This is a genomic window from Pseudarthrobacter sp. W1I19 (assembly GCF_030817835.1).
Lineage (GTDB): Bacteria > Actinomycetota > Actinomycetes > Actinomycetales > Micrococcaceae > Arthrobacter.
The window spans coordinates 515,322-571,747 of the sequence record NZ_JAUSZR010000001.1; the positions used below are offsets into that span (position 1 = coordinate 515,322).

52 protein-coding genes and 2 pseudogenes (2 of these 54 cut by a window edge) are annotated in these 56,426 nt (G+C 65.8%); 29 read left to right on the plus strand and 25 right to left on the minus strand.

Features of this window, described 5'->3' with window-relative positions; all coding sequences use genetic code 11:
* Positions 1-1,414: pseudogene (locus tag QF038_RS02400) on the plus strand (HNH endonuclease) (it extends 34 nt beyond the left edge of the window).
* A 43-nt stretch (positions 1,415-1,457) separates the two neighbouring features.
* On the opposite strand, the gene QF038_RS02405 reads toward QF038_RS02400, so the two are convergent.
* Positions 1,458-3,638 (minus strand): transglycosylase domain-containing protein, encoded by a 2,181-nt coding sequence (locus tag QF038_RS02405; RefSeq protein ID WP_307613379.1) that lies wholly within the window; start codon positions 3,636-3,638, stop codon positions 1,458-1,460.
* A 191-nt stretch (positions 3,639-3,829) separates the two neighbouring features.
* Here QF038_RS02405 and QF038_RS02410 point away from each other — a divergent pair, with 191 nt between their 5' ends.
* Positions 3,830-4,468 (plus strand): PadR family transcriptional regulator, encoded by a 639-nt coding sequence (locus QF038_RS02410; RefSeq protein WP_307608402.1) that lies wholly within the window; start codon positions 3,830-3,832, stop codon positions 4,466-4,468.
* A 22-nt stretch (positions 4,469-4,490) separates the two neighbouring features.
* Here the strand turns inward: QF038_RS02410 and QF038_RS02415 are convergent, their stop codons facing one another.
* The 3 genes from QF038_RS02415 to QF038_RS02425 form a co-directional block, all read right to left on the minus strand.
* The gene (locus tag QF038_RS02415; protein ID WP_307608404.1) at positions 4,491-5,846 is read right to left on the minus strand and encodes an ammonium transporter; all 1,356 of its coding nucleotides are present in this window, start codon (positions 5,844-5,846) and stop codon (positions 4,491-4,493) included.
* Between the two features lie 444 nt (positions 5,847-6,290).
* Positions 6,291-7,085, minus strand: coding sequence for a carbon-nitrogen hydrolase family protein (locus tag QF038_RS02420; RefSeq protein ID WP_307608407.1), 795 nt, complete (start codon positions 7,083-7,085; stop codon positions 6,291-6,293).
* Positions 7,086-7,167: 82 nt separating this feature from the next.
* A complete protein-coding gene (locus tag QF038_RS02425) occupies positions 7,168-7,404 on the minus strand; it encodes a DUF2630 family protein (protein ID WP_307608409.1) in 237 nt (78 codons plus the stop codon).
* A 55-nt stretch (positions 7,405-7,459) separates the two neighbouring features.
* On the opposite strand from QF038_RS02425, the gene QF038_RS02430 reads away from it, so the two are divergent.
* Complete coding sequence (locus tag QF038_RS02430) at positions 7,460-7,858, plus strand: hypothetical protein (RefSeq protein WP_091421660.1); 399 nt, start codon at positions 7,460-7,462, stop codon at positions 7,856-7,858.
* A gap of 14 nt (positions 7,859-7,872) precedes the next feature.
* On the opposite strand, the gene QF038_RS02435 is transcribed toward QF038_RS02430, so the two are convergent.
* Genes QF038_RS02435 through lhgO form a run of 3 tightly spaced genes read right to left on the minus strand, consistent with a single transcriptional unit; the run spans position 7,873 to position 9,884 of the window.
* Positions 7,873-8,208: a DUF202 domain-containing protein gene (locus tag QF038_RS02435; protein WP_307608412.1), complete on the minus strand. Its 336-nt coding sequence runs from the start codon at positions 8,206-8,208 to the stop codon at positions 7,873-7,875.
* Between the two features lie 4 nt (positions 8,209-8,212).
* A complete protein-coding gene (locus tag QF038_RS02440; RefSeq protein ID WP_307608414.1) occupies positions 8,213-8,617 on the minus strand; it encodes a YidH family protein in 405 nt (134 codons plus the stop codon).
* A 28-nt stretch (positions 8,618-8,645) separates the two neighbouring features.
* Positions 8,646-9,884: an L-2-hydroxyglutarate oxidase gene (lhgO, locus tag QF038_RS02445; RefSeq protein ID WP_307608417.1), complete on the minus strand. Its 1,239-nt coding sequence runs from the start codon at positions 9,882-9,884 to the stop codon at positions 8,646-8,648.
* 161 nt (positions 9,885-10,045) lie between these two features.
* On the opposite strand from lhgO, the gene QF038_RS02450 reads away from it, so the two are divergent.
* From QF038_RS02450 to QF038_RS02470, 5 genes are all read left to right on the plus strand, one after another.
* Entirely contained in the window at positions 10,046-11,080 is a 1,035-nt protein-coding gene (locus tag QF038_RS02450) for an LLM class flavin-dependent oxidoreductase (protein ID WP_307613381.1), read from the plus strand.
* A 233-nt stretch (positions 11,081-11,313) separates the two neighbouring features.
* The gene (locus QF038_RS02455; RefSeq protein WP_307608419.1) at positions 11,314-12,411 is read left to right on the plus strand and encodes a ferredoxin reductase; all 1,098 of its coding nucleotides are present in this window, start codon (positions 11,314-11,316) and stop codon (positions 12,409-12,411) included.
* Positions 12,412-12,424: 13 nt separating this feature from the next.
* Entirely contained in the window at positions 12,425-13,609 is a 1,185-nt protein-coding gene (locus tag QF038_RS02460; RefSeq protein ID WP_307608421.1) for an acyl-CoA desaturase, read from the plus strand.
* A 207-nt stretch (positions 13,610-13,816) separates the two neighbouring features.
* The gene (locus QF038_RS02465; RefSeq protein WP_307608423.1) at positions 13,817-14,014 is read left to right on the plus strand and encodes a hypothetical protein; all 198 of its coding nucleotides are present in this window, start codon (positions 13,817-13,819) and stop codon (positions 14,012-14,014) included.
* A 150-nt stretch (positions 14,015-14,164) separates the two neighbouring features.
* Entirely contained in the window at positions 14,165-15,001 is an 837-nt protein-coding gene (locus QF038_RS02470; RefSeq protein WP_307608425.1) for an alpha/beta fold hydrolase, read from the plus strand.
* A gap of 233 nt (positions 15,002-15,234) precedes the next feature.
* On the opposite strand, the gene QF038_RS02475 is transcribed toward QF038_RS02470, so the two are convergent.
* Both QF038_RS02475 and QF038_RS02480 read right to left on the minus strand, forming a co-directional pair.
* Positions 15,235-15,657, minus strand: coding sequence for a response regulator transcription factor (locus QF038_RS02475; protein WP_307608427.1), 423 nt, complete (start codon positions 15,655-15,657; stop codon positions 15,235-15,237).
* Positions 15,658-15,758: 101 nt separating this feature from the next.
* A complete protein-coding gene (locus QF038_RS02480) occupies positions 15,759-16,502 on the minus strand; it encodes a GAF and ANTAR domain-containing protein (RefSeq protein ID WP_307608430.1) in 744 nt (247 codons plus the stop codon).
* 295 nt (positions 16,503-16,797) lie between these two features.
* Between QF038_RS02480 and QF038_RS02485 the strand changes: the two genes are divergently transcribed.
* From QF038_RS02485 to QF038_RS02495, 3 genes are all read left to right on the plus strand, one after another.
* Entirely contained in the window at positions 16,798-17,391 is a 594-nt protein-coding gene (locus QF038_RS02485; protein WP_307608433.1) for an adenylate kinase, read from the plus strand.
* Entirely contained in the window at positions 17,388-18,260 is an 873-nt protein-coding gene (locus QF038_RS02490; protein ID WP_307608436.1) for an NAD(P)-dependent oxidoreductase, read from the plus strand. The genes QF038_RS02485 and QF038_RS02490 overlap by 4 nt, the downstream gene beginning before the upstream one ends.
* A 231-nt stretch (positions 18,261-18,491) precedes the next feature.
* On the plus strand, positions 18,492-20,273 hold the full coding sequence (locus QF038_RS02495) for a S8 family serine peptidase (RefSeq protein WP_307608438.1): 1,782 nt from the start codon (positions 18,492-18,494) through the stop codon (positions 20,271-20,273).
* A gap of 7 nt (positions 20,274-20,280) precedes the next feature.
* Here QF038_RS02495 and QF038_RS02500 read toward each other — a convergent pair whose 3' ends face one another.
* Positions 20,281-21,426 carry a DNA alkylation repair protein gene (locus QF038_RS02500; protein WP_307608440.1) on the minus strand — a complete coding sequence of 382 codons (1,146 nt, stop codon included), beginning with the start codon at positions 21,424-21,426 and terminating at the stop codon, positions 20,281-20,283.
* A gap of 148 nt (positions 21,427-21,574) precedes the next feature.
* On the opposite strand from QF038_RS02500, the gene QF038_RS02505 reads away from it, so the two are divergent.
* Complete coding sequence (locus QF038_RS02505) at positions 21,575-22,375, plus strand: phosphatase PAP2 family protein (RefSeq protein ID WP_307608442.1); 801 nt, start codon at positions 21,575-21,577, stop codon at positions 22,373-22,375.
* 3 nt (positions 22,376-22,378) lie between these two features.
* Here QF038_RS02505 and QF038_RS02510 read toward each other — a convergent pair whose 3' ends face one another.
* Entirely contained in the window at positions 22,379-22,699 is a 321-nt protein-coding gene (locus QF038_RS02510; RefSeq protein ID WP_307608444.1) for a MerR family transcriptional regulator, read from the minus strand.
* A 139-nt stretch (positions 22,700-22,838) separates the two neighbouring features.
* Here QF038_RS02510 and QF038_RS02515 point away from each other — a divergent pair, with 139 nt between their 5' ends.
* From QF038_RS02515 to QF038_RS02525, 3 genes are all read left to right on the plus strand, one after another.
* Positions 22,839-23,264 carry an Hsp20/alpha crystallin family protein gene (locus QF038_RS02515; protein ID WP_142056852.1) on the plus strand — a complete coding sequence of 142 codons (426 nt, stop codon included), beginning with the start codon at positions 22,839-22,841 and terminating at the stop codon, positions 23,262-23,264.
* Between the two features lie 83 nt (positions 23,265-23,347).
* Complete coding sequence (locus QF038_RS02520) at positions 23,348-23,746, plus strand: J domain-containing protein (RefSeq protein WP_307608446.1); 399 nt, start codon at positions 23,348-23,350, stop codon at positions 23,744-23,746.
* 82 nt (positions 23,747-23,828) lie between these two features.
* Entirely contained in the window at positions 23,829-24,206 is a 378-nt protein-coding gene (locus tag QF038_RS02525; RefSeq protein ID WP_091421395.1) for a hypothetical protein, read from the plus strand.
* Here QF038_RS02525 and QF038_RS02530 read toward each other — a convergent pair.
* A complete protein-coding gene (locus QF038_RS02530) occupies positions 24,200-25,594 on the minus strand; it encodes an ATP-binding protein (RefSeq protein ID WP_307608448.1) in 1,395 nt (464 codons plus the stop codon). The genes QF038_RS02525 and QF038_RS02530 overlap by 7 nt on opposite strands.
* Positions 25,595-25,716: 122 nt before the next feature.
* Here QF038_RS02530 and QF038_RS02535 point away from each other — a divergent pair, with 122 nt between their 5' ends.
* Positions 25,717-27,279, plus strand: coding sequence for a GH1 family beta-glucosidase (locus tag QF038_RS02535; RefSeq protein ID WP_307608450.1), 1,563 nt, complete (start codon positions 25,717-25,719; stop codon positions 27,277-27,279).
* Positions 27,280-27,335: 56 nt separating this feature from the next.
* Here the strand turns inward: QF038_RS02535 and QF038_RS02540 are convergent, their stop codons facing one another.
* Positions 27,336-28,427, minus strand: coding sequence for an App1 family protein (locus QF038_RS02540; protein WP_307608452.1), 1,092 nt, complete (start codon positions 28,425-28,427; stop codon positions 27,336-27,338).
* A gap of 67 nt (positions 28,428-28,494) precedes the next feature.
* Entirely contained in the window at positions 28,495-29,226 is a 732-nt protein-coding gene (locus QF038_RS02545) for a DUF72 domain-containing protein (protein ID WP_307608453.1), read from the minus strand.
* An 87-nt stretch (positions 29,227-29,313) separates the two neighbouring features.
* Between QF038_RS02545 and QF038_RS02550 the strand changes: the two genes are divergently transcribed.
* The 3 genes from QF038_RS02550 to QF038_RS02560 all read left to right on the plus strand — a co-directional run bounded on the left by QF038_RS02550 (position 29,314) and on the right by QF038_RS02560 (position 32,234).
* Entirely contained in the window at positions 29,314-31,122 is a 1,809-nt protein-coding gene (locus QF038_RS02550) for a glycoside hydrolase family 15 protein (protein WP_373461500.1), read from the plus strand.
* A 117-nt stretch (positions 31,123-31,239) separates the two neighbouring features.
* A complete protein-coding gene (locus tag QF038_RS02555; RefSeq protein ID WP_307613382.1) occupies positions 31,240-31,530 on the plus strand; it encodes a hypothetical protein in 291 nt (96 codons plus the stop codon).
* Positions 31,530-32,234, plus strand: a complete 705-nt coding sequence (locus QF038_RS02560; RefSeq protein ID WP_307608455.1) for an HAD family hydrolase — start codon at positions 31,530-31,532, stop codon at positions 32,232-32,234. The genes QF038_RS02555 and QF038_RS02560 overlap by 1 nt, the downstream gene beginning before the upstream one ends.
* Before the next feature lie 7 nt (positions 32,235-32,241).
* On the opposite strand, the gene QF038_RS02565 is transcribed toward QF038_RS02560, so the two are convergent.
* Positions 32,242-32,493 (minus strand): hypothetical protein, encoded by a 252-nt coding sequence (locus tag QF038_RS02565; RefSeq protein WP_307608456.1) that lies wholly within the window; start codon positions 32,491-32,493, stop codon positions 32,242-32,244.
* A 161-nt stretch (positions 32,494-32,654) separates the two neighbouring features.
* Between QF038_RS02565 and QF038_RS02570 the strand changes: the two genes are divergently transcribed.
* Positions 32,655-33,830 (plus strand): zinc-dependent alcohol dehydrogenase, encoded by a 1,176-nt coding sequence (locus QF038_RS02570; RefSeq protein ID WP_307608457.1) that lies wholly within the window; start codon positions 32,655-32,657, stop codon positions 33,828-33,830.
* On the opposite strand, the gene QF038_RS02575 is transcribed toward QF038_RS02570, so the two are convergent.
* From QF038_RS02575 to QF038_RS02595, 5 genes are all read right to left on the minus strand, one after another.
* Positions 33,827-34,984, minus strand: coding sequence for a serine hydrolase (locus tag QF038_RS02575; protein WP_307608458.1), 1,158 nt, complete (start codon positions 34,982-34,984; stop codon positions 33,827-33,829). The two genes, QF038_RS02570 and QF038_RS02575, sit on opposite strands and share 4 nt — an antisense overlap.
* 84 nt (positions 34,985-35,068) lie before the next feature.
* Entirely contained in the window at positions 35,069-35,881 is an 813-nt protein-coding gene (locus QF038_RS02580; protein ID WP_142056584.1) for a bifunctional allantoicase/(S)-ureidoglycine aminohydrolase, read from the minus strand.
* 14 nt (positions 35,882-35,895) lie between these two features.
* Positions 35,896-37,188 (minus strand): aldolase, encoded by a 1,293-nt coding sequence (locus QF038_RS02585; protein ID WP_307608462.1) that lies wholly within the window; start codon positions 37,186-37,188, stop codon positions 35,896-35,898.
* 3 nt (positions 37,189-37,191) lie between these two features.
* Entirely contained in the window at positions 37,192-38,790 is a 1,599-nt protein-coding gene (gene aceB / locus QF038_RS02590; protein ID WP_307608464.1) for a malate synthase A, read from the minus strand.
* A 37-nt stretch (positions 38,791-38,827) separates the two neighbouring features.
* Complete coding sequence (locus QF038_RS02595) at positions 38,828-40,267, minus strand: NAD-dependent malic enzyme (protein ID WP_307608466.1); 1,440 nt, start codon at positions 40,265-40,267, stop codon at positions 38,828-38,830.
* A gap of 234 nt (positions 40,268-40,501) precedes the next feature.
* Between QF038_RS02595 and QF038_RS02600 the strand changes: the two genes are divergently transcribed.
* Positions 40,502-41,257 carry an IclR family transcriptional regulator gene (locus tag QF038_RS02600; protein ID WP_285251134.1) on the plus strand — a complete coding sequence of 252 codons (756 nt, stop codon included), beginning with the start codon at positions 40,502-40,504 and terminating at the stop codon, positions 41,255-41,257.
* Positions 41,258-41,361: 104 nt separating this feature from the next.
* On the opposite strand, the gene QF038_RS02605 is transcribed toward QF038_RS02600, so the two are convergent.
* A complete protein-coding gene (locus QF038_RS02605) occupies positions 41,362-42,867 on the minus strand; it encodes a nucleobase:cation symporter-2 family protein (protein ID WP_307608469.1) in 1,506 nt (501 codons plus the stop codon).
* Positions 42,868-43,117: 250 nt separating this feature from the next.
* Entirely contained in the window at positions 43,118-44,026 is a 909-nt protein-coding gene (gene pucL, locus QF038_RS02610; protein ID WP_307608470.1) for a factor-independent urate hydroxylase, read from the minus strand.
* 350 nt (positions 44,027-44,376) lie between these two features.
* On the opposite strand from pucL, the gene QF038_RS02615 reads away from it, so the two are divergent.
* On the plus strand, positions 44,377-44,562 hold the full coding sequence (locus QF038_RS02615; RefSeq protein WP_307608472.1) for a hypothetical protein: 186 nt from the start codon (positions 44,377-44,379) through the stop codon (positions 44,560-44,562).
* Between the two features lie 158 nt (positions 44,563-44,720).
* Here QF038_RS02615 and QF038_RS02620 read toward each other — a convergent pair whose 3' ends face one another.
* Positions 44,721-46,088: an 8-oxoguanine deaminase gene (locus QF038_RS02620; protein ID WP_307608473.1), complete on the minus strand. Its 1,368-nt coding sequence runs from the start codon at positions 46,086-46,088 to the stop codon at positions 44,721-44,723.
* A 410-nt stretch (positions 46,089-46,498) separates the two neighbouring features.
* On the opposite strand from QF038_RS02620, the gene QF038_RS02625 reads away from it, so the two are divergent.
* The 7 genes and pseudogenes from QF038_RS02625 to QF038_RS02655 all read left to right on the plus strand — a co-directional run bounded on the left by QF038_RS02625 (position 46,499) and on the right by QF038_RS02655 (position 55,374).
* On the plus strand, positions 46,499-46,993 hold the full coding sequence (locus tag QF038_RS02625; RefSeq protein WP_307608475.1) for a nucleoside deaminase: 495 nt from the start codon (positions 46,499-46,501) through the stop codon (positions 46,991-46,993).
* Positions 46,994-47,007: 14 nt separating this feature from the next.
* Positions 47,008-48,528 (plus strand): NCS2 family permease, encoded by a 1,521-nt coding sequence (locus QF038_RS02630; protein WP_307608477.1) that lies wholly within the window; start codon positions 47,008-47,010, stop codon positions 48,526-48,528.
* A 100-nt stretch (positions 48,529-48,628) separates the two neighbouring features.
* On the plus strand, positions 48,629-49,882 hold the full coding sequence (locus QF038_RS02635) for an XdhC family protein (protein ID WP_307608479.1): 1,254 nt from the start codon (positions 48,629-48,631) through the stop codon (positions 49,880-49,882).
* Complete coding sequence (locus tag QF038_RS02640) at positions 49,873-50,808, plus strand: FAD binding domain-containing protein (RefSeq protein ID WP_307608481.1); 936 nt, start codon at positions 49,873-49,875, stop codon at positions 50,806-50,808. Before QF038_RS02635 ends, QF038_RS02640 begins: the two co-directional genes overlap by 10 nt.
* A 2-nt stretch (positions 50,809-50,810) precedes the next feature.
* Positions 50,811-53,640: pseudogene (locus tag QF038_RS02645) on the plus strand (molybdopterin-dependent oxidoreductase).
* Between the two features lie 86 nt (positions 53,641-53,726).
* Positions 53,727-54,707, plus strand: a complete 981-nt coding sequence (locus tag QF038_RS02650) for an aldo/keto reductase (protein ID WP_307608483.1) — start codon at positions 53,727-53,729, stop codon at positions 54,705-54,707.
* A 16-nt stretch (positions 54,708-54,723) separates the two neighbouring features.
* Positions 54,724-55,374, plus strand: a complete 651-nt coding sequence (locus tag QF038_RS02655; protein WP_307608486.1) for a uracil-DNA glycosylase — start codon at positions 54,724-54,726, stop codon at positions 55,372-55,374.
* Here the strand turns inward: QF038_RS02655 and nboR are convergent.
* Both nboR and aceE read right to left on the minus strand, forming a co-directional pair.
* Positions 55,371-55,979 (minus strand): nicotine blue oxidoreductase, encoded by a 609-nt coding sequence (gene nboR, locus QF038_RS02660; RefSeq protein WP_307608488.1) that lies wholly within the window; start codon positions 55,977-55,979, stop codon positions 55,371-55,373. The genes QF038_RS02655 and nboR overlap by 4 nt on opposite strands.
* A 58-nt stretch (positions 55,980-56,037) precedes the next feature.
* On the minus strand, positions 56,038-56,426 hold the final stretch of the coding sequence (gene aceE, locus QF038_RS02665; protein ID WP_307608490.1) for a pyruvate dehydrogenase (acetyl-transferring), homodimeric type. It continues 2,374 nt past the right edge of the window; only the last 389 of its 2,763 coding nucleotides appear in the window; the start codon falls outside the window, past its right edge — the gene reads right to left on this strand; the stop codon is at positions 56,038-56,040.

A 56,426-nucleotide genomic window follows, 5' to 3' on the forward strand; every position in this document is an offset into this window, starting at 1 on the left:
TGCGTCCCGCTGCTGACAGGCAAAGAATGATTGATCAGATGCGGGAGTTGGAGGACGTGAAGTCCGCTGCCGCGGCGAAGCAGGCACGGATCGCCGTGGCCTACGATCTTGCTGCCCGGCGGGAACAGGCCGCCGCGGGTGTTCCGGCGGATGAACTCGGTGCCGGGGTGGGAGCGGAAATCGCTCTGGCGCGTCGGGAGTCGCCGTCCCGTGGCGCCCGGTTGCTGGGTTTGGGAAAAGCCCTGGTTGAGATGCCCCATACGTTCGCCGCCCTTGAGTCGGGGCAGTTGAATGAGTGGCGGGCCACCCTGGTGGGGAAGGAAACAGCCTGCCTGTCGGTTGAGGACCGGGCCGCTGTGGATGAAGAGATCGCAGCTGACACCGTGTCCCTGGCCGGCTGCGGGGACCGGGCCGTCATCGCCGCCGTCCGGGCTGCGGCGTACCGGAGGGACCCACACTCGGTCGCCAAACGGGCCAGCCACGCTGTTAATGAGCGGACCGTGACGCTGCGTCCGGCACCGGACACCATGACCCGCCTGACCGCCCTCCTGCCGGTGGCCGAGGGCGTGGCCGCGTACGCGGCACTGACCCGCCACGCCGAAACTCTGAAGTCCTCCGGGGATGAGCGTTCCAAGGGAAACATCATGGCCGATCAGCTCGTCGAATGCGTCACCGGCACCCCGGGCGGCTACACCGGCATCGATCTCCAGCTCGTCATGACCGACCGCACCCTCTTCCAAGGGGACAGCGAACCCGCCCGCCTCACCGGCTACGGCCTCGTCCCCGGCGAATGGGCTCGAAAGGCTATCCGGAGTGAGCTGATGGCAGGTGCGGAGCCCGTGCCCTCTGCGGATGATGGCGGGCTTCAGGTCTCGCTTCGCCGGCTCTACACCGCCTCTGCAAGTGGCGAACTGGTCGCGATGGACTCCAAAGCCAGGCTCTTCCCGCCAGGCCTCCGCCGGTTCATCCAAGTACGCGATGACACCTGCCGCACCCCCTACTGCGACGCGCCCATCCGCCACTCGACCACATCATCCCCTGGCACAACAACGGGCCAACCACCGGCACCAACGGCCAAGGCCTCTGCGAAGCCTGCAACCACACCAAAGAAACACCAGGCTGGTCCGCCAGGACAGTTATCCGCCCAGGTCAAAGGCATTCAGTCGAAACACGAACACCCACAGGCCACACCTACCGCTCGACCGCGCCGCCGCTCCCCGGTAGTGCCTTGGCGATGGCAGTGAAGGCTTCCGTTCCAGTGAAGCCCATCGTTCGGGAAGAGCCCCTCCCGTCGGTGAAGCCCCTCGTTCAGGTGAAGCCCCCCGGGTCGGCGAAGCCCTCTGGCCAGGTGCTTGAACGAGCCATGGACAGGCGCGCCACTCCTGAAAAGCGGGTCGCAGCCCACAGCCCTTGATCGACGGGCTTCGCCTTGCCTGTCCCTTGCCTGCGGGCGGTCGTCAGCGGCCCGGCGTGGGCGGCGGAGGATTTGGTCCCATCATGCCCGGAGGAGGCGGCGGGAACTGCGCAGCCGGGTAGAGGGGCGCCACGTTCACCATGTAGTTGGCCCATTGCGGCCCTGCGATCATGAAGCCGTCAAGCCGGGGGTAGAAGGTCCCGTTGATGGTGACGTTCTGCCCGGACCGTTTTTGTCCTTCCAGTGCGTCCCCGAAGAAGGAAGCGGTTGCGAGCCCCGAAGTGTACCCAACCACCCAGGTGGCCCCGTTGTTGTTCGACGTTCCGGTCTTCGCAGCCGTAGGAACCTTGTCGTGCACCTTGGGGTTGATCCAGACGCCCGAGCCCTTCTTCAGCACGTCCTGCAGGACGTTGTTGACGCCGCGTGCCACCTCCGGCTTTACCGCGTTCCGGCACTCCGAGGACTGCGCCGGCAACTTGCCGCCGTTGGCGTCGGTAATCTCCAGCAGGGCGATGGGGTTGCAGTAGCGGCCGTCGTTGGCAAAGGTGGCAAAGCCGTTGGCCATATGCAGGGGAGCAACTCCGGTGGCGCCCAGCAGGTTGCCAAGCTGATGCATGTTGATGGGAGAGCCGTCCAGTCCGCTGTGGAGGCCTGTTGCGTCCACCATCTTCTGGATCCCGCAGAAGTCCAGCTGCGTAGCCGAGGCAAAAGTAGCCGTGTTGATGGAGTTGTACAGGCCGTAGTTGACGGGCATCTTCCGGTAGAAGCCTTCTTCCGCATTTTGCAGGTCGTCGGCGGCGCCAAGTTCAGGATTGTTCTGCGCAGTACTGTAGGCACCCAACACCTTTCCGCAGGTGGACCGCCAGGGGAATCCCAGGGGATAGACCCGGCGGGAGGCGTCCACCTCGGCAGTGATGGTCTTGCCCTCGTTCAGCCATTCAGCGAACGTGAACGGCTTCATGGTGGACCCGGTCTGGAACCCTCCGGCGCCGTTCAGGTCGTTGCCCTGGGGGTCCTTTGCATCGACATTGAAATTCAACTGGGTGTCGAACTTGCCCGGTTCGGGCAGGAAAACCGTGTTTTGTGCCATCGCCAGGATCTTGCCGGTCCCGGGCTGGACGGTTACCAGAGCTGCGCCCCAGCGGTCGGGGTTGGGTCCGGCTGTTCCGTCCACCTGCGCCTGGGCAGCGGCCTGCAGCCTGCTGTCCAAGGTAGTGGTAATGGTCAGGCCGCCCCGATAGAGCTTCCGCTCACGTTCAATCTGGTTGGGCCCGAACGCCGGGTTGTTCAGGATCAGGTGCGAGATGTAGTCGCAGAAATACGGCGCCATGGCTGCGTTGGCACAACCCTGCCGTTGAGGGCTGACTTTGAGCTCGATGGGTGCGGCAACAGCCTCATCATGCTCTTGCTGATTGATCTTCCCGAGCCGGAGCATTTCGCCGAGCACCTGGTTGCGGCGGGTCAACGAGTTCTCGGGGTTGATGGTTGGGTTGTAGAACGTGGGGCTGTTCACGAGCCCGGCCAGGAGCGCAGACTGCGCAAGGTTCAGGTCCTTTGCCGTGGCGCTGAAGAAGTACCGGGCTGCAGCTTCCACACCGTAGGCGTCACTGTTGAAAAACACGATGTTCAGGTAGCCCTCAAGGATCTGGTCCTTGGTGTACTTCTTCTCCAGCGCTATGGCCAGTTTCATCTCCCGCAGTTTGTCGCCGATGTCCTTCTGGCCGCTGAGGATCACCTCGTCGGGCCTGTCCTGGGACAGCCGCGCTTCATTGACCACGTTGGTGACGTACTGCTGAGTGATGGTGGACGCACCCTGTTGGTCGCCCTTGGTCAGATTGGCCACCACCGCCCGAAGGACCCCTTGCGGGTCAATGCCGGCGTGGTCATAGAAACGGCTGTCCTCAATGGCAATGACGGCGTCCTTGACGTACGGCGACATCTGGTCCAGCGGGATCCGGACGCGGTTCTCAGCATAGAAGGTCGCAATGGGCTGGCCATCGGATGTGAGGACCCTCGTGGATTGCGACGGCGGCTGGACCGCGAGTTCCTCGGGCAGGCTGTCGAAAAACCCGATAGAGGTGCTCACTCCGAAGCCGGCCGCTGCTACTGCGGGGACCACCAGGCTGGCCACCAGCACGCCGCACATGATACTCGCCGCGAAAAATCCCAGGATCCTTCCCAGGGTAGAACCGCTACGACGCCTGCGCTTCTTTTTCTTCGCCATTTTCCAGCCCTCGAGCTTGAAGAGTGCCACAAGACTACGTCGCCTCCAGCAGGCAAGCCAGAGGTTGGCAGGTCATGATTTGGTGAATTCTTCTATTGACTGGGCGATAGTTAACGACATATCGTTAACTATCGCCGAAGGGCTGGCGATACTAAGAATGAGACAACATGACATGAAAGGAAGATGCCACCATGAAAGGCACTTCAGAAGAGAATTTTCCCGGCCAGCAGCACGGCAGGGGCAGGTATGAACGTGGCCGTGGAAGGCGCGGACCGCACGGGCACAGGGGCGGTGGTTTCGGCCCCGGCTTCGGTCCGGGTTTCGGTCCCGGTTTTGGCGGGGGCCCCGGGCCAGGTTTTGGTCCCGGGTTCGGGCCCGGTTTTGGCCGCGGCCCGCGCAGGGCAAGCAGGGGCGATGTCCGTTCGGCCATCCTCTCGCTCCTGGCCGAAGCGCCCTCAAATGGTTACGGGTTGATCAAGGCCATTGCGGAGAAGACGGACGGCGCCTGGCGGCCAAGTCCCGGATCGATCTACCCCACCTTGCAGCAACTGGTGGATGAGGAGCTCATCAAGCCCCTCAGTGAAGGCCGCGGGACTGAGTTCTCACTCACGGATGCTGGCCGGGCCTGGGTGGAGGAGCACGCCGAGGAGTTAGCGAACGCGTGGAACGCCGGACCTGAGAGTCCCGATCGGGACTTCCACCAGAGCATCGGGAAGCTGATGGCAGCTATCCACCAGTTCCGCAGCGGTGTCACCCAGGAACAGCGGACGGCTGCGATCGAGAAGTTGGACGAGACCCGCCGCGCGCTCTACAAGATCCTGGCGGACTAGCAGGCCGAAGAGATGGGAGGGCTCAGGCGAAAGAATCTTCCTTCGCCCGCCGTGGTGGCCGGCTTTCGCTGGGAACAGAAGCAAATTCCGCCGGAGAGTGCGTTGCGGCAGCGGCGTTCGGAACAGCGTGATTCAGCGGACGGAAACCGCCGCCGATTTCCCCGAAGGCATACGCGCTCTCAGCGTGCTCGGCCAGGTCCACACCTGCGGTCTCTGCCTCACGGCTGACCCTGAACCCGATGGTCTTGTTGATGGCGCGGCCAATAACCAAGGTGCCGATGCCTGAGAGCAGCAGCGTGATCACCACGGCCACGGTCTGGGCAATGAGTTGCTGGACGCCGCCGCCGTAGAAGAGCCCGCCGCCCTGGCCGTCGACCGGGAGGGCGATGAAGCCAAGTGCCAGGGTGCCGATGAGGCCGGCGCCCAGGTGGACGCCCACCACATCGAGGGAGTCGTCCAGGCCAAACCGGTACTTGAGGTCCACGAAGACTGCGCAGGCAGCTCCCGCTACCAGGCCCAGGCCGATAGCGGCCACCGGGCTGATGTTGGCGCAGGAAGGGGTAATGGCAACCAAGCCGGCCACCACACCGGACGCTGCACCCAGCGAGGTGGGGTGTCCGTGACGGATCTTTTCGGTGACCAGCCAGCTGAGCATGGCCGCAGCGGGCGTCACCAGGGTGTTGATCCAGATCAGGCCGGCCTGTTGCGCTGAGGTTGCCGCGCCGCCGTTGAAGCCGAACCAGCCGAACCAGAGGATGGCGGCTCCGAGCATGATGAACGGGATGTTGTGCGGGCGGTGGTTGGGGTCTTTCGCAAAACCGTGGCGCTGGCCAACGATCACGGCAAGGACCAGGGCTGCGGTGCCCGAGCTGATTTCCACCACTGCGCCGCCGGCGAAGTCGATGACCTGGCCAAAAACAGCGGTGACTGCTCCGCCGGCGCTCATCAGGCCGCCGCCCCAGATCATATAAGCGAGGGGGCAGTACACCACCGTGATCCAGATGGGTACAAACAGGGCCCAGGCGCCGAATTTGGCGCGGTCTGCAATGGCCCCGCTGATCAAAGCGACGGTGATGATCGCGAAGGTGGCGCTGTAACCGGCCTTGATCAGGTCTGGGGAACCCATCAGGTTCTGGAGTCCGAAGTTGGCGAAGGGATTGCCAAAGATGCCGAGCACGCCGTCGCCTGTGGTCATGGAATAGCCCCACAGAACCCAAATCACACCGACGATCCCGGCGGAGATGAAACTCATCATGATCATGTTCAAGGCTGCTTTTGCCCGCGTCATGCCGCCGTAGAAGAGGCCAAGTCCGGGCGTCATCAGCAGTACCATCGCGGCCGAAATCATCAGCCAGACATGTTGGGCAGAAATCTCCACCTGAAGGTCCCTTCGCGTTTGCGCCTTGAAACGGGGCGCTCTTGCAGGCCCTCGCGTTTCCCCCGCAGTCCATCTTTCGCGTTTCGTGTTTCGGGAAATGCGCTTGAAAGTTGCGCTCACGTTACAGAAATGGCTCCCATGTGAAGTCCCCGTGTCGGCAATGTTTCGGCCATGTAAACAGAGGCCATCAGCCAGCCCGTACGGTGGCCTCTCACCCACCAGAGCTCCGTGCGGCGCCATGGTGGGCCGGGGGCAGAAGGTGAGATCCCGCCGTCGTACGTAAAATTCCGCAAGATTACGCGGCCATGAACGGAACTTCACCGCTAAAACGCGGCAATTCCCATCCTTAAGCACGACGACGGCGCGCCGCAGCGGGAACTGCGGCGCGCCGTCGTCGTGCAGCCTCAGCCGTGGAGACTCAGCCGGGCGGCTGCGCTAAAGGGATCAGAACTGGCGGGCGTTCGCCAGCACCGGAAGCTTGGTGCGTACGTCGTCCACGATCGAGGGGTCGATATCGACGACGGCGAGCTCCGGCTTCCCGCCCAGCGCAACTACCGCCGAGCCGAGGGGAGTGATGACGGCACTGTGGCCAATGCCGGTGGGAGCTGCGCCAGCGGGGCCGGCTCCAATGGTTTCGGGGTCACCTTGGCCGCAGGCCACCACGAAAGTGGTGCTGTCCAAGGCTCGTGCCCGCACCAGGAGGTCCCATTGTTCGGCCTTGCCTTCGCCGGCTCCCCAGGAGGCGCAGACGATGTTCACCTGTGCTCCCGCACGGGCATTGGCCGTGAACAGTGCAGGGAACCGGACGTCGTAACAGGTTGCCAGCCCAAACACCGTGCCGCTGACCTCAAAGGTCACCGGGTCCGTTCCCGCGTCGACAGTCTTTGACTCGGTGAAGCCGAAGGCGTCGAAGAGGTGCACTTTGTCGTAGGAGGTGTCCAGGCCGGGGCCGGTGACGAGCAGGGTGTTGCGGACGCGGCCGTCCTTACCGGGAGTGAACATTCCCGCGACAATCGCAATACCCAGTTCGTTGGCCAGGGCCCGGACCTTCTCCGCCCAGGGCCCATCAAGCGGTTCCGCGACGTCCCTCAAGGAATGACCAAATGCCCGCATGGCGGCCTCGGGGAACACCACCAGCTCCGCCCCGGCGGCCTTGGCCTGCGTGGCATACTCGCGGATCAGCTGCAGGTTGGCCTCAAGGTCCGCACTGCTGATGATCTGCGCGACTGCTAGACGCATGGATGGCTCCGTTCTTCAGTTCGCATGGCTGCACCTCTGGCGAAACGATACCGCCAGAGGTGCATTGGAACAGATCCGGCCTTTACTGCTTGTAGCCCTCGACTTCGCTGACGGGCCGCGCTTCGGCGTCGTTGGGGTTTTCTCCGGACTCGGCCTTGGCCCGGCGCTGGCGGAGGAGGTCCCAGCACTGGTCCAGCCGTTCCTCAACCTGCCTGAGCCTCGCCTGGTCCGGTGCATGGCCGTCGCCGGATCCCTCGCGGAGTGTGTGTTCCTCCGCCACAAGGGCCTGGATGCGGGCCAAAAGATCCTCGTCGTTCATGTCTACCCCTTCCGCAGGAACGTTTCCCCCAGCGTACGCCTGTACCATCAAATCCATGCCCACTGTGCTTGATATGGCAGGTCCGATCCTGGAAATGCTCACCTGGTTGTGCCTGCCCGTCGGGCTGGGTCTTCTCTTCTACACCGGCTTCCTGCGCCGCTTCGTGCACCCCTGGGATGTGGCCGAAGCCGTGGTCTATTCGGACAACACCGGCGTGGGCTTCCGCTGGTTCGACCGCAAATACCAGGTGCACCACGCGCCGATGTCGCCGCATGACATCAGGGACATGGCGGTGGGGGACACGCTCCCCATCTACTACCACCCCAAACGGCCCACCCAGTGGCAGACCACGGAGCCGGAAGAGGCCGGCAAAACAGCCTCAGTGCTGGGCCGTTGCCTGACCGCTATCGGCGCCGTGGCCTTGCTCGCCGGTTTCGTCCTGCCCATGTTTTAGGGTCCCGCCCGGTGCTATCCGGCGAGGACAACAGCGATGCCCAGGCCGCCCAGGGCAACCCCGGCAAAAGCGGTCCACAGCACGGCGGTGATGTCGGCGTCGAGCTTTTCCCTCGAGAGGCCGCGGGACCTGGCGGTGTACCGGCGCCGCTGCGTCACGTAGATGGCCAGCGCGGCGGCTGCCGAGACGGCGAACAGCAGAAGGATGGGCAGGCCGTGCCGGGGGAGCCAGCGCAGGAAGATGGCGCTGACCGTCACCAGTGCCAGTACTGTCCTGCCCCACGCCAGTGTGGTCCGCTCCGGTTGCAGGCCGGGGTCGCCGTGGCTGCCGGCAGGGGGGAAGGCGGCCAAGGGGTCAGCGCCAGAGGATAAAGATCAGTACGACGGCGGCTGCCACCGCCCCCGCCCCGGCCAGCAGCGGCACAATGAGTGGCAGCGGAAGCGGGGCCTTGTTGCGCATGCTGCGCTCCACGCGCAGCCAGCGCACGGCAGAGCCCGCGCTGAGCAGCATCCCCAGCAGGAGCAGCACCACCGCAAGGCCCTTCCGGACGGGCTCCAGGAAAAGGTCGGCCGTGAATGCCTCGATGGCGATGCCGCCAGCCAGCAGCGCCAACGAGGTCCGGATCCACGCCAGGAACGTCCGCTCGTTGGCAAGGGTGAACCGCGGGTCTGGTTCCTCACCGCCGGGAAGCAGCCGCTCAGCGATTTTCCCGCGCGACGGCGGGTTGCCGGCATCGTCGCGCTGCTCGCTGTTGGTCACGGTGCCAGTCTAGCCACGGGCCTGCCAGTTACGCGGTGCGCAGCCGCACCGCCTTCGAAGCCAGATGGTCGCCGATGGGCAGCGCCGCCGTGGCTGCAGGCGATGGTGCATTCAGGACGTGGATCATCCGGGCTGTCTCGGACAGGAGGAAGTCGTGGATAAGCGTGCCGTCGCGGCGGACCGCCTGCGCCCGGATCCCTGCCTCGTACGGCAGCAGGTCAGCCTTGGTGAGGCCGGGCGCATATTTCCGGCATTCCTGCAGATAGCTGCCCTTCAGCAAGGAGTTCCGGACCTCGCGGACTGCTGTACCGGTATTGGCGCGGGCCACGTGCCAGAGGCCGGGAAACTGCAGGTACCGGCCCACGTCCTTGAGGTTTACAGAAAATTTGGGGTATCCCTCCCGGGACAGACCCAGCACCGCGTTCGGTCCCACGGTGATGGTGCCGGCCACTGTGGGCGTGAGGTGGACGCCGAGGAAAGGCAGGGCGGGATCCGGGACCGGATAGATCAGGTGCCGGACGTGGTTGGATTTGTCTGCCGCAAGCTCAAAGTACTCGCCCCGGAAGGGGATTATCTGAACGTCGATGTCCATGCCGGCGAGTTCTGCCAGCCGGTCCGATTGCAGCCCGGCGCACACCACAAGTTTGCCGCAGCTGTAGCGGTTTGCCCGGGTGGCCACCTCAACCCTGTCCGCATGCTCGGTGATGGCGGTGACCCTGGCGCCGGTGATGACCTGTCCGCCTCCGGCGGTGATGAGTCCGGCCAGCTTCCGGGCTACCTCTGTGTAGTTAACGATCCCCGTGCTGGGAATGAACACCGCGGCAAGCCCGGATATGTTCGGCTCCCGCCGGTGCAGCTCCGCCTGGTCCAGGCGCTCGCAATCCAGCCCGTGGACGCCGGCCCGCCCTTCCAGCTGGTCCAGCCGTTCCTTTTCCAGTTCAGTGGTGGCGACGAGCAGCTTGCCCGGCTCCTGGAACGGAATGCCGTTCTCCCGGCAGAATTCCTTTGTCTGCTGCGCACCGGCCTTGCTGAAGCGGGCTTTGAGGCTGTCCGGGGCGTAGTAGATGCCTGAATGGATGACCCCGCTGTTGTGGCCGGTCTGGTGTGCCGCGAGCGTGTCCTCCGCTTCCAGCAGGATCAGCGACGCCCCGGGCTCCTTGCGCAGCAGCTGGTATGCCGTGGCGAGCCCCACAACGCCGCCGCCAATAATGCAGTAGTCCGCATGGTCCACAGGTCCGCCCGTCTGCCAAAGTCCGCCGGCCGCCATGGGGCCGCTTGTTCCTGCGATTGTGCAGCACCACGGGCGCACCGGCCAGTGTAAGGAGTACTCAATTAATGTCTGCTCCCCATAAGAGCCTGGCCCGGACGCGGACCTGCGGCAGGAGGCCGGCCGGGAATTCCCCGCGTGCCACGGTAGTTAGGGCAGGTATGGAGCGCATCGGATTCCTTTCTTTCGGCCATTGGGGCCCCGGCCAGGGTTCACAGACACGGACCGCCGGGGAAGCACTTCTCCAGGCCATCGACCTTGCCGTCGCCGCTGAGGAGTTGGGGGTTGACGGGGCATTCTTCCGGGTCCACCATTTCGCCCGGCAGCAGGCTTCGCCGTTCCCGCTCCTGTCCGCCATCGGCGCCCGGACCAGCCGGATTGAGATCGGCACCGGTGTGATCGACATGCGGTACGAAAATCCGCTGTATATGGCCGAGGAAGCTGCGGCCGCGGACCTTATCAGCGGCGGCAGGCTGCAACTGGGCATCAGCCGTGGTTCACCCGAACCGGCACGGCGGGGCGCAGCGGCATTCGGGTACCGGCCTGAGCCGGGGGAGACCGACGCGGACATGGCCCGCCGGCACACTGCACTTTTCCGGAAGGCCATCACCGGCGCCGGGGTGGCCGAAGCCGACCCCCGTTACGCCGGCGGTGCCACGGGGCTGCTGCCCGTCCAGCCGCAGTCGCCGGGACTTGCCGAACGGATCTGGTGGGGAGCCGGCAGCCGCAAGACCGCGGTCTGGGCGGCGGAGATGGGGATGAACCTCATGAGTTCCACCCTGCTGACCGAGGACACCGGTGTTCCCTTCCACGAACTCCAGGCCGAACAGATCCAGCTTTTCCGGGACGCCTGGGCGGCAGCAGGCCACCGCCACACACCCAGGGTTTCCGTCAGCCGCAGCGTCCTACCCATCGTTGACGCTGAAGACAGCCGTTACTTCGCCGGCAGTGCACTGCGGGACAGCCATGACCAGGTGGGCATCATCGACGGACTGACGGCCAGATTCGGGAAGAGTTATGTGGGAGCGCCCGACGTCCTGGCCGAAGAGCTTGCCGCCGATACGGCAGTCCAGGTCGCCGACACCCTCCTGCTCACCGTCCCGAACCAGCTCGGCGCCGCGTTCAACGCCAAGCTCCTTGGAACTGTGGCCCGTTACATCGCCCCCGCCCTGGGCTGGAAGGCGGCCCGATCCTGATCCGGTCAGCGCCGGCCGCGCCACCGCCGTCCACCCCTTGAGAAAGCAGCCTGCCCACCCGGATTCCGGGTATGATAAGCATGCTTAGTGAAGTGGGGAACCTTCCGCATACCGCAGCCGTTACGCTTATAGTGCGGCTTTGGGGGCTTAGCGCCCTCATTACAGCGTGACTGCGGAACGGTCATATGACGGAAAGAGAGAAATATGGCCCGCGCCGTTTTAGGCTTTATCGCATGATCCGGCTACGTCAGCTGGCCCAGGCGGCCTCCGTGCTTACCACCCCTTTGGCGCCGGAAGACATCCTCGCGCTGTTCAACCCGGTCTACTCCGCGAGGCAGCTTCGTGGCGTAGTCACCCGGGTGGTCCAGGAGACCGCGCAGTCAGCCACCATTTTCTTCCGGCCCGGCCGCGGCTGGCACTCGCACCTTGCCGGCCAATGGGCGCGCATCGGCGTCGAGCTCGACGGCGTCCGCCACTGGCGGTCCTACTCGCTCAGTGCCCCTGCAGGCAAGGACCCCGCCATCACGGTCACCGACGTCGGCGCTGTGTCCGGCACGCTGGTCCGAACCACAAAGCCCGGTGATGTCCTTTTCCTCGCACCCCCGCAGGGCGATTTTGTGCTCCCTGAGCACCCCAGGCCCCTGCTGATGGTCACGGCCGGCAGCGGCATTACTCCGGTGATGTCCATGATCCGTACGCTTGTTCCGCGGCGTCCGGATGCCGACGTCGTCCTGGTCCACTCGGCGCGCACCCCCGGTGACAGCCTCTTCCGCGAGGAACTCGCGGAGCTCGCCGACCAGTTCCCCAACTTCCGCCTGGCCCACTGGTACACCGGCGAACAGGGCCGCATGGACCTGAGCAACACCGACCAGCTGGACGAGATCTGCCCGGACTGGAAGGAACGGGCGGCGTATGCCTGCGGTCCGGACAGCTTCCTGGATGACGCCGAAGCCCTCTGGAAGCGGGCCGCGCTGACCACAGCAGGGCCCGGCTCGGACGTGGCAGTGGCCGGTAGCGCCGGCAACCTGATGATCGAACGTTTCAACACCACCTTCGCCGGCGGTGTTGGGTACGACGGCGGCCTGGTCACCTTTGAAGCCTCGGACCGGGAAGTGCAGGCCGACGGCGACACCCCCATCCTGGACATCGGCGAGGACGCAGGGGTGCTGATGCCCAGCGGCTGCCGCATGGGTATCTGCCACAGCTGCCTCACCCCGCTCCTGTCCGGGCAGGTGCGGGACCTCCGCACCGGGGAAGTCCACGGCGAACCCGGCCAACTGATCCAAACGTGTGTCTCGGCAGCCGCCGGACCCGTCAACCTCGAAATCTGAGGAGCATAACGGTATGTCTGTAATTTCACCCAGCAAGGCCACACCCACCGGCGGCAGCTCCGCCGGGAGTCCACGGACGCGCCCGGGGAAGCTTGCCGAATCCGGCAGCCCCACGGTGCGCCCGCCTGCCGCCGCCCATCTCAGTGACGAGCAGGTGGCCGAACTCGGGCGCGAACTGGATGCGATCCGTGACGAAATCCTCGCCAAGCGCGGCGCGGAAGACGCCGCCTACATCCGCCGCGTGATCAAGATCCAGCGCGGCCTGGAAATCTCCGGCCGGGCCGCCCTGCTGGTCAGCAAGAACAAGGCTGCGTGGGTCACCGGTACCACCTTGCTGAGCCTGGCCAAGATCCTCGAAAACATGGAGATCGGGCACAACGTCCTTCACGGCCAGTGGGACTGGATGCGGGACCCGGACATCCACTCCACCACCTGGGAGTGGGACTTCGTCACGCCGTCGCGGTCCTGGCAGCACACCCACAACGACCTCCACCACCGCTGGACCAATGTGGTGGGCAAGGACAACGACGTCGGATACAACCTCCTGCGTATGGACGAGAACCAGCCGTGGAAGCCAATGAACCTCGGCAACCCGGTGTACAACGCCATTCTCGCTCCCCTCTTCGAGTGGGGAATCGCCATCTATGACCTCGAGCTCACCGAGTTCAAGGAAGGCACAAAGTCCAAGGAAGCGCTGCTGAAGGACCTCAAGGCCCTCGGCAAGAAAGTTGTCACCCAGTTCACCAAGGACTACGCCGCAACCCCGGCAGTGGCCATGCTGACCGGCTCCGGCAAGCAGGCGCTCTACGGAACCTTGACCGCCAACGCAGTACGCAACGTCTGGGCCCACGCAGTCATCTTCTGCGGCCACTTCCCTGAAGGCACCGACACCTTCACCGAGGAAATGGCGGAAGGCGAAACCCGGGGCGACTGGTACATCCGCCAGATGATCGGCTCAGCCAACATCTCCGGGTCAAAGTTCATGCACATCATGACGGGCAACCTGTCCCACCAGATTGAACACCACCTGTTCCCGGACCTGCCCTCCAACCGGTACGCAGAGGTGGCGCCCAAGGTCCGGGAAATCTGCCAGCGCTACGGCTTGAAGTACACCACCGGGCCGCTGCTGAAGCAGGTCGGGTCCACGTGGGGCAAAATCTTCAAGCTGGCCCTCCCGGGCAAAGCTGCGCGGGCTTAGGCACTCATCCACCCGGGCTCAGCCCCTACGTAAAAGTACTGACTGCACCTCCGGTCCCGGGAACCACCCGGGGCCGGAGGTGCAGTCTTTTCTGTCCCGGATCAGACGCCCTATCACTTACGGCACGTTTTCCACGAACGCTCTCTCACTTTCCGCAGTTCACCGCGCATAATTGATCCCACAGCCGCCGCGGCCTTTGGAGGAATCATGCGGATTCTCGGAGCACTCATCGTCATCTGGCTGATCATCGGCGGCGTTGCTGCCTGGCAGAGAGGCTACTTCGGGGCAGCACCGGGGAACTGCGCCCAGGCCGGCACCATTGCCATCACCATTGTGGCGGGCCCGCTGAACTACATGGGTGCCAACCCCCAGATTTCCTGCGAGCTGCCCCAGCCCTCCCAGTAGCGCCCGGCGCGGCGGAGCACTCGGTAGGAGCCCGACGTCGGAAGTGGGAGCTGCGCGTCTCACCGGGGGGCTGCCCCTAGAGTGGGAACTGCGGGGGCAAGCGAGCTTTGCCGCCCGCTCCGATCCCACAGTCTCGAAAGGACCGCCGCGATGGCTTTCATCACCGTTGGAACCGAAAACAGCACTGACATCGAGCTTTACTACGAGGACCACGGCTCGGGCCAGCCCGTTGTGCTGATCCACGGTTACCCCCTGGACGGCGCCTCCTGGGAGAAGCAGGCCACGGCCCTGCTGGATGCCGGCTACCGCGTGATCACCTATGACCGCCGGGGCTTCGGCAAGTCAAGCAAGACCACCGAGGGATACGACTACGAGACCTTCGCTGCGGACCTCAACACCCTCCTGACTTCTCTGGACCTGAACGACGCCGTGCTGGTTGGCTTCTCCATGGGCACCGGTGAAGTGGCCCGGTACCTGGGCAATTACGGATCCGCCCGGATTGCAAAGGCTGCATTCCTCGGTTCCCTGGAACCGTTTCTGCTCAAGACCGATGACAACCCGGATGGCGTCCCGCAGGACGTCTTCGACGGGTTGAAAGAGGCCGTGACGGCAGACCGCTACGCCTTTTTCACCGAGTTCTTCAAGAACTTCTACAACAGCGACACGTTCCTCGGCACGCCCCGCCTCAGCCAGGAAGCTGTCAACGCCAGCTGGAACACCGCTTCGAACGCCGGTGCCACGGCCTCCGTTGCGGCACAGGCGACGTGGATCACGGATTTCCGCGGGGACATCCCGAAAATCGACGTTCCGGCACTGATCCTCCACGGCACTGCGGACAACATCCTCCCCATCGATTCCACCGGACGGCTGTTCGCCAAGGCCCTGCCCAGCGCCGAGTACGTGGAGATCGAGGGCGCTCCGCACGGACTGCTCCTGACCCACGCTGCGGAGGTCAATGAAGCGCTGCTGGGTTTCCTCGCCAAGTAGCACCGCTGAACGCCGGAACTTCCGGCGACGGCAGGAGCCGCCGTCGCCGGAAGTGAGCTGGCGTTGGGCAGATCGTTGCGGAAAGTGATGGCGCCTTAGGTCAAACGTGGCGTTAAGTGATGGCGCGTTGGTGGTTACCAGCGCAGACCGCAGCCACAGGCGGAGATAGCGAGGCAAGGGGCAGCCCCTGCAACGACGGCCCGCCGGAAGCGCATCATTTCCAGGCAGGCAAACTAGCAGAGGGATTTGCCGGGTATGTGCGGAACCTGTGAAAGGGGAGTGGCTATGACAGGGGCAGGGCAAAGCTGTTCGGCCAGGTCCTTCAGTTCTTTCGGGTGAAAGGGCTTGGTGAGGTACGCGGCAGCGCCTGAAGCCATGCCTGCCAGAATGTCGTCGTTCTCAGACCGGGCCGTAAGGAACAGCAGGGGAGCCTTGCTCAGGGCGCGGACGGCACGGGCCACAACGTGCCCGTCCGTGTCCGGCAGGCCCAGGTCCAGGGTGACCAGCGAGACGGCGGGATCAGCAGCAGCGGCAATGCCCTCGGCGCCGGTGGCCACAGCCCTGACCTCGAATCCGGCGCGCCTCAGGACGACAGTAATCAGTCCGCGGATATCATCGTTATCTTCAACGACCAGGCAGACGCGTTTATTTTCCATTGGAGCCCCCCGGCAAACGTTGGCTTCAGTCTACCGCCGCGGGCCGGCGTCCTGCTGTAAGCGCAGGTGGGTGGCAGGTAACAAATGCGGGAAGGCAGCTGCTATCCGTCGTAGTGAGTGCGGGCGGGGCCCTGGCCAAGGGAGTTGACCACTGAGGCTGCCACATCATGCAGCTTGGAATTGCGCGTGCTGGAGGCTGTCTTCAGGATCTCGAAGGCGTCGTGCTGGCTGCACCTGTTCTGGGCCATGATGATGCCCACCGCCATGTCGATGACGGTCCGGGATTCCAGCGTGGCCCGCAGGTTGGCGGCGGTCTCGCTGTAGTGCGCAAAGCGCACGGCAAGCCGCAGCGCGAGGGACGTCTGGCTGACGAAGTCCTCTGCAAACTCAAGAACCTGGGCCTCGAAGCGGTTTGGGCGGCTCGAATACAGCAGCAGCGCCGCTTTCGTCCCGCCCTCCAGTTGGAACGGCACGGCAAGGACGGAGCGAACGCCCTGATCCAGCAGGGAGGCCGAGTACTCGGGCCAGCGGCCGTCCTCCCGGACGTCCGGCACCGGGACGGTTGCCTGGGTGGTGGACGCTTCCATGCTGGGCGTCTGGTTGAACTCGTACTCGAGCCTGGCCACGGCCTCGGCGGCCGGACTGCTGCTGGCTACTGTGGCAGCTTTCCGTTCGCGCAGCAGGGTGATGGCGCACAGCATCTCGTCGCCGGGCTCGGAGAGCTTACGGGCGGACACCTGCGCCAGTTCGTTAAGGAAGTCCTCAACGTCAGAGCTGTTGAGGACGAGTTCATGCAGGTGCTCGGTTATGGAGTTATCGGTTTTTGCTGTTGACTCGCTGGCCACGGTTTCTTGGTGCCATTCGCTCAGGTCTAAACGAGCCGGCGACACGCACCATCCACCCGAAGGGGCGGCCGGCGGCTGAAGTCGCTGGATTCGACGAACTTTCCAACGGCCTGCTGCTAAACCGATATGCAGAAGTATATACATCCCCTGCACGGAGCAAACGTCATTTGGCTTCGCTGCGAACCCGCGTGTGCTGGCGCATGAGCATGTATTGTGCGCAGAATAGGGCAGCGCCGGCGCTGCCGGCGGCCGACCCGGAAACCAGCGGTTGCTGCGCCGCGGAGGGACGTGGAACATGACCAGATTGCTCATTATCGGCCCGCCAGGTTCCGGCAAGGGAACCCAGGCTGAACACCTGGCCCGCCACTTCGGGATCCCTGCCGTGTCCACGGGTGAAATCTTCCGCAGCAATGTCAGCAAGCAAACCGAACTGGGCAACGAAGCTGCCAAGTATCTCGACGGCGGGGATTTTGTCCCGGACCACCTCACCAACGCCCTGGTCAAGGACCGTCTCCGGGACGACGACGTCCGGGCGGGCTTCCTGTTGGACGGGTACCCGCGCACCGCGCCTCAAGTTGTGGAACTGGACAACTTCCTGGCCTCCCAGGGCGGCTCCCTCGACGCCGTCATCGAACTGCGCGCCCCGGACTCGGAACTGGAACAGCGGATGCTGCAGCGCGCCCGGAAGGAAGGCCGCCGGGACGATACCGTGGATGTGTTCCGGCGCAGGCTTGACCTCTATCACCGGGAGACCCACGAAGTGGTGTCCGTCTATGCGGGCCGGGGACTCCTGGTATCAGTCAACGGCAGCGGCGACCCGGGCGAGATCACCACACTGGCGATTGCCGCCGTCGAACGCTTCATTAACGGAAAGGAAGAACGCGCATGAGGGTGGCAGTGACCGGGGGAAGCGGAAAGCTGGGGCGGCACGTGGTCCGGCGGCTGGTGGATGACGGACACCAGGTGCTGAACCTGGACCGGGCAGGGGAGCGGAATCCCGGGCTGGTAGTGGTGGACCTGCGCAACTACGGCCAGGTCCTGGATGTCCTGCTGGGCGTGGATGACCGGCATAACGGATTCGACGCCGTAGTCCACCTCGGTGCCATACCAGCGCCGGGCATCATCCCGGACGCGGCCACCTTCGAAAACAACATGCTCTCCACCTATAACGTGTTCCAGGCGGCACGCCGGGCCGGGATCAAGAAGGTGGTGTACGCCTCCAGCGAGACGGTGCTGGGACTGCCGTTCGACGTCGACCCGCCCTACATCCCGGTGGACGAGGAGTACCCGGCGCGGCCGGAGAGCACCTACTCCCTGGTGAAGCACCTCGAGGAGCAGATGGCAGTGGAGCTGACGCGCTGGGACCCGGAGCTGAGCATCTCCGGCCTCCGTTTCTCCAACGTCATGGACCCCGGGGACTATGCGAAGTTTCCGAGCTTCGAAGCCGACGCAACCCTGCGGAAGTGGAACCTCTGGGGCTACATCGACGGCCGCGATGGCGCCCAGGCCGTGGTCCGCGCCCTGGAGAACGGCCGGCCCGGCTTCGAGGCATACATCATCGCCAATTCGGATACTGTAATGAGCCGGTCAAGTGCCAGCCTCGCTGCGGAAGTATTCCCTGCCGTCAAGGTCGCCAAGGAGTTGGGTGAGCACGAGACCATGCTGTCCATCGACAAGGCCCGGCGGATGCTCGGCTTCGAGCCCGAATACTCCTGGCGGAACCACGTGCCGGGTACCCTTGGAGGCACGGAAAACTAAGGAATTCCGGTCCGGCGCAGGAATCGCCAAGGGTTGCCACAGGATCCTGCGAGGACCCGGAATCCCGCCGCTTCGGGGTCCTAATCTTTTGGTAAGGGCGGATGGTTGGTCTGCCCGCGCAGCCCGCAACGCCAAAACAAGGACCCCAAAATTCGTACTCCCGCCTTTGTTCTGCCCGCCGCAGCAGTGCTGGTTTCCGCCGCCGCACTTTCCGCCACTGCCGTGCCTGCCGTGGCAGCTCCACCTGCCGATACCGGTGCCGGCCGCTACATCGTCCAGTACGCGGCCACTGCGGACGTGGCAACTGAGGCCGCCGGACTGCGCGCCCAGGGCCTCGCCGTCGGCCGTACGTTTTCGCACGCCGTCCGCGCCGCAGTAGTGACCGCCAATCCCGCCCAGGCGGCCGCACTGGCACGTTCCGGCCGCGTGGTTTCGGTGGAGCCGGACGCTCCCGTCAGTGTTTCCGCAACAGAGCAGCCGGCACCATGGGGCCTGGACCGCATCGACCAGAAGACCTTGCCTTTGTCCGGGTCCTACTCCTGGACCTCCTCCGGCGCCGGCGTGACTGCGTACGTCGTGGACACCGGCGTCCTGGCCTCACACACCGATTTCACCGGCCGCGTGGCCGCAGGCTGGTCGGCTGTTGCCGACGGCCTGGGCTCGGGTGACTGCAACGGACACGGCACGCATGTGGCCGGCTCGGTAGCGGGTTCCACCTATGGCGTGGCAAAGAGCGCCACGGTGGTGCCCGTCCGCGTGCTCGACTGCAACGGATCCGGCTACAACTCCGACGTGGTGGCCGGGCTCGACTGGGTAGCCGCGAACCACGCCGCCGGGACGCCAGCGGTGGTCAACCTAAGTCTGGGCGGAGGCGTGAGCACCACCGTGGACGCGGCCATCCAGGCAGTGATCAACGACGGCGTCACCGCGGTGGTTGCCGCCGGCAACTCTGCCGTGGACGCCTGCAACAGTTCTCCCGCCCGCGTACCGGCCGCCGTCACAGTAGCAGCCAGTGACTCTGCAGACCGGCAGGCGTCCTTCTCCAACGTCGGCCCGTGCGTGGACCTCTACGCGCCCGGCGTTGGCATCACCTCCACCTACTACACGTCGGCCACTGCCACAGCTTCCATGTCCGGGACCTCAATGGCCTCGCCACACGTGGCTGGGGCGGCGGCACTGCTGTTGTCCCAGAACCCGGCCCTCACACCGGCGCAGGTGGCTGCTGCACTCACATCCAACGCCACCGCCGGGGTGGTCACCGGCACCACCAGCGGCACGCCCAACCGCCTGCTGTTCGCCGACGCCGTTGCTGCTGCCCCGGCACCGGCACCCGCGCCTGCTCCGGCCCCTGCTCCTGCTCCTGCTCCTGCTCCGGCGCCGACCGTCACGGCGATGACGCCGGGAGCCGATGCCACGGCAGTAGCGGCCGGATCCAACGTCACAGCCACCTTCAGCGCGGCGATCCAGGGCGTCACCAGCGGGACGTTTGTGCTCAAGAACTCGACAGGCGGCACCGTTCCCGCCACCGTGACCTATAACGCCACCACCCGCACGGCCACCCTTGATCCGGCCGCCGGCCTGGCCGCCGACACACGCTACACGGCAACACTGGTGGGCGGAACCTCGGCCATCCGCGGTACCACAGGCACGCCGCTGGCCTCCGCCAGCTGGAGCTTCCTGACCGGACCCGCGCCCGTCGTCACCAGCACCACGCCCGCCAGCAACGCGCTGTTGGTGCGCCGGGCCAACAGCATCAGCGTCACCTTCAACGAGGCTGTCCAGGCGGTCAACGGAACCACCTTCACGGTGAAGAACGCCGCCACCGGAGCTGTGGTGCCGGCCTCCGTGTACCGGAACGGGACCACCAACCAGTGGATCCTGGACCCCCAGCAGCCGCTGGCCGCCAAGACCAAATACACCGTGACGGTGACCGGCGGAAGTGCTGCGGTAAGGGACCTGGCGGGAAACGCCTTCGGTGGCCGGACCTGGCAGTTCACCACCGGTTCCTTCTAGGTATTGCTTAGACCGTCTCCAGCAGGAACTCGGCGCGCCCGTGCGCGGCCCCGTTAATCTGCAGCTCCAGCGCATGCAATCCCGGATGGTGCACCCTGGTTGTCATCTGCCGGAACGCGTGGCGCTTCGACAGGCTCCGGCGCTCGCCCGGTGCGAGGGTCAGGGTTGAGATCTTGAAAACCTTGGCAGACTGGCGGCCATTGGCCTTTTGGTAGTGCACCTTGTAGTCCACAGCGAGCTTCACCTCTTCGGCGCCGGAATTTGAAATCTCAAAAGCGAACGTCAGCTCACCCGGTACGGTAAGGGTTTCCCGATCCAGGCGCGGGCCGTTCACCATCACGGACGCAGGGGTGAAGCCGAGCAGTGCCAGCGCCCCGGGATGCCCTTTTTTGATCAGCGTGCGGAGCCCATGGCGGACCACCCACGCCGTGTTTTTGTCCACCGTGTTGCTGTCCGCCGTGTTGCTGTCCGCCGCGGCGAGCCAGCGCCCGGCGGTGGCAACCACGGCGCCCGGGGCGTGCCGGGCAAGGTCGTTGAGATGGTTTGCCACCGAGCGCTGCACATACTCAGAGGAGTCACGGTACAGGGCATCCAGGATGGGGAGCGTGGCTTCCGGGCGCTGGACGAGGGCGGGTACGCGCACCGCCCAGGGCAGGTAGGGCCGGGTGCCCTCGCTTGCCAGCCGGCGCACATGCTCGTCCGGGCTGGCTATCCACTCCTGGATTGCTGCCAGGGCGCGGTCCGGGTCACGCGCAAGGAGTCGCCGGATCGCGAATTCACCGGTGAGCCGCGGCGTGAGTTCGGCCAGCAGCCCCAGGCAGTCGTCAAAGTCCTCCAAGGCACCCGAATCCAGGGCGAGGCTGACGGCCGCTTCGGACACCGGCCACAGGACCCAGCCGGTAAATTCGGGAAACTGAAGCGCCGCGCGGAAGCTGCGGGCCGCCGTCGTATACCCCGCGCCGCGGGTGGCATCACTGATGTCAGCCACCAGTGCCCGGGCCACCAGATCGGTGCGGGCACGCAAATTGAGCTCCCCCAGCTCCGCGCCGGTGGCTGCGGTCCGCTCCCATGGGACTCCCGGCGCGCTCTCTTTGAGGACGCCGACGAGGGTGGCTATGGCCGGCGGGTCAATCAGTTCGTTCATCACGCCCATGCAGTCAGGCTACCGCCGGGATGCGACAATGACGGCCCCTCCGAACGTCAGCGGGATACCGCGCTGCTCATTCCCGCCGCGCCAAGGCCGCGCAACAGGGATAATCTTCACCCTAGGCAAACTTCACTACCGAGGGACGGATGTGCCGGTGGGACAGCAGGGATCAGCAGGCTCCGGAACCAGCCGGAAGAGTACCGGCAAGTGGCGGGCCTTTCACGACAAGTTCGTGGTGGAGGAGCGCTATGTTGACCCGGCGGACAGGCGCAGCCTGTACCGGGCCGCCGTCATCCTGGCGGCGGTGGGGCTGGCACTCTTCCTGGCGACCCTGGTCAGCGTGGTCCAGGCAGATGGACTGTCCGCGGCCGACGTGCCCGTCCGGGACTGGCTGCTGGGGCTGAGGTCCCAGACCCTGACGGTGGTGATGATCTTCCTCGCCGTGCTCTTCGGTCCCATTGCCCTCCCCATCATCGTGCTGGTGGTGGTGGTCGTGTGGGGCTTCGCCGCGAAACACGCCTGGCGCCCCGTGGTACTGGCGTCCGCGATGCTCAGCGGGGTCATCATTTCGCAGATCATCCTCCAGATAGTGCGCCGGTCGCGTCCGCCGGTGGAACAGATGCTCTTCGGGATAGACCACACCTTCTCGTTTCCCTCCGGACACGTCCTGGGGGCGTGCGACTTCCTGCTGGTGGGCACGTTCTTGATCTATTCCCGGCGAAAGAACAGGAAGGCCGCGGTGTTTGGGTTCATCGGAGCGGGAGTCGGGATTGTTCTGGCCTCGGTCAGCCGGCTGTACCTGGGATACCACTGGCTCAGCGACGCCCTGGCATCGGTCTCGCTGTCACTGCTGATCCTCGGGGGTGTCATCGCCCTGGATACATGGCGGACGGCAAGGATTCCAGGCGAGCGGATCACGGGCGAACTGTCCAAGGCGGAAACCCAGCGGGACTAAACGTCACCCAGGCGGCCGCGCCCGGGCCCGCTTCAGGGCGCGGTGGAGTTTGAGGTTGGCTTCCTCCAGTTCAAGCACCTTGGCGACTCCGGCGAGGTTCAGGCCCTGGTCAAGGAGTTCGCCGATCCTGAGCAGCACGGCAATGTCCGCATCGCTGTACTGCCGCGTGCCGCCCGAGGTGCGGGACGGCGTCAGCAGGCCTCGGGTTTCGTAAAGGCGGATGTTCTGCTGGCCGGTGCCCGCCAGTTTCGCCGCCACCGAAATGGCATAGAGTGCGCGCCCCTTCGCGGGCGCGGCCGCCCGGCCTGATTCCTGCTCTGCCATCGGCTCTCCAGAATTTTTGGCGGTGATCTTGCTTCAGTTTCCCACGGGTGCTATAAAAAATCTATATCCACCACCATAGATCATGAGCGGTGGATATGGCATAGAACCAACATCTAACGAGCTGAAGGAGTGGGAAATGATGTTGATGCGCACGGACCCGTTCCGTGAGCTGGACCGGCTCACGCAGCAGGTCTTTGGAACTGCCGCCCGCCCGGCTGCCATGCCCATGGATGCCTGGCAGGAGGATGGCGAGTTTGTTGTGGCCTTTGATCTTCCGGGCGTCAAGCTCGATTCGCTGGACCTGAACGTTGAGCGCAACGTCCTCACGGTGCGCGCCGAACGCAAGGATCCCACCCAGCCCAATGTCGAGTTGGTGGCCTCCGAGCGTCCCCGCGGCGTTTTCAGCCGCCAGCTGATCCTGGGCGACACCCTGAACACGGACAACATCAAGGCCAGCTACGACCAGGGCGTCCTGACGCTGCGGATCCCCGTGGCGGAACAGGCCAAGCCCCGCAAGATCGAAATCCAGACCCAGCAGGGCGAGATGCACCAAATCAGAAGCTAGGACGGCCCCACGGTGCAGGGCAGCCATGGCGGTTGCCCTGCGCCGCACCCGTATCCGGACGCATCTGGAACCGGAAGGCCCACATGAGTAACATCCCGGACTACTACGCAACGCTGCGCGTCCCGCGTGACGCCACCCAGCAGCAGATTTCGCGCGCCTACCGGGCCCTCATGCGCAGCCACCACCCGGACCTCGATGCGGGCAGGGCCAACCCGGGCAGCCAACAGGGCAGCCCGGTGAAGATTCCGCAACAGCCGGAGGGGGAACTGCTGCGGATCATGCAGGCCTTCGCTGTCCTGCGTGATCCTTCGCGGCGGGCGGACTATGACCGCGAGGTGAAGGCGGTACCTGCAGCCCGGGCAACACCGGCGTCGGGAACCGCGCGGGACATTCCGGTCCGCAAAGTCCAGCCCCGGAGCCGTCCTTCGGGGAACACCATCAGGATCAGCCCGGTGCACTGGGAGAGCGGCCCCTGGGCCTAGCTGCCAAAACCATGCGGCGCATCGGCTACCTTCAGCCGCCGGGGACCCACCGGGGCGGCTCTACCCTAAGGAGGCAAACTGTATGAGCGATTGGCGCCGTTACGACTCACACCTTATGCCGGCGTTCCATGAGCGTTTCGAACAGCGCTGGGGCAAAGGCACCGCCCCTTTCCTGGACCCCGAGGCGCATGAGGAGCCCTTACCCCGTGCACAGTGGATCAACCCGGCAACGGGCGCTGCCCTGGCCGTAGTGCCGGTCTGGACGAACGATGAAAAGCAGCAACGCTCTTTCGGCGTCTTTTATCTTCCGCCGGCCGGGGATATCTGGGTCCTGCGCCCGGGCTACACGGGGTACCTTGAACCGGCCGACGGCGAAACAGAGCACCTCGTGACGCTCCGCAACGATGCCTTCCGCAAGGCCGTGGCGCATGCGAAGGATTTCCTGTTCGGCGATCAGTAGTCAGGCGCTGCCGGCGTACCACTGCCCAGCAGGCTCCGGGTGAGGGTCTCGGCGTCATCCATGAGCTCCTCCGCGGCCGCTGCCAGGTGCGCATCCGACACCGGTGCATCTTCGAGGGCTGCAGCCACCACTGCACGGCGCACCAGTTCGCGGGCGAAGGACGCCGTGGTGCCGGCAGTACGCGCGGCGGCGGCGGCCACAGCCTCGTCACTGAAGTTGGCCTGCCGGCCGTAGAGCCGAAGAAGCGCAGTCCGCTCACTCAGCGCGGGCAGCGGGATCTCCACGGCCAGGTCCACCCGGCCCGGGCGCTGTGCCAGCGCACGCTCGAGCATGTCCGGCCGGTTGGTGGTGAGCACAAACGCGACGTCGGCGTCGTTGTCCAGGCCGTCCATGGCATCAAGGACCTCAAAGAGCAGCGGCTGCGGCCCGTGGCCGAAACTCCGGTCCTCAGCGATGAGATCGCAATCCTCCAACACCACGATCGAGGGCTGCAAAGCCCTGGCCATCCGGGCCGCTTCCGAAATCCGGGCCAGCGAACCACCGCTGAGGAGAATGGCGGTGGCACCCCCGCTCTGCCCCAGCAGGTAGCGGACGGTGTGTGTTTTGCCGGTTCCCGGCGGCCCGTACAGCAGCACACCCCGCTTGAGATGCTGGCCATGGCGCTTCAGGGACTCGCGGTGTGCGGCAATGCCCACGGCGTGGTCCGCCACCTTCTGCAGCAACCCCGGCGGGAGGATCACCTCCTGCCCCTCTAGCCGTGGCCGGGAATGGAAGGTCACCCCGCCGCTGCTCGGTCCGAACTCACCCATGGTCAGGGAAACCACCTGGCCCTTCAACACGCTCTGGCTGTCCATCCGCCGCCGGTACTCGGCCAGGAACGCCGTCCCGGTGCCAATGTTTTCGGCCACCACCTCAAGCGAAGCCGACTGCCGTCCGGAGCGCGGATCCGCCGCACGCTGCAGCACACCCAGCCGGCCGCCGTCGTAGGTCAACAGCCTTAGCCCGAACCCCACCGCCTGGCGCTGCGCCTCCGGTCCCACCGGGAGGTTCACGTAGTCCGGCTGGGCCAGGGGAAACTGCGGGAACACCTGCGACTGCTGGACCATGTCGCTGAGCGACTGGTGGTGCCGCTGCCCGCCCCCGCCGATCCCCACCAGCCGGCTTTCCGGGTCGAGGGCAGCGAGGTCCGCCATGACAATGTCCGCATCAACGAACCTATGAGGCGGAATTTCTTCCTCCACCACCGCAAGGTTTTCGGCCGCCACGCCCAGGTGCCCGGTCAAAGCTTCCAGCAGCTGGGTTCCGGTTTGGCGGCGGTGGCTGCCCGCCTGGGCCAACTGCACCAGATGCGCAAAATCGTCGATGAACTTCCCCAGTTTTTCATCCATTCCCAGACCCTAGCAGGGCGCCCACCAGGAGCCCCGGAATCGTGCGAGGATATGGTCCTGACCTCGCGCGGGTCCAACGACTGGCGCGGGTACCGTCCTGTCCGTAGTAAAGGGTTGATTCGATGCACATATCCGCCAAGGACCTCGCCGCACTCATCCCAGCGGGGTTCACGCTTGGAGTGGCCACCGCAGCCTTCCAGATCGAAGGTGCGCTGGACGAGGACGGCCGCGGACCCGCCGGCTGGGATGTATTTGCCGGAAAGCCAGGCGCGATCGTGGAGGACCACAGCCCGAAGGTCGCCTGCGACCACTACCACCGGATGCCGCAGGACGTGGCACTCATGAAGCAGCTGGGCGTGGACTCGTACCGGTTCTCGTTCGCCTGGCCGCGCATCCAGCCCACGGGCAGGGGGCCGGCCAACCGGGCGGGCCTGGCCTTTTACGACCGGCTCCTGGACGAACTCCTGGCCAACGGAATCTCGCCTATGGCCACCATCTACCACTGGGACACGCCGCTGGCGCTGGACGAGGACGGTGGATGGATGAACCGGGACACCGCCTACCGGCTGGGGGAGTACGCCGGCATCCTGGCTGAGGCTTTCGGCGACCGGGTGGCCCGCTGGGTCACCATCAACGAACCCGCCACCGTGAGCACCAACGGCTACACCCTTGGCCTGCATTCGCCAGGCAAGGAGCTCCTCCTGGGCGCCTTCCCCACCGTCCACCACCAGCTGCTGGGGCACGGCCTGGCCGTGCAGGCGCTGCGCGCCGCCAAGGTGCCGGGCGAAATCGGCATGACCAACGTCTACTCGCCCATGGTCCCGAATTCAATCAACCCGCTGGACTACGTCAGCGCGGGGCTGATGGACCTGGCGCAGAACCGGCTCTACGCCGATCCCGTACTGACCGGAAAATATCCGGACCTGATCCGGGCCGCCAAGTTCTTCAGCTCGTTCGAGCATCCGGAGGAGGACATGGACCTCATCTCGCAGCCGCTGGATTTCTACGGGCTCAACTACTACATGCCCACCAAGGTTGCTGTTGGGCCCGGCGGCGGGGCGGTGCCGGCGAGCATGGCGGAGGCCATGGGCAGCGACCTCAGCGCAGCGGGCAGCGGCGGCACCCCCTTCCACGTGGAAACCTGGCCGGAAGCGGACATCACGTCCTACGGCTGGCCGGTGAAACCGGAATACATGCGCGTCGCCCTGAAGGAGATGGCCGAACGGTACCCCAACCTGCCGCCCGTCATCCTTACCGAGGGCGGGGCCAGCTTCGAGGACATCATCGTCCGGGACAAGTCCACCAACACCCGGTTCATCCCCGACGAGCGCCGCCTGAAGTACCTGTCCGATCACCTGGAGGCTGCGCTGCGGGCCACGGCTCCCGGTGGTGAGGCTGAGTCCATCGACCTGCGCGGCTACTACGTCTGGTCCCTGCTGGACAACTTCGAGTGGTCCGCCGGCTACAACCAGCCGTTCGGGCTGCTCCATGTGGACTACGAGACCCTGGAGCGGACCCCCAAGGCCTCCTACTTCTGGTACCAGGAGCTCATTGAGGAGCGGGATGTGGCTGCTGCTGCAGACATGGCCATCGCGGCGGCCGCGGCGCCCGAAGGGCTGGAGCCGGAGGTCCTGGATGCAGAATCGCCCGACGACGGCGTGACCCCGTTGGGTGCCAGCGCTTAGGCCGCTTCGGCTTAGGGCAGCCGCTGCCGGATTCAGGCTGCGGCTTAGGCACCGGCCTAGAGGACGCCCAGCATGCCCAGCTGTTTGGCGATGCCCGCGCCATCGGGGGAGTAAATCCACGGCACCTTGGACGTGGTGTGGTCGCCGTCTTCCGAATGGCCGCCTGCAAAGACGGATTCGCTGATGGACAGCTGGCGGATGGCGATGGCGGCAACCTTGTCCGGCTTGTCCTGGGCGAAGCTGGAGTAGATGGCCTCATCGTGCTGGCCGTTGTCGCCGATCAGGAGCCAGCGCATGTCCGGGAATTCCTTGGCGAGCCGCTCGAGGTTGCGCCTCTTGTGGTCCTGGCCGCTGCGGAACCAGCGGTCCTGCGTCAGGCCCCAGTCCGTCAGCAGCAGGGCTCCTGTGGGATACATGTTGCGGCTCAGGAAACGGGCCAGGGTGGGCGCGGCATTCCACGGCCCGGTGGACAGGTAGATCACCGGTGCGTCCGGATGCTCCACTGTGAGCCGGTCCAGCAGCACCGCCATCCCGGGCGTGGCCATGCGGGCCCGTTCGCTGAGCACAAAAGTGTTCCAGAGGGCCAGGAAAGGCCTGGGCAGCGCCGTCACCATCACGGTGTCATCAATGTCGGAGACGATGCCGAACTTCACATCCGGCGCAATAACGCGGATCTGCGCCTCTACGGGCTCTGTGCCTTCCGCCCGCAGGACGGCTGTGTGCCAGCCAGGCGTGAGCTGGACTTCCACCTCGGTGTCAATCAGCCCGCCGCGGTCAGCCCGGACATGGGTGACAACATCGCCGATGGTGATTTCGACGTCGGTAAACTGCAGCGGAACACTCGTAAAAGCACGCCAGCCCCGGATGTTTTGGTTTCCGTTGCGCGCCGCATGGTCAGCTTTGCTCCCCGGCAGCGGCTTCTGCGTCAGCAGCACCCGGCCCAGCACCCGCACCAGGCTGGTGGAGCCGTAACCCTGGTAGGCCACAGTCTGGGGAACAAAGTTCCAGCGCCTGGCCAGCCGGATCCGGACCGTGTTAACGGCGTCGGAGAGCCGGTGCGCCAGCCGGAACACCTGGTTCCCGGAGAGCGCGTCCAGAGCCGCGGCAGGCATTGTGTTGTGTGCGGAATTCTTCGGAGCCGAGTCCATGCCTCCACTCTGCCACAGGGCGGGGCGGCCCGAGGAGAAGCCAGGCGTCTGCTGAGGCTTCGTGACGTTACCCTTCGCCCAGGATTCCGCGCAGGGTCTCGGCGTTCCGCACGGCGTTCCCGCCGCCGTCGTTATTGAAATAGGCGTAGACATCCTGGCCGTTGCCCGCCCACTCGCGGATGCGGTCCGCCCACCAGTGAAGGTCCGCATCCGAATAGGAGCCGGCGTAGAGATGCTGATGGTCCGGACCGTGCAGCCGCACGTAGGCGAAGGGTGCAGTAATTTGAAGAATGCAGGGGAGGTTGGCGCCGCTCATGATGCAGTAGGCGGCCTGATGGCGCTCCAGGAGGGCGAACACCTCCGGGCATTCCCAGCTCGGGTGCCGGAACTCCACCGTGACGCGGATCCAGTCCGGCACCGCGGCGAGGAAGTAGTCCAGCCGGGCATCGTCACGTTCCATGCCGGGCGGCAGCTGGACCAAAAGGACTGCGCGCTTATCCCCCAACTCGTGCCAGCACCGGCTGATGCGCTCCAGCCACACCTCCGGTTCGTACAGCTTCCTGGCGTGGGTCAGGCCACGGGGAGCCTTGACTGACATGCTGAACCCGGCGGGCAGCCGCTGGTTCCAGCCGGCAAAGGTGGTGTCGCGGGGCCAGCGGTAGAAGCTGGCGTTGAGCTCAACGGTATGGAACCGGGCCACGTAATGCTGCAGCCTGTCCTTCGCGGGCAGCCTGGGCGGATAGAGGACGTTTTCCCAGTGGTCGTAGCTCCATCCGGAGGTACCGATGTGGATTGCCATGCCTGCCTCCGGTCACCGCTGCCGTTCTTCGAGGCTAGCATCCCTCCGGCTGGTCCACTCCGGCACTGGCTGTGGCAGGGTATGGTCATGGCGCGAATTGAAGATTATGCCGTTGTCGGTGACCTCCATACCGGGGCGCTGGTGAACAAGGAAGGCTCCATCGACTGGCTCTGCCTTCCCAGGTTCGATTCCCCGGCCTGCTTCAACGCACTGCTGGACACACCCGAAGCGGGGCGGTGGCTTTTGGCGCCGGCAAGCGGCGGGCCCTGCACACGCCGCGGCTACCGGGACGGCAGCCTGATCCTGGAGACGGAGTGGGACACCGATGACGGGACGGTGCGGGTCATCGACTTTATGCCGCCGCGTGACTCGGTGGCCGACATCGTCCGGATCGTCGAAGGCGTCACGGGAAGAGTGAAGATGCACGGCGAGTTGACCCTCCGCTTCGATTACGGCCACATCATCCCCTGGGTGCGCAAGGACGACTATGGCCTGCACGCCATCGCCGGGCCGGACGCCGTGTATTTTGTGACTCCTGCCCCACTGCACGGCGAGAACATGCACAGCGTCAGCGACTTCACGGTCAATGCCGGCGAACGGGTTCCGTTTGTCCTCACCTGGGCCCCGAGCCACGTGGGGCGGCCGCACACTGTGGACGCCGAGGAAGTACTGGGCACCACCTACGCCTTCTGGCGGGGCTGGGCGTCTCAATGCACCGTGGAGGGCAAGTACAAAGAAGCCGTGACGCGCTCGCTGGTGACGCTGAAAGCCCTGACCTATGCTCCCACCGGCGGGATCGTGGCTGCGGTGACCACCTCGCTGCCCGAACAACCCGGCGGCCCCCGCAACTGGGACTACCGCTACTGCTGGCTCCGCGACGCCACAATGACGCTCCAGGCGCTGCTGGCCGCCGGCTATACCGCCGAGGCGGCCGCCTGGCGGGACTGGCTGCTCCGGGCCGTCGCCGGCGACCCGTCAGATCTCCAGATCATGTACGGAATCCACGGTGAACGCCGCCTGCCGGAAATGGAGCTGCCCTGGCTGAAGGGTTACGAAAACTCCTCCCCGGTCCGGATCGGCAACGGCGCTGCCGAGCAGCTGCAGCTGGACGTGTGGGGCGAAGTGCTGGACTGCCTGGCGCTCACCCGCAACTCGCTGTTGACCCATACCGATGAGGCCTGGGATGTGCAGGTAGCGCTGATGGAGCACCTGGAGACCATCTGGGACCAGCCGGATAACGGGCTCTGGGAAATGCGCGGCCCCCGCCGGCACTTCACGCACTCCAAAGTGATGGCCTGGGTGGCGGCGGACCGCATGGTCAAGGGCGTCCGCGTCTCAGGGCTTCCCGGGCCGGTGGAACGCTGGGAAAAGCTGCGCGACACCATCCGCCGGGACATTATGGCCAACGGCTTCGACGCCAAACGCAACACGTTTGTGCAGTCCTACGGGCGGCCGGAACTGGACGCCAGCCTGCTCCTGATTCCCCGCGTGGGTTTCCTGCCGCCCGATGATCCGCGGGTACTCGGGACCATCGAGGCCATCCAGCGGGAACTGACCGAGGACGGGTTTGTGCTCCGTTACCGGCCCGCCGAGAGCGATGACGGCCTGCCGGGCGATGAGGGCGTCTTCCTGGCATGTTCGTTCTGGCTGGTGGAAGCGCTGTTGGGCGCGGGCCGCCACGAGGAATCCCGGGAATTGTTCGAACGGCTCCTGGAATTGCGTAACGATGTTGGGCTCCTGAGCGAGGAATGGGGGGTCAGGCTCGGCCGGCAGCTCGGGAATACGCCACAGGCCTTCAGCCACTTCGCGCTTGTGACTAGCGCTTTGGAGCTGCATCAGGATACCGTTCGGCGAAGTGACACCCCCATTCCGCCGGAAACGGCGGAAACGCGCTGAGGCGGCGCGTTCGGGATGTCCGGCTTCTCCTTCGCGAAATAGATAAGTATACTTACTAACACTTCATGGAGTGCTCCCAAAGAGCACAGCGCCATGACTGATGGAGGAGTGATTGCAATGGCCGGGTATTTTGAGCTCGTGGACGCGCCCGACGGCGGCTATAGGGTCCGGATGATGGATGGCACGGGGAATCTGATGGCCATCTCGGTCACCTTTCCCACCAAGCGGGCAGCCGTTGCCGGCGTGGCGATGGCGCGTGAAATCGCCGGCACAGGACTGATCAGGGATAAGAGCCACGACGGCGCCGGCACGGTCATCAGGGAACGCGTGCGCCCTGTGAGCAGCCCCAAGGAGGAGGCTTCCCGGGCCAGGAAAACTGCGGAAGCCAAACGGGCTGCGGTCAGCTGATGGTGCCGCTGGAACCGGAATCCCCTGACGGCGGACGCCGCCGGGGGATTCTCTTTGACGTTGACGGCACGCTGATCGATTCCTCCTACATCCACACGATTTCCTGGTGGGGTGCCTTTCGCCAGCAGGGGTATGACATCCCGATGGCGTCGATCCACCATTTTGTGGGCATGGGCGGTGACCGGTTGGTGGACAGCCTCCTGCCGGATGACCGGGACAAGTCCCTTGATTCTGAGGTCATGGCCAGCCATGCCGCGCTCTATGCCTCCCACTGGCCGGCATTGCGCAGGTTTGACGGCGCCAGGGAACTGCTGGCTCAATGCCATGCGGCCGGACTCGCCGTCGCGCTCGCATCCTCTGCGCGGAACCAGGACCTCCAGGTCATGAAGTCAATCCTGGACGCCGACGCTTACATCGATGGTGCCACCAGCGCCAACGACGCCGCGGAAAGCAAGCCTGCCCCGGACATCCTCGTCGCCGCGCTGGAAGCAATCGGCGTGGATGCGGCCGACGCCGTGTTTGTCGGGGATGCGGTCTGGGACATGGTGGCAGCCGGCGCGCTGGGGATTCCCGCCATTGGAGTCACCTGCGGCGGGGTCAGTGCGGCTGAGCTCCGGGAGGCGGGCGCGGTGGAAGTCTATGAAGGGCCGCGCGATTTGCTGGAGAACCTGAAAACAAGCGCTGCAGGCCGCCTGTTGTCCTGATACGGCGCTAGAGCGTCTGCCCGCCGGCGACCGAGTCCTCGTCACCCGCATTGGCCGGCTTGGCCCAGGAAACCGCCACCCGCACGGAGCCGTCGTCGCTCCGGTCAACGTCGGTGACCACGTCGGTGATGCTGGCGCCCATCTCCACGATCCGCTGCTGGTAGCTGGCCACCAGTGCCTCCAGGCTTTCCTCCGTCCATTCGCCGGGGCGCATGCGCGTGGAAATTTCGACCGGTTCCGGCTGGTAGAGCGACATCATGTTCCTCTTTCACTGGGCATCTCGCGTGGGCTGGTCCTTCCTACGCTAGGAGCCGCAGGCCGGGACGACAAGACTTTCATCAGCCTGCTTACTTTTTTGCCCGTGAGCCGCTAGCGTCGAGGAAAGGGCGGCCCCGCCCGGATCCGAGAGAAAGGGAGACTGTGAAAGCACTGACGTGGCAAGGAAAACGTTCGGTAAGTGTGGAAGAAGTGCCTGATCCAGTCATCCAGGACCCTACCGACGCAATCATCCGGATCACCTCGACGGCGATCTGCGGCTCCGACCTCCACCTGTACGAGGTCCTCGGCCCGTACATGCACAAGGGTGATGTGATCGGCCACGAACCGATGGGCATCGTGGAGGAGGTGGGCAGCGCCGTCACCAACCTTCGCAAAGGCGACCGGGTGGTGGTCCCCTTCAACATTTCCTGCGGACGCTGCTACATGTGTGCCCAGGGCCTGCAGTCGCAGTGCGAGACCACCCAGGTCAAGGACAAGGGCTCAGGGGCGGCCCTTTTTGGCTATTCGGAGCTGTATGGTTCCGTCCCCGGCGGACAGGCCGAATACCTGCGCGTCCCGCACGCGGACTACGGCCCCATCAAGGTGGGCACGGAATTGCCCGACGAACGGTACCTGTTCCTCTCGGATATCCTTCCCACCGCCTGGCAGGCCGTGGAGTATGCGGACACTCCTGCCGGCGGCACCCTGGCCGTGTTCGGCCTGGGGCCGGTCGGCCAGTTCTCCGGACGCATCGGGGTCCAGCGCGGACTGCGGGTAATCGGCATCGACCCCGTCCCTGAGCGGCGGGAGATGGCGGCGCGGCACGGCGTAGAGACGCTCGATTACACCAAGGATGTGGCGGACCAGCTGCGGGAGATGACTGCGGGGAGGGGCCCGGACGCGGTGGTTGACGCCGTCGGCATGGAAGCACATGGTTCCCCCGTGGCAGGGTTCGCCCACCAGGCGCTGGGCCTGCTGCCGGACAAACTGGCGCAAAAGGCGATGGAGACCGCCGGGGTGGACAGGCTCGCCGCGCTGCACACGTCCATCCAGGCTGTGCGCAGGGGCGGAACAGTGTCGCTGAGCGGGGTCTACGGCGGGCAGGCCAGCCCGATGCCGATGCTCACCATGTTCGACAAGCAGATCCAGCTCCGGATGGGGCAGTGCAACGTGCGCCGCTGGACCGATGACATCCTTCCCTTGGTGGAGGACGACGCCGATCCGCTGGGTGTGATGGACCTGGTCACCCACCGCTCCGGTTTGGAGGGGGCGCCGGCGCTGTACGAGAAGTTCCAGAAAAAGCAGGACGGCTGCATCAAGGTGGTCCTGAACCCCTAGTTTTCGCCACACAGGCTGTTGAGGGCTTCCTGCGCCACGTCCTGCATCTCGTAGATCAGTGGATTCAGCTGGAGGGTTGGCGGGGCGGGCGGGTAGGCAACGGACATTGTCAGCTGCCTGCTGCCGTCCTCGCTGGTCATGGCGATCATGCCGTAGCCGTCGGCGTCCCCGGGCAAGCCGTAGTAGAAACGGTTGTTGCAGGTGTTGTTCCACCGCCGCAGGGCAAAGCCGTAATACTGCGAGTAGCCGCCCTTCATGGCCGTCACGCTGTCCGGTTTGACCAGGCTGCCGGTCAGGAGTGCGGCGTAGAACCTGTTCACTTCCTCCACGGTTGAGACGGCTCCGCCGGAGGGCAGGGCGGCCTGCCAGGCGGGATCCGCCACGTCCAGCCGCTTGCCCTCGACGGTGATGTAGCCGCGGACCACACTGGCCGAAGCCGCTTGGCCCAGGCTGGTCGCCGTCAGCCCCAGCGGCTGGGCGATATCTGCCGCCAGGACTTGGCCGATGCTGTGGCCGCGAATCCGTTCGAGTATCAGCCCCAAGGCTGCGTAGTCAGACCGTGAGTAGTTGAAGATTTGCGCCAGCCGCCGTTCCCAGCGAACGGTGGCGGCCAGGGACAACTGCTGCTCAAGGCTGAGCGGCCGGTTCATCGTCTCCTCCCATCTTCCGGATGACAGGAGAGGGACGGAGAAGTCGGGGAGTCCGGATTCGTGGGTCAGGAGCTGGCGGACGGTAACCGGGCCGGGTGGATGGAGGACGCTGCCGAATTCCGGGAGGTAATCGCTCACCTGGTAGTCGACGTTGAGCTTGCCCTCCTCAGCCAGCTTGAGGACTGAGACAGCAACCATGGATTCAGTGATGCCGCCGATGCGGACTGAATCTGAGACCGTTGCAGGCTCACCGGATTCGAGGTTCCGCACGCCGGCAGCGTGCGTCCAGGTGGTGCCCCCGTCCCGTACGGCGATCAATACCGCGGGCGCGCCTTCCTCCAGCATTCGGGCGCTGAAGGATTCCAACAAGGCGAAGGCCGCTGGCTTGTCCGGTTTTGGCGGAGGCGGAGGTTCCCCGGTGCAGGCGGCTGACGGTGCCGCCAGCAGGACCGTGCACAGGACAGCGGCAACCCGCTTCCACGCGCGGCCCGGGGTTGTGCCCATGTGGCCAATTTTCCCCCAACTGGCTCGCAGTTAACGTCGTGACCGGGTTTTGGGGACGTTAACTGCGAGTTAGTTGGGAGGGGTTCAGGTGAGACGCACCTGGCGGTTCATGTCCTTGTAGAGCAGGTAGCGGAACTCACCCGGCCCGCCGGCGTAGCACGCCTGCGGGCAGAAGGCGCGCAGCCACATAAAGTCGCCGGCCTCCACCTCCACCCAGTCGTTGTTCAGCAGGTACATGGCCTTGCCCTCCAAGACGTACAGGCCGTGCTCCATCACGTGGGTTTCCGGGAACGGGATGACGCCGCCGGGCTGGAACGTCACGATGTTCACCTGCATGTCGTGGGCCAGGTCGCTGGAGTCCGTGAAGCGGGTGGTTTTCCACGCGCCGTCGGTATCCGGCATTGCCGTTGGTTCCACGTCTTTTTCGTTGGTGACGAAGGACTTGGCTTCGAAGCCTTCGAGGCGTTCGTAAGCCTTGCGGATCCAGTGGAAGGACACAACGTCGTCCGAAACGTTTTCCAGGCCCCACTCCGAACCGGCGGCCAAGTAGGCGTAGCCGCCTTCCTCCAGCTGGTGCAGTTCGCCGTCGAGGGTGAGGTTGACCTTGCCGCGGGTCACGAAGATGACGCCTTCCACCCCGGCCTCGAACTCAGCCTTGGGAGCGCCGCCGCCCGGGCCGATCTCCACGATCAGCTGCGAAAAGGTGGTGGCGAAGCCCGAGATGGGGCGGGCGATGATCCAGGAGCGGGTGTTCGAAAAGCCCGGCAGGTTGGACGTGACAATGTCCGTCATCACGCCCTTCGGGATCACCGTGTACGCCTCGGTAACGATGGCCCGCTCGGTGGTCAGGTGGGTCTGCGGCGGCAGCCCGCCGGTGGGGGAGTAGTACTTGCCCATAACTGGTTCCTTACTTATGAGTTGGAAGTGGTGGCGAGCCGCGGGTGGGCCAGTCCGGTCAGTTGCGGAATCCCGATGCCGGCAAGCGCCTGGACTTCCTCGGCACCCACTGCGCCGCACTGGACGCCGCGCAGGACGAACGCGGCCAGGGCGCGGGCCGTGGCGGGCTCGTCCATGACGCCGCCTTCGGTCTGCTCTGCGTTGTCCCGTTCCACGTAGGTCCGCAGACGGGCCGCGGCGGCGGGCAGGCCCTGCCGGTAGAAGGCGTAGGTGGCGGCGAAGCGGCTGGGCAGCTGCGCCGGGTGCAGGTCCCAGCCCTGGTAGTAGCCGCGTTCCAGCGACCGCCGGACCAGCCGGCCGTGCAGCTGCCAGGCGTTCTCCACGTTGTCGCCCAGGGGGATGATGTTGGTGGATCCGTCGGAGAGCCGGATGCCCGTACTGGCCACGGCCAGCTGCATGACTTCCTTGGCGAAGTCCGCCACCGGGTGCTCCATGGACTGGTATTCGGCCGAGATCTGCAGCGACGCCGAGTAGTCGTAGGTGCCGTAGTGCAGGCCGCTGATCCGGCCCGGGACGGCGTGCGGCAGCTGCGCCACCGGGGACGTTCCTTCCGGCCCCAGGATCAGCTGCGGGGTTTCCACCTGCACCTCGAAGCGGAGGCGCCCGGCCAGCAGTGAATGAACTTCCTCAAGCCGGGAGACGGCATAGTCCATGGCCTTGACCTGGGCCACCGTGGTCACCTTGGGTAGCGTCAGGACCAGGCCCTCCGGCAGCTCGCCCGCCGCGGCCAGGCCCGAAACGAACAGGTCCAGCGTCCGCAGCCCGCGGGACCGCGTGGCCGCCTCGAAGCACTTGAAGCGGATCCCAATGAACGGGGGAGCGGACCCGGCCGCGGCTGCGGCGGCCACAGCGGACGCCGCGGCAACGGCGGCGGCGTCCTCGGCGTCGTCGCCCCTGTCCCCGAAGCCGTCCTCAAAATCGAGCCGCAGGTCCTCGATCGGTTCGCTGGCCAGCTTGGCTTCCACGCGCTGGGCAACGGCCTCCGCCAGCGCGGCGTCCTGGCCCAGCAGGGCACCGAGCTTCTCCAGCCCGCCGTGGGCGTTGGCCGCGGCCAGTGCCTCGGCGCCCCAGTCGGCAGCGAACGACGGCGTAAACCGGTCCGCCGGCACGTACACCGTGTGGACAGGCTGGCGTGAGCCGTCGTCGCCCGGGTAGTTCTGCTCCAGCAGGCGGTCCGTGGCGGCCAGTTGCCCGTCGATGGCCGCCAGGTCCCCCGCGGACAGTGACGGTTGGGGTGCTGCTGCCATGCGTCAGCCCACCAGTTCGTAGGCCGGGGTGGTGAGGAAGTCGGTGTAGTCCTCGGACAGGCAGATGTCTGCGATCAGTTCGCTGGCCGGCTGGTAGTAGCGGCGGAAGGCTTCGTCGCCGAACTCGGTGCGGAGCCGCTCGGTTTCCTCGCCCAGGATCCGCTCCACCAGTTCGCGGGTAACGGTGTTGCCGGTGTCCGCGAGGACCGACTTGTTGCGGATCTGCTGCCATACCTGGGAGCGGGAGATCTCCGCGGTGGCGGCGTCCTCCATCAGGTTGTGGATGGCCACGGCACCATTCCCGGACAGCCACACCGCCGTGTACGCGATGGCTACGTACAGGTTCAGCCGCAGTCCGGCTTCGGTGACCTGGCCTTCGGCGGAGGTGACGTCCAGCAGCTGCTCTGCCGTGACGTTGACCTCCGGACGCTGCTTGTCCAGCTGGTTGGGCTTGTCGCCGAGCACTGCATCAAACACCTCCCGGCAGGTGGGCACCAGGTCCGGGTGTGCCACCCAGGAGCCGTCGAAGCCGTCGTTTGCCTCGCGGGTCTTGTCGGCCCGGACCTTGGCGAAGGCCGCCTCGGTAACTTCCGGGTGGCGGCGGTTGGGGATGACCGCAGCCATGCCGCCCATGGCGAAGGCGCCGCGCTTGTGGCAGGTCTTGACCAGCAGTTCCGTGTAGGCGCGCATGAACGGCGCGGTCATGGCAACCGAGGCGCGGTCCGGGAGGACAAACTCCTCGCCGGCGTCACGGAAGTACTTGATGATGCTGAACAGGTAGTCCCAGCGGCCGGCGTTCAGGCCGGAGGCGTGGTCCCGCAGTTCGTACAGGATCTCGTCCATTTCGAACGCGGCCGGGATGGTCTCGATCAGCACGGTGGCGCGGATGGTGCCCTGGCCCAGTCCCAGGGAGTCCTGCGCGAACACAAAAACGTCGTTCCAGAGCCGGGCCTCGAGGTGGCTCTCCATCTTGGGCAGGTAGTAGTACGGTCCCTGCCCGTTGAGCACCAACTGCTTGGCGATGTGGAAGAAGTGCAGGCCGAAGTCCACCAGCGCACCAACGGCAGGCTCGCCGTTAAGAAGCAGGTGCTTTTCCTGCATGTGCCAGCCGCGGGGACGGGCCACCACCACGGCGAGCGGCGCGTCCGTGCGGAGCCTGTACTCCTTGCCCTCCTCCGAGGTGTAGCTGAGGGTGCCCTGGGCGGCGTCGCGGAGGTTCAGGATGGCGTCGATGACGTTGCCCCAGGTGGGGGTGCTGGCATCCTCGAGGTCCGCGAGCCACACCTTGGCGCCTGAGTTCAGTGCGTTAATGGCCATCTTTGCCGGTGAGGCGGGTCCGGTCATCTCCACCCGGCGGTCCTGCAAAGCCGCCGGTGCCGGCGCAACTTTCCAGTCGCCGTCGCGCACGCCCTGCGTCTCCGGCAGGAAGTCCAGCTTGCCGGTCTCGGCAACGCGCTGCCGCTTGACGGCGCGGGCTGCCAGGAGTTCGTTGCGGGTGCCGGCGAAGCGGGTGTGGAGCTCCTCGATGAAGGCCAGGGCCTTGGGGGTGAGGATTTCCTCCGCGCGCTCGATGGGCCGGGGGTCTGTGACAGTGATGGCCATTTCTGGTCCTTTCCTTGTACTGAAGTCAGGCGGTGAATCAGGCGCTGGCCAGGGCGTCTTCGAGTTCCTTGGCTGCAGCCGCGGTTGCCACGTTGGCAGCGTGGGCGGCGCCGGCAACGGCTGAGGCAACATCAGCGGCCACGTGGGGATCGAAGACGCTGGGGATAATGTAGCTGGCATTGAGCTCATCGTCAGCTACCCGGCTGGCGATCGCTTCCGCGGCGGCCACCAACATCTCCGGGGTGATGTCCGAGGCTCCGGCGTCGAGCAGGCCGCGGAAGAAGCCGGGGAAAGCCAGCACGTTGTTGATCTGGTTGGGGAAGTCGCTGCGGCCGGTGGCCACCACGGCGGCGTGCCGGGAGGCGATGACCGGATCGATTTCCGGCGTCGGGTTGGCCATGGCGAACACAATGGCGTTCTCTGCCATCGCTGCCACCTGCTCCTCGCCGATCACGTGCGGGGCGCTGACGCCGATGAACACATCCGCGCCGACGAGTGCTTCGTGCAGGGTGCCGGCGAAGCCTTCCTCATTGGTGTTCGCGGCGATCCAGCTGCGGTGCTCGTCCCCGTAGGTCTCGCCGGAGTGTATGGCGCCGGAGCGGCCGGCGGCGATGATGTGCCGGGCTCCCTGGGCCTTCAGGAGCTGGATGATGGCTGAACCGGCGGCGCCGACGCCCGAAACCACGATCTTCACCTCGTCCAGCTTCTTGCCCACCACGCGCAGGGCGTTGACCAGGGCTGCCAGAGTGACGATGGCGGTGCCGTGCTGGTCGTCGTGGAACACGGGGATGTCCAGCTCTTCGCGGAGTCGGTTCTCGATTTCGAAGCAGCGCGGGGCGGCGATGTCCTCCAAGTTGATGCCGCCGTAGACGGGGGCCATGGCCTTGGCGATCATGATGATTTCTTCGGTGTCCTGGGTATCCAGGCATACCGGCCAGGCGTCCACGTTGGCGAACTGCTTGAACAGCGCAGCTTTGCCCTCCATGACCGGCAGGGCCGCGGCCGGGCCGATGTTGCCCAGGCCCAGGACAGCGGAACCGTCGGTGAGGACGGCGATGGTGTTGCGCTTCACGGTCAGGTTGCGGGCTGCCGCGGGGTCCTCGGCGATGGCCAGGCAGACGCGGGCGACGCCGGGAGTGTAGGCGCGGGAAAGGTCGTCGCGGTTCCGCAGGGCTACCTTGGGGACAACCTCCAGCTTGCCGCCCAGGTGCATGAGGAAGGTGCGGTCCGAGACGTGCTGGACCGTGACGCCGTCGAGCGCGTTGAGGGCGTCCTTGACGCGGGCGGCGTGTTCGTCGTCGGTGGTGTTGCAGGTGACGTCCACAACCAGGGTCTCGTGGTGGGATTCGCTGACGTCCAGTGCGGTGATGGCGGCGCCCGCCGCTCCAACGGCTGCGGCAAGCTCGCTGGTGGCGCTGAAGCTCGACGGTGCTTCCACGCGCAGGGTGATCGAATTTCCGGGGCTGGGGTTCGCCATTGAATGTCCTCCTGTTGGGCCTTCTGTTCGGCCGTGTCCGGTCTGTGTTCTCGAAACTAGTGTTTTCGTATTATGGATATTATTATCTACAAGATGGAAATACAACCCCTCCTTGTATGACTGGTGCGAGTGCATCGCGCCGCGTACCGAGGTGCTGTATGTTGGGTGTTCTAAGCGATTCTTTTCACGATGCGGATAAGAGTTGTCAGATTCCGAGCCGTAGGAGACAACGGAATGGCAGAAAAAGCCTCGGGCGGTGTGCAGTCGGTAGAGCGCGTCTTCGAACTGCTGGAGCTCATCACGGATGCCGGCGGCGACGTGACGCTCAGCGAGCTGTCCTCGTCCACCGACCTTCCGCTGCCCACCATCCACCGCCTGCTGCGGACACTGGTGTCCCTGGGCTATATCCGCCAGCTCCCCAACCGGCGCTATGCACTGGGCCCCCGGCTTATCAGGCTGGGTGAAGGCGCGAACAAGCAGCTGGGTGCCGTGGCGCGCCCGCAGCTGAAGACGCTGGTGGACCGGCTGGGGGAGACCTCGAACATGGCCGTGCTGGACTCGGACATGGTGATCTACGTGGCACAGGTGCCCTCGCTGCACTCCATGCGCATGTTCACCGAGGTGGGCCGCCGCGCCCACACCCACGCCACCGGCGTCGGGAAGGCCATCCTCGCGCAGCTGGATGACGAAACCGTCCGCGGCATCGTGACCCGCGCCGGGATGCCGACGCCCACCGCCAAGAGCATTGGCGACGTCGATGACCTCCTGGCCGACCTGAAGCTCATCCGCGAGCGGGGCTACTCCATCGACGAGGAGGAGCAGGAGCTCGGCGTGCGCTGCTTCGCCATGGCGGTGCCCAACGCCCCCACCCCCACGGCCATCTCGGTCTCCGGTCCCGTCTCCCGCGTAGACGAGCACTTCGCCGACAAGGCCGTGCCCGTCCTCCGCGAGGCGGCCGAGGCCATCTCGCTGGAACTCAACCGCACCTGACGCACCCAGGCGGCATCCCGCCGTCGTTCTTAACGCGCGAGATGGCAGTCCGCAGCAATGTTCCTGGGGAACACTGCCGTGAACTGCCATTTCGCGTTTGGGACTTAGTGTTCGGTTGCCTTTTCGGACGACTCGACCCGGACTTCCTTGCCGTCGCAGTCGATGAGCTTGCCGCCTTCGAAGCGGTCGCCGTCGGCCAGGCACTTCAGGTCCTCTTCCCGGACCACGCGCCCTGTTCCGGCCACAAACACCGACTGGTTCTCCGAGTTGCCCGCCTTGAGGTGATTGAAGAGCAGGTTCAGCAGGATGGCCATCACCGCGGCGGAACTGATGCCGGAGTGGAAGATGGTGCCGAACCAGGACGGGAACTTGTCGTAGAAGGCCGGCGCGGCGATGGGGATCATGCCGAACCCGATGGACGCCGCCACGATGATCAGGTTCATGTTGTTCTTGTACTCCACCTTGGACAGCGTGCGGATGCCGCTGGCGGCCACTGTGCCGAAGAGTACGACGCCGGCGCCTCCGAGGACGGGCGTAGGCACCGCTGCGACCACGCGGCCAAGGACGGGCAGGAGGCCGAGGATCACCAGGATCAGGCCGCCGGCGCTGACCACGAAGCGGCTCTTGACGCCCGTAATGGCCACCAGGCCCACGTTCTGGGCGAACGCACTTTGGGTGAAGGAGTTGAACAGCGGTGAGATGGCGGAGGAGAGCATGTCCGCCCGGAGCCCATCGCCGATCCGCTTGGAATCGACCTTGGTGCCCACGATCTCGCCGACGGCAATGATGTCCGCCGAGGTCTCGGTCAGGGTGACCAGGATGACGATGAGCATGGAAATGATGGCGGCAATCTCAAACACGGGCGGGCCGAAGGCGAACGGGGTGGGGAACGCGACGATCTCGCCCTGGCCCACCTTGGAGAAGTCGGCCATGCCGAAGACGAACGCGATCAGGGTGCCCAGGACCATGGCCAGCAGGATGGAGAGCCGGGAAATCGCGGCGCTGCCCACCTTGCTGAGCAGCAGGACGATAGCCATGGTGGCGGCGGCCAGACCGATGTTGGCCATGCTGCCGTAGTTCTCAGCCTTGCTGTTGCCGCCCATGGCCCAGTTTGCGGCCACCGGCATCAGGGTCAGCCCGATGGTGGTGATCACCGTTCCCGTAACCACGGGCGGGAAGAACCGTATGATCTTCGAGAAAAGAGGAGTGATCAGCAGGCCGATCAGCGAAGTCGCAATAACGGAGCCAAAGACTGCCTGGATCCCGCCGCCGCCGTGCACGATGGCCACCATGGTGGAGACGCCCGCGAAGGAAACACCCTGGACCAGCGGCAACTGCGAGCCGAAGAAGCGGATGCCCATTGTTTGCAGGATGGTGGCCAGGCCGCCGACAAAGAGGCAGGCCGCGATCAGCAGGCCGATGTCCTGCGAGGACATTCCGGCGGCGGCGCCAATGATCAGGGGCGGGGCGATGATGCCGCCGTACATGGTGAGGACGTGCTGGAAGCCGTAGGCGAAGGTGCTGGCGATGGGCAGCCTTTGGTCCTCCGGCCTTGCCGAACGGGTGCCTTTTCCGGCGGCAGCAGCGGCCGGTTTCTTTCTGATGTTCATGGCAGACTTTCTTGGTTCATCGCAGACGACATTGTCTGGCTAACGGTGTCTGGCTAACGGTGTCTGGCTAACGGTGGTGAAAGAGTTGGGGTGGGTCTAGACAGGCTCAACCACCGATGGTTGAGCCTGTCGCCGGTGGTTGAGCCGGGGCCCCGCCTGCCGGGTTCCCTGACCGAGCTTGCGAGGTCAGGGGGCAGACGGGGAGCGAAACCCCAGGGATTTCGACAGGCTCAATCACCAATAGGGCCGTTTAGCAGAAGCCGGCGATGCCGGACCAGGCGATGTCCGCCGGGGTGGCGTCCTCGCGCTGGACGGTGGCCTCGATCAGGCCGTAGGGGCGGTCGGCGGCGAAGAACACCTCGTTGGGGTTGTCGAGGCCGAATGGTGAGAGGTCCACCAGGAAGTGGTGCTTGTTGGGCATCGAGAACTTGATCTCGTCGATCTCGCTGTGCGCTTCCAGCACCTTGGTGCCCATGTCGAACAATGTCTGCTGGAGGGCGTGCGAGTACTTCTCAGTAAAGCCTTCGAGCAGGAGGCCCTTGACGTCGTCGTAGCTCTTGTTGAAGTCCAGCGTGCTGAAGTCGGTGCCGGTCTTGAAGCGCCAGCGCGCGGAGACATCGGTGGCCAGGATGCGGTCCGTGGTCTCGGGCAGGGTGGTGTAGCGGTCCTTCGGGTAGCCGACGAAACCGGACTGGGTGGACTTCAGGACGGTCAGGTCCTTGAGGCCGGAGATCAGGTGCGTGGTGGCGCCGTCGCGGACCAGGACTGCGGTGTGGACTTCCTGGCCGTTCCGCACGAAGGAGTGGTCGTGCTCGGTGCCGTGGGCCTGGATCCGGTCCCAGCTGTAAGACTCGGCTTCCCAGCGGCCGCCGGTGACCCAGTCGAAGCTGGAGGTGAAGTGCTCCCCGAGGCGAAGCAGGAACGCCTCCGGCGAGCCGACGCCCTCACGGGCAAAGGCGTAAATGGTGTTCTTCTGGGTGTCGGTGGCCACCACGTGGGCGTTGTCGCCCTCAAGGTGCGCAGCCGCGAAGTCGCCCCGCAGCTGCGAGGTGACGTTGAGGTCTTCGATTTCGTGGCGGTCGGTGTCGCGGGTGATCTTGACGACCCGGACCTCGGCCTTGCCGTACTGGTTCTCGCCGAGGATGATCTTGCTGCTCATGGTCTTTTCCCAACTTCCGGTAAGTGGAACCTAGGTTCCATCACTGAAATTAAGCGCGCATTTCAAGCGCGTTTCCGGTGGAGCCGACCCAACAAAAAAGAGCCGGCATCCATTGATGCCAGCTCATTACGACCCTGCCTGCTGCTCCCAGGTTACGTGACATCGGCCACGAATTGACAACCAGCGTACCTCCGGAACCCGGTGGTGTACATCACAAAATGAAAATTCACTTTGTGACCGGGTGGATGTTGGCCATTGACGAAGCAGTACGGCCGGCCATAGGCTATTCCACATAGCAAAAGTTCTTTTCCGTTTTCCGGAACTATTCCTAGCTCTCTAAGGAGGATCAGATGTACCAGCAGGACAGCACGCCGGTTTCACCGGCACCCACGGCGGCAGCTTCAGTCCAGGAGTTCTACCTCCCCCTCGGCGGCGGGACGGATCCGGACTTCTACCTCCCGGCTGACCGGGAGCACGTTCCCGGCCGCTTCTCGCGCTGGGTCCAGGCGCTCCCGGGATTCGGCAGGCGTTCGTAGCCGGGCGCAGCGGGCCAAGCCGTCAACGGCCCGGCCGGCGACGCGCACCTTCGGTTCCGTTGCAGAAAAGGACTGGCGACACCATATCCGGGTCTCGCCAGTCCCTTTTTTGCGTCGCAGCTGAATCTGCGCGTCGCGGAAGGTACAGGGAAATGTGGCTAGCCGTTCACCAGCCGGCGCGCGGCCGCTGAGTGTTCCGCGATCAGGGCAGCCACGTCGAGCCCAGGGATCTGCCCGTCCATCACACGCCACCGTCCGCCCACCATTACGCGGTCAGCGCGGTCCGCGGCGCACAGCAGCAGCGCGGCCACCGGATCGTGGCTGCCGGAGAAGCGCAGGTCATCCAGCCGGAAGAGGGCAAGGTCCGCCTGCATCCCCGGAGCCAGTTGGCCCAGCCCGGAACGGCCAAGGACGGCCGCCGAACCGCGGGTTGCCCATCCGAGGGCACGTTCCACCGGAACGTCCGCCCCGTACCGCAGCCGCTGGAGGTAGAGGGCCTGACGCGCTTCCAGGATCATGTTCGAGGCATCGTTCGACGCCGAGCCGTCCACTCCCAGCCCCACGGGGACGCCGGCGTCCTCCAGTTCCAGGACCCGTGCGGTTCCCGACGCCAGCCGCATGTTCGAGGTGGGGCAGTGCGCGACGGCGGTGCCCGCGGCTCCCAGCCTGGCGATCTCCGCGTCGCTGAAATGGATGCCGTGGCCCAGCCATGTGCGGTCCGTCAGCCAGCCCACGCTGTCCAGGTAGTCCACGGTCCGGAGCCCGAACCTTTCCCGGCAGAAATCTTCCTCATCCAGGGTTTCGGCCAGGTGGGTGTGTAGCCGGACGTCCAGCCGTTCGGCGAGCGCGGCGCTTTCGGCCATGATCTCCTTGGTGACCGAAAAAGGTGAGCACGGGGCCAGGGCAACCTGGATCACCGCGTCGTCGCCCCGTTCGTGGTACTGGTGCACCAGCCGTTCGCTGTCAGCCAGCACCACCTCGGCTGCCTGGACTGTTGACTGCGGCGGCAGGCCGCCGTCGTCCGTTCCGAGGGTCATGGACCCGCGCGTGAGGGTGGCCCGCATGCCCAGCCGGCGGACGGCCTCCACCTGGATGTCGATCGCGTCCTCAAGGCCCGCGGGGAAGAGGTAATGGTGGTCCGCTGCCGTGGTGCAGCCGGAGAGCAGAAGCTCCGCCAGTGCCACCGTGGTGGCGAGCTCCAGGTCCCGCGGAGTGAGGCGCGCCCATACCGGATACAGGTTCTGCAGCCAGGGGAACAGCGGCGCATTCGCCACCGGACCCCAGGCCCGTGTCAGGGTTTGGTAGAAGTGGTGGTGCGTGTTGATCAGGCCCGGCAGCAGCACGTGGTTTCCGGCGTCAAAAGTCTCGCCGCACGGCGCGGACGGCTGCTGCCCGGTGGCGAGAACCTCGGTGATGACACCGCCGCTGACCACCAGCCCGCCCGAAGCGTCGAGGTGGTTGGCGGTGAAAGCTGCCTGCGGGTTTTTGATCCACAGGCGGGAGACGGGTGGGGTGGATGGCGTCATGGCTGTCCTTCTCTGAGCGCTGTTGGTCCATTCCAGCTCAGTGAGGCCCTGTCTGCTGATCCAGGCGGCCGCGCCCTGCGGGTTTCAGATGCCCGGAAGCGCTGCGGCTGGCACCTAGGCTAGAAGGCGCAGGGCGCAGCGTCAACGCCACAGATTGTGACCGAAGCAGGGGTGAAACCCGCGAAACATGGATTTCACATTGCGAAATTAAAATTCCAGAAAACTATGGCGCAGCCCACAATCCGGTGCTAATCTCGATCTTGCCAAAGGCGGGCACCCGGTCACCGGGAAGCTATCTACCAGGCGCAACTTAACCTTCACAGCACATGCTGAAGCCTGGTAACCGTTCGCACCTGGTTCTACTGGTCCTGCAAGCGGCAACAGGCTTCCCGGCAAAAGGAAGTCGCATCATGAGTACCACCGTCACGGCCGAACAGTTTCTGGCCAGATCCATCAGGTTGGCCACGGCCAACGTCCTGAACAGCGGGGGCCCCTTCGGAGCCATGATCGTTACGGCTGACGGCCGCGCGTTCGACGGCGTCAACCGCGTCACCGCGGACAACGATCCCACCGCCCACGCCGAAGTCACTGCAATCCGCACGGCCTGCCGCGAGCTTGGCATCTTTGACCTCAGCGGGGCCGTCCTCTACACCAGCTGCGAGCCGTGCCCCATGTGCCTGGCCTCCGCGCTCTGGGCCCGGGTGGAAAAGGTGGTCTTCGCCGCCGACCGGCATGACGCCGCCTCCGTTGGCTTCGATGACGCCGTTTTCTACGAATACTTCGACAACCAGGACAGGGATTCCCTGATGCCGGTCTCGAAGCTGGTGCTGGACGATCCCGAGGCCCCCGCCCCGCTGGAACCGTTCAACACCTGGAACACACTCGAAACCAGGATCGACTATTAGGCCCGGCGGCTGACATGACCATCCTGGACAACTCACACGAGGAGCATTCGGCTCCAAGCACCCGCAGCCAAAAGCCCGCGAACAGCACTCCCCAACCGCCGGCGTCGGACTCGTTCCTGGACCGGTTCTTCCAGATCACCCAACGCGGCTCCACCCTGGCCCGCGAGTTCCGCGGCGGCCTGGTCACCTTCTTCACCATGGCGTACATCGTCATCCTCAACCCCCTGATCCTGGGCGGTTTCAGCGCGGATAATGCCCCCACCGACGTTGCCGGGGGCTGGCTGTCCGCAGCCCAGGTGGGTGCCGTCACCGGGCTCACCGCCGGCGTGATGACCATCCTCTTCGGGCTCATCGCCAACCTGCCGTTCGGCCTCGCCGCCGGACTCGGCATCAACTCCTTCCTGGCCGTCTCCGTGATCCAGGAGGTCACCTGGGCGGAGGCCATGGGCCTGGTGGTGATCAACGGCATCCTGATCGTCCTGTTCGGGATCACCGGTGCCCGCACCGCCATCTTCCGGGCAGTGCCCAAGGAGCTGAAGGCCGCCATCACGGTGGGCATCGGCCTGTTCATCGCCTTCATCGGGTTTGTCGACTCCGGCTTCGTCAAGGCGACGGCGGGCGGTCCGCCGGTCCAGCTGGGCAACGGCGGCTCCATCACCTCCATCCCCACCCTGGTGTTCATCGTGGGACTGCTGGCCATGGGCATCCTGGTGGCACGCAAGGTCCAGGGCGGCCTGTTGATTGGGATTGTGGCCACCACGTTCCTGGCCGCCATCGTCGAAGCCATCCTGCACCTCGGCCCAGCGAGCGCCACCAACCCCGGTGGCTGGCACCTGAACACCCCGGTCCTGTCCGGGCAACTGGTGTCCGCACCGGACCTGGGCCTGGCGGGACAGTTCGACCTGTTCGGAGCCTTCGGCAGGATCGGCGGACTCGCGGCCACCATGCTGGTGTTCACCCTGGTGTTCACCAACTTCTTCGACGCCATGGGCACCATGACCGGCCTGGCCAAGAGCGCCGGCGTGGCGCATAAGGACGGCACGTTCCCCCGGCTGAAGTCCGCCTTCATCGTGGAAGGCTTCGGGGCGATCGCGGGCGGGGCAACCTCCGGCTCCTCCAACACCGTCTACATCGACTCCGCTGCCGGCATCGGCGAAGGAGCGCGGACGGGGCTGGCCTCCGTAGTGACCGGCGTGCTGTTCCTCGGGTCCATGTTCCTCACCCCGCTCACCAGCGTGGTTCCGCTCGAGGTGGCCGCCGCAGCACTGGTGGTGGTGGGCGCGATGATGATGGCGCAAATCCGTGAGATCAAGTTCAGCAAGTTCACCGTGGCACTGCCGGCCTTCCTCACCATCGTCACCATGCCGCTGAGCTACTCGATCGCCAACGGCATCGGCGTGGGCTTCATCAGCTGGGCCATCATCGGCGCCGCATCCGGCAAGGCGAAGAAGGTCCACCCGCTGATGTGGGTGGTCAGCGCCGGGTTCCTGGTGTACTTCGCCCGCGGTCCGATCAACCTGCTGCTGGGCGCCTGACCGCCATTCCAACCATTGGGGGCCGGGCCAATGCTTGGCCCGGCCCCCAATAGGAACGACAATATGGACACCACCGCAGTGCGGAAGAAGGAGCACCGCCATGCTTGACCTGATCCCTTCACTGAACGGCTGGGCCCCGGCCCTTGTCCGCCAGCGGTTTGCGGTGGCCACCATCGTCCGGGCCAGCGGCTCGGTTCCCCGGCCCGTGGGCACCTCCATGCTGGTGTCTGACGGCGGCGCGGTCCTGGGCAGCCTCTCCGGCGGCTGCGTCGAGGGCGCCGTTGTGGCGGCGGCTTTGGAGGCAATGGACGACGGCGTCACGCGCCTTGAGACGTTCGGCTTCAGTGCCGAGGATGCCTTCGCCGCCGGCCTCACCTGCGGGGGAGAGCTGGACGTGCACATCGAGCCGGCCAACCTGGGTGACCGCTGCCCGCTCGGCGAAGCGGTCCTGCAGCTGGCAGCTTACGGGCCGGACGAGCCCGTGGCGCTGGTCCGGAACCTGGACCTGGGCGGGGCCGGTGGCGGCAGCACCGCCGTCGTTATTGCGGACCCTGGCTCCGCCAGTGTGACCGGACTTCCGGCCCTGGCTGCGCTGCTGGACCTGTTGCCGGGCGAGGGCGCGGACCCGGACGAAGGAAGGGCCCGGGCTGCCCGGCTCGAGTCCTTCCTGCACGCCGGCAGCACCGGGGTCCTGGACCTGGCCGGTGCAGGCCTGTGTGCCGGCGACGCCACCGTGCTGGTGGAGTCCCGGCTCGCGCCGCCCCGGCTGCTGGTGTTCGGGGCCAACGACTTCAGTGCAGCGCTCCTCCCTGCTGCCAAACCTCTGGGCTACCACGTGACCCTGGTAGACGCCCGTCCGGCCTTTGCCGCCCAGGCAAGGTTCGGAACGGCGGATGAAGTGGTGACGGCATGGCCCCACCAGTACCTTGCAGCGGAGGCGGCCTCGGGACGGGTTGATTCCCGGACCGTGATCTGCGTTCTCACCCACGACCCCAAGTTCGATATTCCCTTGCTCCACGCCGCGCTCGGATTGGACGTCGCCTTCATCGGGGCACTCGGTTCGCGGCGCAGCCACGCGCAACGGGTGGACGCGCTCCTGGACAGGGGGGTTCGCCCTGAACGCATCGCCCAGCTCCACTCACCGCTGGGCCTGGACATCGGGGCAGTCACTCCCGCCGAAGTAGCTGTCTCCGTCCTGGCCGAGCTCATCGCCGCCCGCACCGCAGCAGCATCCCACCAGCCGTTGAGGGAAACCTCCGGCCCCATCCACCAATCGGCGGCGCCAACTGCAGATAAACCAGCCAAGGCGCCGGCCCCCAACAACGTTATACAGCAGGAGATCGCATGGACATGAACACCATCGAGTCGGTGGTTCCCACCGCCGACCCCGCGCAATGGCGCGATGGCGACGCCTGGCTGGCCGGCGGCACGGTCCTGTTCTCCTACGGCAGCCTGGCATTCGGGCCGCAGCCGTTGAAGCGCCTCCTGGACCTGGGATCCGCGGGCTGGACACCGGTGACCGTCACGGACGCCGGGATCGAACTCGCCGCCACCTGCACCGTCGCTGAACTGTACAAGCTTCCCAGGACGCCCGAGGCCGCAGGCCGCAGCTGGCCTGCCCTGGACCTGGTCCGCCCCTGCTGCGACTCCTTCGTGGCCTCCTTCAAGGTGTGGAACATGTCCACCGTGGGCGGGAACCTGTGCACGTCCCTGCCTGCCGGCCCCATGATTTCGCTCTGCGCCGGGCTGGACGGCACCGCCACCATCCTCGGCCCCGACGGCACCACCCACAGTGTGCCCGTCACCGAATTCGTCACCGGCGACGCGCAAAACTGCCTGGCACCCGGCGAGCTCCTGCGCAGCATCCAGCTCCCGGCGTCGGCCCTTGCCTCCAGGGTGGCGTTCCGCCGCCTCTCGCTGAGCAACCTCGGCAGGTCCGGGGTGCTGCTGATTGGACGGCTCGACGGCGGCACGTCCTTTGTCCTTACCGTCACCGCCGCCACCCAGCGGCCGGTGCAGCTGCGCTTTGACGCGCTGCCGGACACGGACTCGCTGGCGGCGGCGCTCGATGAGGCAATCCCCGCATACCTTTACCACCACGACATCCACGGCCTGCCTGCCTGGCGCCGGGACATGACCTACCGCCTGGCGGAGGAGATCCGCGCCGAGCTCGCTGCCCCCCAGGGTGCACCCGGACTCCTGGCCTCCGGCGACTTCTGGCCGCCGTCGGACCGCGGACTCCACGCACAGGGACTTCACGCACAGCAGGAAGGGGCCTGAGCATGGCCATCGAGATCAACGGCGTTCCCGCCGGGACGGAACCGCGCCCCGGACAGTGCCTGCGCACCTTCCTGCGGGAACAGGGCAACCTGGGCGTCAAGAAAGGCTGCGACGGCGGCGACTGCGGCGCCTGCACCGTGCACGTGGACGGCACTCCGGTCCACAGCTGCATCTACCCGGCGGTCCGGGCGGAAGGCCACACCGTCACCACCATCGAGGGACTGGCGTCAACTTCCGGCGCGGACCTGCACCCAGTGCAGCAGCAGTTTATGGAGCGGCAGGGCTTCCAGTGCGGGTTCTGCACGGCCGGCATGGTGATGACGGCTGCCACGTTCGATGACGACCAGAAGGAAAACCTGCCCCGCAACCTCAAAGGCAACCTGTGCCGCTGCACCGGGTACCGGGCCATCGCCGAAGCCGTTTGCGGTCATGCCGGCCACCCTGATCCGAAAGGGCAGGGCTCGGGAATCGCCGGGGAAGGCCAGCCGGATCCCGAGCCAGGACAGCTGGGCGACGACGTTCCCGCACCGGCCAGCCGGGCTGTTGTCACCGGAACCGCCCGGTACACGCTGGACGTTCCGGCGGACCAGCTGCAGGGCCTGCTCCACCTCAAGCTCCTGCGCTCGCCGCATGCGCATGCCCGGGTGCTGTCCATCGATACTGCCGCCGCGATGAAGGTCCCCGGTGTGGTGGCGGTCTTCACTCACCAGGATGCACCGGAACAGATGTTTTCCACCGCGCAGCACGAACTGTTTACAGACGACCCGGACGATACCCGCGTGCTGGATGACGTGGTGCGGTTCCGGGGCCAGCGGGTTGCCGCCGTGGTGGCTGAAACTGTGGCTGCTGCAGAAGCAGGTGTGCGGGCACTGGACGTTGCCTACGAGGAACTGCCCGCGGTATTTACACCGCAGGATGCACTGGTCCCCGGCGCGCCGCTGGTGCACGGCGACAAGGAGGGACCGGCGTCGCGCATATCCCGCCCGGACCGCAATGTGGTGGCCGAGCTGCACTCCGAACTGGGCAGCGTGGCCGAGGGCTTCGCCCAGGCCGACTTCATCCACGAACACACATACCAAACCCAGCGCGTGCAGCACGTTGCCCTGGAAACCCACGCGGCCATCGCGTCGGTGGACAGTGAAGGGCGGCTGCAGGTCCGCACGTCCAGCCAGGTTCCGTTCCTGGTCCGCCGGACGCTCTGCCGGGTCTTCGGGCTGCCGGAGGAGCAGGTCCACGTGGTGGCCGGCCGGGTGGGCGGCGGTTTCGGCGGCAAGCAGGAAGTCCTGACCGAGGACATCGTGGCGCTCGCGGCCCTGAAACTGGGCCGGCCAGTGCAGCTCGAACTGACCAGGACCGAACAGTTCACCGCCACCCACCACCCGGCATCCTTTCACCATCAAACTTCGTGCCGGCACCAGCAATGACGGCCGGCTCACAGCCCTGGAACTGGATGTCCTGACCAACACCGGCGCGTACGGCAACCACGGGCCCGGTGTGATGTTCCACGGCTGCGGCGAATCCCTGAGCGTCTACAACTGCGCCAACAAAAAGGTGGACGCCCACGCGATGTACACCAACACCGTCCCGGCCGGGGCCTTCCGCGGCTACGGGCTGAGCCAGATGATCTTCGCGATCGAGTCCGCCATGGACGAGCTCGCGGCGGGCATCGGAATGGATCCGTTCGAGTTCCGCCGCCGGAACATGGTTCGCGAGGGCGACCGGATGCTGTCCACCCAGCCGGAGCCCGAGGATGACGTCCACTACGGCAGTTACGGGCTGGACCAATGCCTGAGCCTGGTCCGCGACGCACTTGCGCGCGGCCGGGAGCGGTACCGCGCCGCCGGCCTGGATGAGCTGGGACCTGAATGGCTGACCGGCGAGGGGACCGCGCTCTCCATGATCGACACCGTGCCCCCGCGCGGCCACTTCGCCCATTCGCGGCTCCGGCTCCTGCCGGACGGCACCTACCAGGCCGACGTCGGGACCGCCGAATTCGGCAACGGCACCACCACGGTCCACGCCCAACTGGCCGCCACGGCACTGTCCACGGAAGCCTCCAAGGTTGTGGTCCGGCAGTCCGATACCGACCTGGTGGAGCACGATACCGGTGCGTTTGGTTCCGCCGGAACCGTGGTGGCAGGAAAGGCAACACTGGCCGCAGCAGAGGAACTGGCAGTGCGGATCCGGGCTTTTGCCGCCGGCATCCATCAGACCCAGGCGTCCGCCTGTGTCCTCGACGGCGACTCCGTGGTCATCGACGGAACTCCCGTGGCACTGGCGGAACTGGCCCACGCGGCTGCGGAAGCCGGCGTCGAACTGGCGGCGGAGGGGCGCTGGGGCGGGACGCCGCGGTCTGTGGCCTTCAACGTCCACGGCTTCCGCGTGGCCGTGAACCGCGGCACCGGCGAACTGAAGATCCTGCAGAGCGTGCAGGCGGCGGATGCCGGCGTGGTGGTGAATCCGCGCCAGTGCCGCGGCCAGATCGAGGGCGGAATTGCCCAGGCCATCGGCGCTGCGCTGTATGAGGAGGTGGTGATTGACGACGCCGGCCGGGTCACCACCGACATCCTGCGGCAGTACCACATCCCCACCTTCGCCGACGTTCCGCGCAGCGAGGTGTACTTCGCGGACACCAATGACACGATGGGCCCGCTCGGTGCCAAGTCCATGAGCGAAAGCCCCTTCAATCCGGTGGCCCCGGCACTCGCTAACGCCATCCGCAACGCCACCGGCGTGCGCTTCGCATCGCTCCCCATCGCCCGCGACAAGATCTACCTCGGGCTCAAGGGGGCGGGGCTGGTGCCCAACCTGCAGCGCTCGGGCCTGTCCTGACCAACGCCGGGTCACATAAGGCCCCCTGAAGCGCGTTCAGAGGGCCAAATCCGACCCCGCGTTGCATCGTTGCATATAGTCAAGGGATGGAACAGCGGATTTTAGGCAAGACCGGACGGAACGTGTCCATTGTGGGGCTGGGAACGTGGCAGCTTGGCGCGGACTGGGGCAACGTTGACCCGGCCCAGGCCCAGGCCATCCTGGCCGCCTCCGTGGAAGCCGGCGTGAACTTCTTCGACACCGCAGACGTCTATGGCGACGGCAAGAGCGAGCAGGCCATCGGCAAATTCCTCGCGGACAACCCGGGGCTGGACATCACTGTTGCCACCAAGATGGGCCGCCGGGTGGACCAGAAGCCGGAGCACTACACGCTGGCCAACTTCCGCCAGTGGGTGGACCGCTCCCGGAAGAACCTGGGCACGGACACCCTGGACCTGGTCCAGCTGCACTGCCCGCCAACTCCCGTGTACAGCAACGCCGAGGTCTACGACGCCCTGGATACCCTGGTGTCCGAGGGCGCCATCCGCAACTACGGCGTGAGCGTGGAGCGCACCGACGAGGCCCTGGAAGCGATCCGCCACAAGGGGACCGCCTCCGTGCAGATCATCCTGAACGCGTTCCGGCTCAAGCCCCTGGACGAGGTCCTTCCGGCGGCAAAGGCTGCCAATGTGGGAATCATCGCGCGGGTGCCGCTCGCGTCCGGGCTGCTCTCGGGCAAGTACACGAAGGAGACCACCTTCGCCGAGAACGACCACCGGAACTACAACCGCAACGGCGACTCCTTCGACGTCGGCGAGACGTTCTCTGGCGTGGACTACGAACTGGGCCTGAAGGCCGTGGCCGAGTTCGAACAGATCGTTCCGGCCGGCGCCAGCACTGCCCAGGCGGCCATCGCCTGGATCGCGGCGCAGGACGGCGTCACCACGGTGATCCCCGGCGCGCGCAACGTGGAACAGGCTGCTGCAAATGCTGCCGCGGCATCCGTGACAGTCAGCGAGGATTTCGACGGCGGCGTCCGCTGGATCTACGACCACTACTTCCGGGACGCCATCCACCCGCGCTGGTAACGTTCGCCGCCTGCCGGTGACTGCCTCGGTCAGTGACTTTGTGGAGCGGCTCGCTGCCGTGCCCACAGTCCCGGGACGCAACAACTTCTTTGACCACAGCGTCCCGGAAAATGTACTGCGGCGGCGCAATCTGGAGCTGTACCTCGAGGAGCTGCTGGACCGTCCACCGAAGGTGCTGCTGCTGGGTGAGGCGCCGGGATTCAGAGGCATGCGGATCACCGGAGTACCCTTCACCAACCGCACTATGTTCCAGGGGCCGGCCAACAGCTTTGGCTTGTTCGGTCCGGGGAAGGGCTACGTGTTGCCGCCGGAGGCAGCGGACGTTGCTGCAGAGCCCACCGCAACCGTGATGTGGGAAGTTCTGGCCGAACTGCAGTTCCTGCCCCTGCTGTGGAGCGCGTGCCCCTGGCATACCCATGTTCCGGGGAAGCCCCAGTCCAACCGCACTCCCACTGTCGCCGATGCAAGGCTTGGGACGTCGTTCTGGCAGTCGCTCGCGGAGCTGTTCGGCATCGATTCCGTGGTGGCCGTGGGCAACGTGGCGCACCGCAGCCTGCTTTTCAGCGGTGTGGATGCACCCAAAGTGCGGCACCCCTCGCATGGCGGAAGAGCCGGTTTCAAGCGCGGCCTGGAGGAGCTGCTCAGCTCCGGAGCGATTCGCCGCTAGCCCAGGAGGTAAAGCTGCTCCGGGGTGTCAACGTCCAGTCCGCTGGAGAGGTCGCTGCAGTCCACCTCGTCCACGAGCTCCGGGTGGGCACGCAGGAAGCCGCGTGCCCCGGCGTCGCCCCTTACTGTGGCGGCCACTGCGTCCCGGAGCGCGGCATCAATGATGAGCGGGTGCCCCCTGCATGCGGTGCCGTCGCCGCCGTCGTACGAAGCTGCCGTGAGCCGGCCAGGACGGTGTGCTGCCAGGAGCCTGCCCACTGTTCCGGGCGTCAGGCCCGGCTGGTCCACAAGCGCCACCATCAGATGGTCCCGGGGATCGGCGTCGGCGTTGCCCAGCAGGAGCGAGCTGCCCATCCCGGACTGCCAGTCCTGGTTGACCACGGTCCGGTAGCGGTCCAGTTCGGCAATGGTGGCGACGTCCGGGGCACCGGCGCCGAGCACCACCACCACCTCCCGGCAACCGCCGTCGAGCAGCGCCCCGGCCACCGATTCCACGAGCGGCCGGCCACGGTAGGGAAGCAGGGCCTTGGGGCCCCGGCCGAGCCGGGTCCCGGCGCCGGCAGCGAGCACAACTCCCGTGGCCCTGGTCTCCTCCGCGTTGCCCATAGCTGCACCCTAATGGAGTTTTTGTCCAGACATGAAGGGCTCGGGGTGTTGGAAGTCCCTAGGCGTCGCCGCCTGCGCCGCCTGTGGTGCCGGCGGTGACGTCCAGGAGCTTGTACCGGTCCATGGCGTACGACGGCGCGCCCTCCTCAATCTCGCCCCTCGCCGCGAGCATCTGCAGCGCTTTGACCACGATGGAGTGGATATCGTTCTTGAAGAAGCGGCGGGCTGCGGCGCGGGTGTCGGAGAAGCCGAACCCGTCGGCGCCGAGGGTGGCGAATTGGTTGGGCACGAACTGGCGGATCTGGTCCGGGACGGCCTTCATGTAATCGCTGACGGCGACGACGGGGCCGGTGGCGCCTTCAAGCTGTCTGGTGACGAAGGGGACGCGGGCGGGCTGGCCGGGGTTGAGGAAGGCTTCCTCTTCGGCGGCGAGGCCGTCGCGGCGCA

Excerpts from the sequence above, each read along its gene's own strand:
- QF038_RS02405 (WP_307613379.1), bottom strand. The coding sequence starts at position 3,638 with ATGGCGAAGAAAAAGAAGCGCAGGCGTCGTAGCGGTTCTACCCTGGGA.
- QF038_RS02410 (WP_307608402.1), top strand. The coding sequence starts at position 3,830 with ATGAAAGGCACTTCAGAAGAGAATTTTCCCGGCCAGCAGCACGGCAGG.
- QF038_RS02420 (WP_307608407.1), bottom strand. The coding sequence starts at position 7,085 with ATGCGTCTAGCAGTCGCGCAGATCATCAGCAGTGCGGACCTTGAGGCC.
- QF038_RS02425 (WP_307608409.1), bottom strand. The coding sequence starts at position 7,404 with ATGAACGACGAGGATCTTTTGGCCCGCATCCAGGCCCTTGTGGCGGAG.
- QF038_RS02430 (WP_091421660.1), top strand. The coding sequence starts at position 7,460 with ATGCCCACTGTGCTTGATATGGCAGGTCCGATCCTGGAAATGCTCACC.
- lhgO (WP_307608417.1), bottom strand. The coding sequence starts at position 9,884 with ATGGCGGCCGGCGGACTTTGGCAGACGGGCGGACCTGTGGACCATGCG.
- QF038_RS02450 (WP_307613381.1), top strand. The coding sequence starts at position 10,046 with ATGGAGCGCATCGGATTCCTTTCTTTCGGCCATTGGGGCCCCGGCCAG.
- QF038_RS02455 (WP_307608419.1), top strand. The coding sequence starts at position 11,314 with ATGATCCGGCTACGTCAGCTGGCCCAGGCGGCCTCCGTGCTTACCACC.
- QF038_RS02460 (WP_307608421.1), top strand. The coding sequence starts at position 12,425 with ATGTCTGTAATTTCACCCAGCAAGGCCACACCCACCGGCGGCAGCTCC.
- QF038_RS02465 (WP_307608423.1), top strand. The coding sequence starts at position 13,817 with ATGCGGATTCTCGGAGCACTCATCGTCATCTGGCTGATCATCGGCGGC.
- QF038_RS02470 (WP_307608425.1), top strand. The coding sequence starts at position 14,165 with ATGGCTTTCATCACCGTTGGAACCGAAAACAGCACTGACATCGAGCTT.
- QF038_RS02475 (WP_307608427.1), bottom strand. The coding sequence starts at position 15,657 with ATGGAAAATAAACGCGTCTGCCTGGTCGTTGAAGATAACGATGATATC.
- QF038_RS02485 (WP_307608433.1), top strand. The coding sequence starts at position 16,798 with ATGACCAGATTGCTCATTATCGGCCCGCCAGGTTCCGGCAAGGGAACC.
- QF038_RS02490 (WP_307608436.1), top strand. The coding sequence starts at position 17,388 with ATGAGGGTGGCAGTGACCGGGGGAAGCGGAAAGCTGGGGCGGCACGTG.
- QF038_RS02500 (WP_307608440.1), bottom strand. The coding sequence starts at position 21,426 with ATGGGCGTGATGAACGAACTGATTGACCCGCCGGCCATAGCCACCCTC.
- QF038_RS02510 (WP_307608444.1), bottom strand. The coding sequence starts at position 22,699 with ATGGCAGAGCAGGAATCAGGCCGGGCGGCCGCGCCCGCGAAGGGGCGC.
- QF038_RS02515 (WP_142056852.1), top strand. The coding sequence starts at position 22,839 with ATGTTGATGCGCACGGACCCGTTCCGTGAGCTGGACCGGCTCACGCAG.
- QF038_RS02520 (WP_307608446.1), top strand. The coding sequence starts at position 23,348 with ATGAGTAACATCCCGGACTACTACGCAACGCTGCGCGTCCCGCGTGAC.
- QF038_RS02525 (WP_091421395.1), top strand. The coding sequence starts at position 23,829 with ATGAGCGATTGGCGCCGTTACGACTCACACCTTATGCCGGCGTTCCAT.
- QF038_RS02530 (WP_307608448.1), bottom strand. The coding sequence starts at position 25,594 with ATGGATGAAAAACTGGGGAAGTTCATCGACGATTTTGCGCATCTGGTG.
- QF038_RS02535 (WP_307608450.1), top strand. The coding sequence starts at position 25,717 with ATGCACATATCCGCCAAGGACCTCGCCGCACTCATCCCAGCGGGGTTC.
- QF038_RS02540 (WP_307608452.1), bottom strand. The coding sequence starts at position 28,427 with ATGGACTCGGCTCCGAAGAATTCCGCACACAACACAATGCCTGCCGCG.
- QF038_RS02545 (WP_307608453.1), bottom strand. The coding sequence starts at position 29,226 with ATGGCAATCCACATCGGTACCTCCGGATGGAGCTACGACCACTGGGAA.
- QF038_RS02550 (WP_373461500.1), top strand. The coding sequence starts at position 29,314 with ATGGCGCGAATTGAAGATTATGCCGTTGTCGGTGACCTCCATACCGGG.
- QF038_RS02555 (WP_307613382.1), top strand. The coding sequence starts at position 31,240 with ATGGCCGGGTATTTTGAGCTCGTGGACGCGCCCGACGGCGGCTATAGG.
- QF038_RS02560 (WP_307608455.1), top strand. The coding sequence starts at position 31,530 with ATGGTGCCGCTGGAACCGGAATCCCCTGACGGCGGACGCCGCCGGGGG.
- QF038_RS02565 (WP_307608456.1), bottom strand. The coding sequence starts at position 32,493 with ATGATGTCGCTCTACCAGCCGGAACCGGTCGAAATTTCCACGCGCATG.
- QF038_RS02575 (WP_307608458.1), bottom strand. The coding sequence starts at position 34,984 with ATGGGCACAACCCCGGGCCGCGCGTGGAAGCGGGTTGCCGCTGTCCTG.
- QF038_RS02580 (WP_142056584.1), bottom strand. The coding sequence starts at position 35,881 with ATGGGCAAGTACTACTCCCCCACCGGCGGGCTGCCGCCGCAGACCCAC.
- QF038_RS02585 (WP_307608462.1), bottom strand. The coding sequence starts at position 37,188 with ATGGCAGCAGCACCCCAACCGTCACTGTCCGCGGGGGACCTGGCGGCC.
- aceB (WP_307608464.1), bottom strand. The coding sequence starts at position 38,790 with ATGGCCATCACTGTCACAGACCCCCGGCCCATCGAGCGCGCGGAGGAA.
- QF038_RS02595 (WP_307608466.1), bottom strand. The coding sequence starts at position 40,267 with ATGGCGAACCCCAGCCCCGGAAATTCGATCACCCTGCGCGTGGAAGCA.
- QF038_RS02600 (WP_285251134.1), top strand. The coding sequence starts at position 40,502 with ATGGCAGAAAAAGCCTCGGGCGGTGTGCAGTCGGTAGAGCGCGTCTTC.
- QF038_RS02605 (WP_307608469.1), bottom strand. The coding sequence starts at position 42,867 with ATGAACATCAGAAAGAAACCGGCCGCTGCTGCCGCCGGAAAAGGCACC.
- pucL (WP_307608470.1), bottom strand. The coding sequence starts at position 44,026 with ATGAGCAGCAAGATCATCCTCGGCGAGAACCAGTACGGCAAGGCCGAG.
- QF038_RS02615 (WP_307608472.1), top strand. The coding sequence starts at position 44,377 with ATGTACCAGCAGGACAGCACGCCGGTTTCACCGGCACCCACGGCGGCA.
- QF038_RS02620 (WP_307608473.1), bottom strand. The coding sequence starts at position 46,088 with ATGACGCCATCCACCCCACCCGTCTCCCGCCTGTGGATCAAAAACCCG.
- QF038_RS02625 (WP_307608475.1), top strand. The coding sequence starts at position 46,499 with ATGAGTACCACCGTCACGGCCGAACAGTTTCTGGCCAGATCCATCAGG.
- QF038_RS02630 (WP_307608477.1), top strand. The coding sequence starts at position 47,008 with ATGACCATCCTGGACAACTCACACGAGGAGCATTCGGCTCCAAGCACC.
- QF038_RS02635 (WP_307608479.1), top strand. The coding sequence starts at position 48,629 with ATGCTTGACCTGATCCCTTCACTGAACGGCTGGGCCCCGGCCCTTGTC.
- QF038_RS02640 (WP_307608481.1), top strand. The coding sequence starts at position 49,873 with ATGGACATGAACACCATCGAGTCGGTGGTTCCCACCGCCGACCCCGCG.
- QF038_RS02650 (WP_307608483.1), top strand. The coding sequence starts at position 53,727 with ATGGAACAGCGGATTTTAGGCAAGACCGGACGGAACGTGTCCATTGTG.
- nboR (WP_307608488.1), bottom strand. The coding sequence starts at position 55,979 with ATGGGCAACGCGGAGGAGACCAGGGCCACGGGAGTTGTGCTCGCTGCC.